This window comes from Pseudomonas sp. RW3S2, assembly GCF_014268955.1.
GTDB classification, from domain to species: Bacteria; Pseudomonadota; Gammaproteobacteria; order Pseudomonadales; family Pseudomonadaceae; genus Aquipseudomonas; species Aquipseudomonas wayambapalatensis.
This window is the reverse complement of record NZ_JABWRM010000019.1, coordinates 1-55,365: the sequence shown is the minus strand read 5'-3', so window position 1 is coordinate 55,365 and position 55,365 is coordinate 1. Positions and strand designations below refer to the sequence as shown.

At 64.3% G+C, this 55,365-nt stretch carries 54 protein-coding genes and 1 tRNA gene (1 of these 55 only partly in view); 21 read left to right on the top strand and 34 right to left on the bottom strand.

The window, feature by feature from the left end:
• Both HU748_RS22415 and HU748_RS22410 read left to right on the top strand, forming a co-directional pair.
• On the top strand, positions 1–74 hold the end of the coding sequence (locus tag HU748_RS22415) for a FecR domain-containing protein (RefSeq protein WP_186667625.1). It extends 859 nt beyond the left edge of the window; 74 of the gene's 933 nt are visible here — the last part of the coding sequence; its start codon lies off the left edge, out of view; its stop codon occupies positions 72–74.
• Positions 75–168: 94 nt separating this feature from the next.
• Positions 169–245 (top strand) — tRNA-Met (locus HU748_RS22410).
• Positions 246–303: 58 nt separating this feature from the next.
• Here HU748_RS22410 and HU748_RS22405 read toward each other — a convergent pair.
• Positions 304–921 carry a LysE family translocator gene (locus HU748_RS22405; protein WP_186709409.1) on the bottom strand — a complete coding sequence of 206 codons (618 nt, stop codon included), beginning with the start codon at positions 919–921 and terminating at the stop codon, positions 304–306.
• A gap of 183 nt (positions 922–1,104) precedes the next feature.
• Between HU748_RS22405 and HU748_RS22400 the strand changes: the two genes are divergently transcribed.
• Positions 1,105–2,022: a LysR substrate-binding domain-containing protein gene (locus HU748_RS22400; RefSeq protein WP_186721982.1), complete on the top strand. Its 918-nt coding sequence runs from the start codon at positions 1,105–1,107 to the stop codon at positions 2,020–2,022.
• Here HU748_RS22400 and HU748_RS22395 read toward each other — a convergent pair.
• The gene (locus HU748_RS22395) at positions 1,962–2,546 is read right to left on the bottom strand and encodes a D-Ala-D-Ala carboxypeptidase family metallohydrolase (RefSeq protein ID WP_186721981.1); all 585 of its coding nucleotides are present in this window, start codon (positions 2,544–2,546) and stop codon (positions 1,962–1,964) included. The genes HU748_RS22400 and HU748_RS22395 overlap by 61 nt on opposite strands.
• 65 nt (positions 2,547–2,611) lie before the next feature.
• Between HU748_RS22395 and HU748_RS22390 the strand changes: the two genes are divergently transcribed.
• The gene (locus HU748_RS22390) at positions 2,612–3,769 is read left to right on the top strand and encodes a hypothetical protein (RefSeq protein ID WP_186709415.1); all 1,158 of its coding nucleotides are present in this window, start codon (positions 2,612–2,614) and stop codon (positions 3,767–3,769) included.
• Between the two features lie 10 nt (positions 3,770–3,779).
• Here the strand turns inward: HU748_RS22390 and HU748_RS22385 are convergent, their stop codons facing one another.
• The 4 genes from HU748_RS22385 to HU748_RS22370 all read right to left on the bottom strand — a co-directional run bounded on the left by HU748_RS22385 (position 3,780) and on the right by HU748_RS22370 (position 9,539).
• The gene (locus HU748_RS22385) at positions 3,780–5,792 is read right to left on the bottom strand and encodes a methyl-accepting chemotaxis protein (RefSeq protein WP_186721980.1); all 2,013 of its coding nucleotides are present in this window, start codon (positions 5,790–5,792) and stop codon (positions 3,780–3,782) included.
• A gap of 125 nt (positions 5,793–5,917) precedes the next feature.
• A complete protein-coding gene (gene ampE, locus HU748_RS22380; RefSeq protein ID WP_186667619.1) occupies positions 5,918–6,748 on the bottom strand; it encodes a regulatory signaling modulator protein AmpE in 831 nt (276 codons plus the stop codon).
• Entirely contained in the window at positions 6,745–7,305 is a 561-nt protein-coding gene (gene ampD, locus HU748_RS22375) for a 1,6-anhydro-N-acetylmuramyl-L-alanine amidase AmpD (protein WP_186667618.1), read from the bottom strand. The genes ampE and ampD overlap by 4 nt, the downstream gene beginning before the upstream one ends.
• A gap of 83 nt (positions 7,306–7,388) precedes the next feature.
• Positions 7,389–9,539: a DUF1631 domain-containing protein gene (locus HU748_RS22370; RefSeq protein WP_186721978.1), complete on the bottom strand. Its 2,151-nt coding sequence runs from the start codon at positions 9,537–9,539 to the stop codon at positions 7,389–7,391.
• Between the two features lie 217 nt (positions 9,540–9,756).
• On the opposite strand from HU748_RS22370, the gene nadC reads away from it, so the two are divergent.
• The gene (nadC, locus tag HU748_RS22365) at positions 9,757–10,605 is read left to right on the top strand and encodes a carboxylating nicotinate-nucleotide diphosphorylase (RefSeq protein WP_186667616.1); all 849 of its coding nucleotides are present in this window, start codon (positions 9,757–9,759) and stop codon (positions 10,603–10,605) included.
• A gap of 153 nt (positions 10,606–10,758) precedes the next feature.
• Here the strand turns inward: nadC and trxB are convergent, their stop codons facing one another.
• Positions 10,759–11,721, bottom strand: coding sequence for a thioredoxin-disulfide reductase (gene trxB, locus HU748_RS22360; protein WP_065863398.1), 963 nt, complete (start codon positions 11,719–11,721; stop codon positions 10,759–10,761).
• Positions 11,722–12,083: 362 nt separating this feature from the next.
• Here trxB and cysZ point away from each other — a divergent pair, with 362 nt between their 5' ends.
• Positions 12,084–12,812 (top strand): sulfate transporter CysZ, encoded by a 729-nt coding sequence (gene cysZ, locus HU748_RS22355; RefSeq protein ID WP_186667615.1) that lies wholly within the window; start codon positions 12,084–12,086, stop codon positions 12,810–12,812.
• Positions 12,813–12,957: 145 nt separating this feature from the next.
• On the opposite strand, the gene HU748_RS26650 is transcribed toward cysZ, so the two are convergent.
• Entirely contained in the window at positions 12,958–14,274 is a 1,317-nt protein-coding gene (locus HU748_RS26650) for a PAS domain-containing methyl-accepting chemotaxis protein (RefSeq protein WP_186721976.1), read from the bottom strand.
• Positions 14,275–14,454: 180 nt separating this feature from the next.
• Between HU748_RS26650 and HU748_RS22345 the strand changes: the two genes are divergently transcribed.
• Positions 14,455–15,669: a glycosyltransferase family 1 protein gene (locus tag HU748_RS22345; protein ID WP_186667613.1), complete on the top strand. Its 1,215-nt coding sequence runs from the start codon at positions 14,455–14,457 to the stop codon at positions 15,667–15,669.
• On the opposite strand, the gene HU748_RS22340 is transcribed toward HU748_RS22345, so the two are convergent.
• The 3 genes from HU748_RS22340 to HU748_RS22330 all read right to left on the bottom strand — a co-directional run bounded on the left by HU748_RS22340 (position 15,638) and on the right by HU748_RS22330 (position 18,010).
• Positions 15,638–16,741, bottom strand: coding sequence for an NADH:flavin oxidoreductase (locus tag HU748_RS22340; protein ID WP_186667612.1), 1,104 nt, complete (start codon positions 16,739–16,741; stop codon positions 15,638–15,640). The two genes, HU748_RS22345 and HU748_RS22340, sit on opposite strands and share 32 nt — an antisense overlap.
• A gap of 157 nt (positions 16,742–16,898) precedes the next feature.
• Positions 16,899–17,381 (bottom strand): glutathione peroxidase, encoded by a 483-nt coding sequence (locus tag HU748_RS22335; RefSeq protein ID WP_186667611.1) that lies wholly within the window; start codon positions 17,379–17,381, stop codon positions 16,899–16,901.
• A gap of 143 nt (positions 17,382–17,524) precedes the next feature.
• A complete protein-coding gene (locus tag HU748_RS22330) occupies positions 17,525–18,010 on the bottom strand; it encodes a peptidylprolyl isomerase (protein ID WP_054925639.1) in 486 nt (161 codons plus the stop codon).
• Here HU748_RS22330 and HU748_RS22325 point away from each other — a divergent pair.
• Positions 18,009–18,311 carry a DUF3565 domain-containing protein gene (locus tag HU748_RS22325; RefSeq protein WP_186709423.1) on the top strand — a complete coding sequence of 101 codons (303 nt, stop codon included), beginning with the start codon at positions 18,009–18,011 and terminating at the stop codon, positions 18,309–18,311. The genes HU748_RS22330 and HU748_RS22325 overlap by 2 nt on opposite strands.
• Before the next feature lie 31 nt (positions 18,312–18,342).
• Positions 18,343–20,433 (top strand): phosphate acetyltransferase, encoded by a 2,091-nt coding sequence (gene pta, locus HU748_RS22320; protein WP_186721974.1) that lies wholly within the window; start codon positions 18,343–18,345, stop codon positions 20,431–20,433.
• Between the two features lie 70 nt (positions 20,434–20,503).
• On the opposite strand, the gene HU748_RS22315 is transcribed toward pta, so the two are convergent.
• The 9 genes from HU748_RS22315 to rluD all read right to left on the bottom strand — a co-directional run bounded on the left by HU748_RS22315 (position 20,504) and on the right by rluD (position 29,823).
• Entirely contained in the window at positions 20,504–21,226 is a 723-nt protein-coding gene (locus HU748_RS22315) for an OmpA family protein (protein ID WP_065863405.1), read from the bottom strand.
• A gap of 95 nt (positions 21,227–21,321) precedes the next feature.
• The gene (locus HU748_RS22310) at positions 21,322–21,966 is read right to left on the bottom strand and encodes an MBL fold metallo-hydrolase (protein WP_186721972.1); all 645 of its coding nucleotides are present in this window, start codon (positions 21,964–21,966) and stop codon (positions 21,322–21,324) included.
• A gap of 28 nt (positions 21,967–21,994) precedes the next feature.
• The gene (locus tag HU748_RS22305; RefSeq protein WP_186721970.1) at positions 21,995–22,342 is read right to left on the bottom strand and encodes a type II toxin-antitoxin system ChpB family toxin; all 348 of its coding nucleotides are present in this window, start codon (positions 22,340–22,342) and stop codon (positions 21,995–21,997) included.
• Positions 22,339–22,593 carry an AbrB/MazE/SpoVT family DNA-binding domain-containing protein gene (locus HU748_RS22300; protein ID WP_186721967.1) on the bottom strand — a complete coding sequence of 85 codons (255 nt, stop codon included), beginning with the start codon at positions 22,591–22,593 and terminating at the stop codon, positions 22,339–22,341. Before HU748_RS22300 ends, HU748_RS22305 begins: the two co-directional genes overlap by 4 nt.
• A gap of 168 nt (positions 22,594–22,761) precedes the next feature.
• Positions 22,762–23,454: a HAMP domain-containing sensor histidine kinase gene (locus HU748_RS22295; RefSeq protein ID WP_186709427.1), complete on the bottom strand. Its 693-nt coding sequence runs from the start codon at positions 23,452–23,454 to the stop codon at positions 22,762–22,764.
• On the bottom strand, positions 23,451–25,058 hold the full coding sequence (locus tag HU748_RS22290; protein ID WP_186721965.1) for a tetratricopeptide repeat-containing response regulator: 1,608 nt from the start codon (positions 25,056–25,058) through the stop codon (positions 23,451–23,453). The genes HU748_RS22295 and HU748_RS22290 overlap by 4 nt, the downstream gene beginning before the upstream one ends.
• 155 nt (positions 25,059–25,213) lie before the next feature.
• Positions 25,214–27,931: a LuxR C-terminal-related transcriptional regulator gene (locus HU748_RS22285; RefSeq protein ID WP_186709431.1), complete on the bottom strand. Its 2,718-nt coding sequence runs from the start codon at positions 27,929–27,931 to the stop codon at positions 25,214–25,216.
• A gap of 192 nt (positions 27,932–28,123) precedes the next feature.
• Positions 28,124–28,864 (bottom strand): peptidoglycan editing factor PgeF, encoded by a 741-nt coding sequence (gene pgeF, locus HU748_RS22280; RefSeq protein ID WP_186709434.1) that lies wholly within the window; start codon positions 28,862–28,864, stop codon positions 28,124–28,126.
• On the bottom strand, positions 28,861–29,823 hold the full coding sequence (gene rluD, locus HU748_RS22275) for a 23S rRNA pseudouridine(1911/1915/1917) synthase RluD (RefSeq protein WP_186721963.1): 963 nt from the start codon (positions 29,821–29,823) through the stop codon (positions 28,861–28,863). The genes pgeF and rluD overlap by 4 nt, the downstream gene beginning before the upstream one ends.
• 147 nt (positions 29,824–29,970) lie before the next feature.
• Between rluD and HU748_RS22270 the strand changes: the two genes are divergently transcribed.
• From HU748_RS22270 to HU748_RS22225, 10 genes are all read left to right on the top strand, one after another.
• Positions 29,971–30,990, top strand: a complete 1,020-nt coding sequence (locus tag HU748_RS22270; RefSeq protein ID WP_186667600.1) for an outer membrane protein assembly factor BamD — start codon at positions 29,971–29,973, stop codon at positions 30,988–30,990.
• Between the two features lie 96 nt (positions 30,991–31,086).
• Positions 31,087–31,317, top strand: a complete 231-nt coding sequence (locus HU748_RS22265; RefSeq protein WP_063542822.1) for a PP0621 family protein — start codon at positions 31,087–31,089, stop codon at positions 31,315–31,317.
• Between the two features lie 181 nt (positions 31,318–31,498).
• Positions 31,499–32,263: an FCD domain-containing protein gene (locus tag HU748_RS22260; protein ID WP_186667599.1), complete on the top strand. Its 765-nt coding sequence runs from the start codon at positions 31,499–31,501 to the stop codon at positions 32,261–32,263.
• A 91-nt stretch (positions 32,264–32,354) separates the two neighbouring features.
• The gene (locus HU748_RS22255; protein WP_186721961.1) at positions 32,355–33,557 is read left to right on the top strand and encodes an ABC transporter substrate-binding protein; all 1,203 of its coding nucleotides are present in this window, start codon (positions 32,355–32,357) and stop codon (positions 33,555–33,557) included.
• Between the two features lie 65 nt (positions 33,558–33,622).
• Complete coding sequence (locus HU748_RS22250) at positions 33,623–34,483, top strand: branched-chain amino acid ABC transporter permease (RefSeq protein ID WP_186667597.1); 861 nt, start codon at positions 33,623–33,625, stop codon at positions 34,481–34,483.
• A 3-nt stretch (positions 34,484–34,486) separates the two neighbouring features.
• Positions 34,487–35,491 (top strand): branched-chain amino acid ABC transporter permease, encoded by a 1,005-nt coding sequence (locus HU748_RS22245; protein ID WP_186721959.1) that lies wholly within the window; start codon positions 34,487–34,489, stop codon positions 35,489–35,491.
• Positions 35,491–36,243, top strand: a complete 753-nt coding sequence (locus tag HU748_RS22240; protein WP_186721957.1) for an ABC transporter ATP-binding protein — start codon at positions 35,491–35,493, stop codon at positions 36,241–36,243. Before HU748_RS22245 ends, HU748_RS22240 begins: the two co-directional genes overlap by 1 nt.
• Positions 36,243–36,938: an ABC transporter ATP-binding protein gene (locus HU748_RS22235; protein ID WP_063542818.1), complete on the top strand. Its 696-nt coding sequence runs from the start codon at positions 36,243–36,245 to the stop codon at positions 36,936–36,938. The genes HU748_RS22240 and HU748_RS22235 overlap by 1 nt, the downstream gene beginning before the upstream one ends.
• 111 nt (positions 36,939–37,049) lie before the next feature.
• Positions 37,050–38,327: a Zn-dependent hydrolase gene (locus tag HU748_RS22230; protein ID WP_272979755.1), complete on the top strand. Its 1,278-nt coding sequence runs from the start codon at positions 37,050–37,052 to the stop codon at positions 38,325–38,327.
• Between the two features lies 1 nt (position 38,328).
• The gene (locus HU748_RS22225; protein ID WP_186721955.1) at positions 38,329–39,738 is read left to right on the top strand and encodes an amidase; all 1,410 of its coding nucleotides are present in this window, start codon (positions 38,329–38,331) and stop codon (positions 39,736–39,738) included.
• 53 nt (positions 39,739–39,791) lie between these two features.
• Here the strand turns inward: HU748_RS22225 and thiO are convergent, their stop codons facing one another.
• The 5 genes from thiO to HU748_RS26745 are packed head-to-tail and all read right to left on the bottom strand — an operon-like array spanning position 39,792 to position 42,794.
• Entirely contained in the window at positions 39,792–40,889 is a 1,098-nt protein-coding gene (gene thiO, locus HU748_RS22220; RefSeq protein WP_186721952.1) for a glycine oxidase ThiO, read from the bottom strand.
• A gap of 31 nt (positions 40,890–40,920) precedes the next feature.
• Complete coding sequence (locus HU748_RS22215; protein WP_186667592.1) at positions 40,921–41,310, bottom strand: type IV pilin protein; 390 nt, start codon at positions 41,308–41,310, stop codon at positions 40,921–40,923.
• Between the two features lies 1 nt (position 41,311).
• The gene (locus HU748_RS22210) at positions 41,312–41,794 is read right to left on the bottom strand and encodes a hypothetical protein (RefSeq protein ID WP_186667591.1); all 483 of its coding nucleotides are present in this window, start codon (positions 41,792–41,794) and stop codon (positions 41,312–41,314) included.
• Entirely contained in the window at positions 41,791–42,456 is a 666-nt protein-coding gene (locus HU748_RS22205; protein ID WP_186721950.1) for a prepilin-type N-terminal cleavage/methylation domain-containing protein, read from the bottom strand. The genes HU748_RS22210 and HU748_RS22205 overlap by 4 nt, the downstream gene beginning before the upstream one ends.
• The gene (locus tag HU748_RS26745; RefSeq protein WP_346655291.1) at positions 42,453–42,794 is read right to left on the bottom strand and encodes a hypothetical protein; all 342 of its coding nucleotides are present in this window, start codon (positions 42,792–42,794) and stop codon (positions 42,453–42,455) included. The genes HU748_RS22205 and HU748_RS26745 overlap by 4 nt, the downstream gene beginning before the upstream one ends.
• A 131-nt stretch (positions 42,795–42,925) precedes the next feature.
• On the opposite strand from HU748_RS26745, the gene HU748_RS22195 reads away from it, so the two are divergent.
• The gene (locus HU748_RS22195; RefSeq protein ID WP_186721948.1) at positions 42,926–43,414 is read left to right on the top strand and encodes a GspH/FimT family pseudopilin; all 489 of its coding nucleotides are present in this window, start codon (positions 42,926–42,928) and stop codon (positions 43,412–43,414) included.
• Here HU748_RS22195 and ispH read toward each other — a convergent pair whose 3' ends face one another.
• From ispH to murJ, 6 genes are all read right to left on the bottom strand, one after another.
• Entirely contained in the window at positions 43,415–44,362 is a 948-nt protein-coding gene (gene ispH / locus HU748_RS22190; RefSeq protein ID WP_186667588.1) for a 4-hydroxy-3-methylbut-2-enyl diphosphate reductase, read from the bottom strand.
• A 14-nt stretch (positions 44,363–44,376) separates the two neighbouring features.
• The gene (locus tag HU748_RS22185; RefSeq protein ID WP_065863423.1) at positions 44,377–44,814 is read right to left on the bottom strand and encodes a peptidylprolyl isomerase; all 438 of its coding nucleotides are present in this window, start codon (positions 44,812–44,814) and stop codon (positions 44,377–44,379) included.
• Entirely contained in the window at positions 44,807–45,322 is a 516-nt protein-coding gene (gene lspA, locus HU748_RS22180; RefSeq protein WP_186667587.1) for a signal peptidase II, read from the bottom strand. The genes HU748_RS22185 and lspA overlap by 8 nt, the downstream gene beginning before the upstream one ends.
• Entirely contained in the window at positions 45,315–48,146 is a 2,832-nt protein-coding gene (gene ileS, locus HU748_RS22175; RefSeq protein WP_186709454.1) for an isoleucine--tRNA ligase, read from the bottom strand. The genes lspA and ileS overlap by 8 nt, the downstream gene beginning before the upstream one ends.
• Positions 48,143–49,093 carry a bifunctional riboflavin kinase/FAD synthetase gene (gene ribF, locus HU748_RS22170; RefSeq protein ID WP_186667585.1) on the bottom strand — a complete coding sequence of 317 codons (951 nt, stop codon included), beginning with the start codon at positions 49,091–49,093 and terminating at the stop codon, positions 48,143–48,145. Before ribF ends, ileS begins: the two co-directional genes overlap by 4 nt.
• A 118-nt stretch (positions 49,094–49,211) precedes the next feature.
• Positions 49,212–50,750, bottom strand: a complete 1,539-nt coding sequence (murJ, locus tag HU748_RS22165; RefSeq protein ID WP_186721946.1) for a murein biosynthesis integral membrane protein MurJ — start codon at positions 50,748–50,750, stop codon at positions 49,212–49,214.
• Positions 50,751–51,003: 253 nt separating this feature from the next.
• On the opposite strand from murJ, the gene rpsT reads away from it, so the two are divergent.
• Positions 51,004–51,282 (top strand): 30S ribosomal protein S20, encoded by a 279-nt coding sequence (rpsT, locus tag HU748_RS22160; RefSeq protein WP_029614579.1) that lies wholly within the window; start codon positions 51,004–51,006, stop codon positions 51,280–51,282.
• A gap of 290 nt (positions 51,283–51,572) precedes the next feature.
• Here rpsT and HU748_RS22155 read toward each other — a convergent pair whose 3' ends face one another.
• The 3 genes from HU748_RS22155 to HU748_RS22145 are packed head-to-tail and all read right to left on the bottom strand — an operon-like array spanning position 51,573 to position 55,135.
• Complete coding sequence (locus HU748_RS22155) at positions 51,573–53,873, bottom strand: MlaD family protein (RefSeq protein WP_186711888.1); 2,301 nt, start codon at positions 53,871–53,873, stop codon at positions 51,573–51,575.
• Entirely contained in the window at positions 53,866–54,489 is a 624-nt protein-coding gene (locus HU748_RS22150; protein WP_186711887.1) for a paraquat-inducible protein A, read from the bottom strand. Before HU748_RS22150 ends, HU748_RS22155 begins: the two co-directional genes overlap by 8 nt.
• On the bottom strand, positions 54,476–55,135 hold the full coding sequence (locus HU748_RS22145; protein WP_186721945.1) for a paraquat-inducible protein A: 660 nt from the start codon (positions 55,133–55,135) through the stop codon (positions 54,476–54,478). Before HU748_RS22145 ends, HU748_RS22150 begins: the two co-directional genes overlap by 14 nt.
• Between the last annotated feature and the right edge of the window lie 230 nt (positions 55,136–55,365).

The window sequence follows — 55,365 nt, the reverse complement described above, 5'->3', positions numbered from 1 at the left end:
CCCTCGACAGGCTCGCCGCCGCCCAACAACTGCGGGTCAACAACCTGCTCGGGCAGTGGCTGATCGTCCGCTGAAGCGGGCCTTCCGGCTAAGTTTTTGAAAGCGTGCAGATTTTTTTTGAAATGAGTGTTGACAGAGGGTCATCACAAGAGAATAATGCGCGCCATTGGCTACATAGCTCAGTTGGTTAGAGCATAGCATTCATAATGCTGGGGTCCGGGGTTCAAGTCCCTGTGTAGCCACCAAATACGAAAAGGGCTTACCGCAAGGTAAGCCCTTTTTCTTTGCCCTCGAGAATCCCCTTCAGCGTATTCCCGCCATGGCGACGGCCACCCCCAGGCCAATCAATGCCACGCCGATCACCCGATCCACCACGATCTGTCGTTCGATCATCGCCTTGCGCAGCCCGGTGCTGGAGAAAAACACCGCCACCAGGCTGAACCACGCCCAATGGGCCAACGACATGAAGGCACCATAGCCCAGGTTTATCGCCAGTTCGCTGCCCGGCTTTACCACCTGCGTGTAGGCGCTGATCACGAACAGCATGGTCTTGGGGTTCAGTGCGTTGGTGAGAAAGCCCGTGCGCAGGGCCGCGAATGTGCCCCCCGCATTCGCCGGCTTCTGGCTGTCGAGCCGGATGCGCTGAGTATTGGTCAGCGACTTGTACCCCAGGTAGACCAGATACCCCGCCCCCAGGGTTTTCATCAGCACGAACAGCGTCGGGCTGCGGCTGATGAGCACCGCGATGCCGAACAGTGTGTACAACACATGCACCTGAACCCCCAGGGCGATCCCCAGCGCTGCCGCCAATCCGGCCCGACGCCCTTGTGCATAACTGCTGCGAGTGACCATGGCGAAGTCGGCGCCGGGGCTGATGACAGCCAGGAGGGTGAACAGGGCAACGGCGATCAGTTCGGTCATGCAGGAGGCCTCGATAGGTGACGTCAGTACACAGGAGGGACGATTATCGAAGGCGCTGGCACGAGTAAAAATCGATTTTATCGCGGCTTTATCTGCTAGTTTTCATCACCTATTCTTTGACGCACATGGCTTCTTCACGCCAGCCACTCCAGCGGCAGCCCGGAACAGACAGCGGACTCCCCCATGAAACTCCCCCACCTCACCGCCCTGCGCTACTTCGACAGTGCCGCTCGCAGCGAAAGCTTCGTGCGCGCCGCCGAGCAACTGCACGTCACCCATGGCGCAGTCAGCCGCCAGGTCCGCCTGCTCGAAGAGGGCCTGGGGATCGAACTGTTCGAACGCCGCAACCGCGCAGTCTTTCTCACCGCCGCCGGTCGCACCCTGTTCGACACCACGCAAACGATCTTCGAACAGCTCGCCAGCACGGTGCAGCGCCTTCAGGAACACGCCCAGGACAACGTCCTGGTGCTGTCGTGCGAGCCCACCCTCGCCATGCGCTGGCTGATCCCGCGCCTGCCGGACTTCCATGCCCGCCACCCGGATCTGCAATTGCACCTGGTGGCCGCGGGCGGCCCGGTCGACTTCACCCGCGGCGGTATCGACCTGGCATTACGCCGTGACGACTTCCGCTGGGATCGCCAACTGCACAGCCTGAAGATCTGCGCGGAATGGATCGGCCCGGTCGTCCGCTCGGGCGCGCCCACAACGCTCGATGGCCAGCGTCTGCTGCACAGCCACACCCGCACCACAGCCTGGAACACCTGGCTGAGCCTGAGCGGCAACAGCGTCACCCATACGGAACGCAGCGACTATGAGCATTTCTATCTGTCAATCCAGGCCGCCAGTGCCGGGCTGGGCATGGCCATCGCCTCGGCCCTGATGGTTGGCGATGAACTACACAGCGGCCAGTTGCAGGCGCCCTACGGATTTATGCGCGACGGCTCGGCCTATCATCTGCTCAGCCCCCAGCCCCTGGACGATGACAGCAAGCGCCAGCGCTTCGCCGAATGGGTCTTGTGCCAGTGCCAGGGCAGTCTCGATCAGCTGGGCCTGGCACAGAACGACGAACCTGCGCTGCCGTCGCCACCCCAGGTGCGGTAGCCCGCGGTATCGAGATGGATACGGCCTGAAGGGTAGCGCCCCAGCCCCATGTTCCAGGCCTGTCCGTGCTGCTGCCAGAAGACGCACAGCGGATTGGGATCGGCCCAGTCGGGCAGCAACAGGTCGACAGCGAAGGCGCGGGTATGGGCGCTGCCCACCGCGCCCCCGGCACAGGCGTTGAGCTTGGGGTCGCGGTAGGCGGACACCACCTCGAACCGGCGCAGGATGCCCTGCTCATCGAGGGTGCGGATCAGGGCCAGGGTAGAGCGCACCGCCGGCCATTGCGCGGTGGGCGCCACGGCGAACGGCGAGGCGCGGCACAGACGCCAGTCCGACGCCGAGCGCAGCAACTGGTGGATCGGCACCACCCCGTACAACCGCGCATCCACCAGCATCTGGCGAAACGCGCGGGTCTCGTGATCGCCCGCCCAATGGGCGAACATCCGCACATCACGCTCATCGGCGCAGACCCCTGTCATCGCCAAAAGCGACGTCGCCAACAGCCATGTTCCGACGCTTTTCATCCCCCACCTCTTCATCCAGTATGAGCAGCCCGCCGATCCTGGCGGCCACTGACAAGGAGTTAAGCATGCAAAAGATGGCTGTATCGGGCCTGGCCGCCCTCGCCTTCAGCGGCCTGGCACTGGCGGATGCTCAGGTCGACCTGGGCGATGCGCAACGGGTCACCCGCCTGTTCGCCTTCCCCAACAACTGCCACGTGATCTGCTTTCGCGACTGGACGCTGGAACAGACCGTCGAGCACTACCTGACCCAGAGCGTACGCCGCGACGGCTATGCCAACGCCCAGGTACAGGTGCGTCGCGACAACGACAGGCTGCATGCCCATATCAGCGACGTTCCGCCCAGCTATGCCGAGCCGTTGCGCAAGCTGCTCGACAGCGGCGAGCTGGCCTACCAGGGCGCCACGCGCCTGAACAACGATGGCAAGTGGGCCTACGACTGGTACCTGTTCCTGCCACTGGGCATGGCCCTGGAAAATCGCCGCAGCATCGAGCTGTTGCACTTCCCGCCGGATTATTCGCTGACCCAGGCCCAGGACTACCTGCGTTCCAACACCACCGATCGCTGGGCACAGCTGCTGACCTTCAACGGTGTCGAGGCCAGCCAGACCCCGGCCTACCAGACCATCGTCGACATCGCCCCGATCGCCGCGCCCGCCAGCGCCGGCAAGGACCTGGAAGGCACCTACAGCTACTTCGCCGACTATCAGACGCGCATGGTCAAGGAGATGACCCTGCGCCACGACGCCAAGCCCCTGCCGATGGTGGCCTTCGGCGCCCCGGTGCGCAGCTGGATCCAGCAGCAGTACGGGCCGAAGGTCAATGTGCTGGGGCTGGTCAGCATCAGCCCTGAAGCCGGCACCCAGGTACCGGTGCTGGGCGCCAACCACCCGAGCGCGATCTGGTATGCGGCCGACAAGAACAACACCGGCGGAGATCAGGACAAGGCGGACGCTGCGGGCCTGAAGATGATGGGCCAGGACCTGAGCGCCGCCTGCTGGCAGGCCGGCATGGGCCGCAACCCGCAGGCTGACGCCAAGCTGACGCTGCAGGCCTGCTCGAACAAATGGCAGGTAACCCAGAAAAAACAGACCTGCGAACTGTTCTACCGCACCATCCGCGACATGACCCCGGAGCAGGCTGCGGCCAAGTGCAACACCGGCACCGTGACCCGCAGCCTGAGGGACTTGCGCAAACCCGTGGAGATCACGGCGCCGCAGGGCTGACAGGCGTCGTCTAGACCCTGAAGGCCCCGATCAGCCGCTTCAACTCCACCACCTGGCTCGACAGCGCGCGGCTGGCGTCCTCCGTCTGGCAGGCACCCTGGGTGGTGTCCTGCGCCGCGCGGTTGATCGCCACGATGTTCTGGTCGATGTCATGGGCCACGGCCGTCTGCTGCTCGACGGCCGCGGCGATCTGCTGGTTCTGCTCGACGATGCCACCCACCGCGCCCAGGATATTGGCCAGTGCCTGTTGCACCTGCCGCGCCTCATCCACGGTCCCCGCCGCCATCTGGTGGCTGCTGCCCATGGCGCGCACCGCAGCACCAACCCCCTCCTGCAGGCGCTGGATCATCTGCGCGATTTCCTCGGTGGAGTCCTGGGTGCGGCGTGCCAAGGTACGTACTTCATCGGCAACCACGGCAAAGCCTCTGCCCTGCTCGCCCGCACGCGCCGCCTCGATGGCCGCGTTCAGGGCCAGCAGGTTGGTCTGCTCGGCAATACTGCGGATCACTTCCAGTACCCGGCCGATGGCCTGGCTGTCGCCGACCAATTGGTTGACCGCAGCCACCGTCTGGTCGATCTCGCCGGCCAGGCGAGCAATGCTGTCCTGCTGGTGCGCCACCAGGCTACGCCCGTTGGCACTCTCGCGGTTGACCTGCTGCGCGCCATCGGCGGCCAGCGCCGCGCTGCGGGCCACCTCCTGGGCGGTGGCGCTCATCTGGTTCATGGCCGTGGCCACCTGCTCGATCTGTTCGCGCTGGCCACTCACGGCCTGGTTGCTGCGTGTCGACACCGACAGCACCTGCCCGGCCTGCTCCTCGACGGTCGCCACGGTACGCCCGACCTGCTCGATCAGCCCCCGGATGCGTCGTACGGTCTCGTTGAAGCCCTGGCCCAGCTCGCCCAGCTCATCCTGGCTGCGTACCTCGAAGCTGACCGTCATATCGCCACCGGCCACCCTGTCCATGGCCGCGCCAAGATTGCCGAGGGTGCGCCGGGTCGACACATAGAAACCGCTGTAGAGATAGAGGATCGACAGGAACACGCTGGCCAGCGCCGCAACCAACGCGATCATGTGCAAGCGGTGCTCGTCCAGGCGCGCCTGCAATTGCTGCTGCAGGTGGGCGACCACTGCGTCGTTGAGCCGGTAGGTTTCGCCCATCAGGGCACTGACCTGCTCGTAGAACGCAGGCCAGGGTGCGTCGAGGGTTTCGGCCACCACGACCTGTTCCTCGAACAGCGCCGCAGCCCGGCGCACCGTTGCCTGGCTGAGCTGGGCCTGCGTACCGAGGCTGGCCTTGGCCTCGGCATCGGCTGCCAAGGCGTCGTCCACTCGCAGGGCGTAGTCAGCCGACAGACGCTCCAGGCGTTGCAGCAAGTCTTCGAAACGGGCACTCCCTGCCGAATCGATGAAACCGCGGCCCAGGGCAACGGCGCCGATGGTCCGTCCTTCGCCGAGCATCTGGGTGACCTGTGCGGTGCTGGCACCGATCAGGTCGCTCAACTGGCGTACCGATGCCTGGTTGTCCTGGGTCAACCCCGTCTGGCTGGCCACCAGCTTGCCCAGCACCTGGGCCTGGGCCAGCAGCTTGTCGAACAGTGCGGTCTTGTTTTGCAGGGAGGTTTCGGCACGAGCCCTGGCGAAGGCGTCGGCCAGCTCGACGCGCTTGGCTTCGAGTTGCGGATCCTGGCTCGCCAGGGCCTGGAGCTGGGCCTGGACCTTGTCCTCAAGGGCATCGATACGCGCTTCGACATCCCCTGCCTGGCCCGACTGACCGAGCACGGCGTTGATCTGCAGGAGATTGCCCAGGCTTTCGAGATCGCCCCGCAGGCTAAGGCTGCCAGCCACGGGGCCAAGGCCGTTCAGCTCGACGCCTGTGACATGGAACTGGCGATAGGCATCGCGAACCAGGTAGAAGCTGGTAACCAGCATGGGCAGGAAGAACAGGACGCTGATCAGGCTGAACTTCATGCCGAAGCTCAGCCGGTTCATCAACGCGATGGCCGGATGGAGCAGGCGCTTCATGGGTCACCTCCTTGGATTTTTATTGTTCTGCGGGGTAGCACAAGGCCATAACTGGCCGAGGCTCTGTATAGCGCAGAATCAATCCAAGGTTTGTAACTTAAGGTTAAGCAGCCTCGCCGCTCACCTCAGAGCAGCACCGTCCACAGTGCAAACACCGCGTACCACAGCACCGCGCTGCGCAGCAGCAGCTCCCACAGGCTGTCCAGGCGCGCCAGCGCGCTCTGCGCCTCTTCTTCCTCGGGAATGTCATCGGCCACCCGCCCGACACGGGCGATCAACTGCCCGGCGCTGATGTGCCAGTTGAGCACTTCGTGCAGCATCACCCGGGTCACCGAAACGAAGTTGCCGACCAGCGCGAAGCTCAGCGCCAGCACCCGCACCGGCAGCCAGTCCATGGCATGGCGCAGCTGCGCCGCGCGCTCCTTGAGCGCCGGTTGACGGCTGTTCGCCGCACTCAGCGCCAGCAAGCGATACCCCAGCGCTGCGGCCGGACCGAGCAGGAAGTACCAGAAAATCACGGCAAAGAAGCTCTGGTACGCCTGCCACACCAGGTTGCCCTGCACCCGTGCCAGCAGGTCGCGCGGATCGTCTGCCGCCAGGCCCAGGTCGCGCTCGGCCACATGCAGCGCCGCCTGTTCATCACCCCGACGCCAGGCATCGCGGAACGGGCCGAGCGCCGCCTTGGCATCACCGCGCCCGAGGCTGTAGATCAGCACCAGCAGGTGCACCGGCAGTGCCAGCAGGCCGTAGGCCACCGGCTGCAACACGTGCAGCAGCAAGGCCAGCACCAGCACCGGAGCCAGCACCAGGATCGCCAGGCTCCACCAGGGGTGCACCTTGCCGCTGCGCTCCAGACGTACCAACTCCCCCAGGAAGAACCCGTCACGTTGCAAGCGATGGCGCAGGGACGAGAACTGTTCGACCCACAACACCAGTACCAACACCAGGAAACTCATGCCTTGTCCTCGTTCAGCGCGGCGCGGTAGCGGGGCCAGTCGAAGGCTGGCCCGGGATCGGTCTTGCGCCCCGGCGCGATATGGTCGTGGCCCTGGATGCGTTCGGGACCGATCGCAGGCCAGCGGCTGCGGATCTGCCGCGTCAGTTGTTGCAGGGCGGTGTACTGGGCATCGGTGTAGGGCATATCGTCGGTGCCTTCGAGCTCGATGCCGATGGAAAAGTCATTGCATCCCTCGCGCCCGTCGAAGCACGACACCCCGGCATGCCAGGCGCGGTCGAGCAACGAGACGAACTGGGTGACCGCGCCATCGCGCTCGACGAACAGATGCGCCGACACAGTCAGGTGCTGGATGCTTTCGAAGTAGGGATGCTCGGCCGGATCAAGCCGGTTCTGGAAGAACTGCTGAACCTTGCCCGTGCCGAAACAGGCCGGCGGCAGGCTGATGTTGTGGATCACCAGCAGGGAAATCGCCTCGCCGTCGGGGCGGGCGTTGAAGTTCGGCGAGGGGCAGTGAGTGACACCGGAGAACCAGCCAGTGGCGCGGTCCAATTGCATGGGCAGATCCTGAAAAACGCCGGATACGAGGCTTCAGTATGCCCCGCCAACCGCGCGCTTGCATGTAAATGATTGTTGGCGCCTCAACGTACCTGGGCGATGCGCAGGCTGTCGAGCACTGCATCCAGGGCGCGTTCGAACAGCAGCCCGTCGTCCAGCACCCGTGCCTCGCCACGGTGCAGGGCAAGGGCCAGGCCGATGCTGTTCCACTCGCGCACCTTCATGCCGGTGCGGTTGGCGAAGACCAGCCGATCACTGCTGTCGATACGCGCCACCAGCTTGCAGCGCAGCGGCTCGTCCTCGTCGCTGAGCTCGATCCAGGTGCCCAGGCGCAGACGCTGGACCTGGCGCAGTTGCGGGCTGTGTTCGTCCAGCACCGGCATCAGGCCACCTGCCGACTCCTCGGCGACGGCCAGGACGATGTCCGACTCGACCCGCACATCGTCAGCCTCGTCCTGCCAGTGGCCAGGCTCGGCACAGGCGCGCAGGTGCAGACGCTCCAGCTGCAGGAAGAACTCGCGCAGCGCGGCCGAGTCCAGTGCCACCCCCGCCAGCCCATCGCGCAACGCCTTGAGCAGGCCCGGCACCTGTTCGAGCAGGGCCTGGCGCGCTTGCGCCCCCGGGTGTGGGGCGATGCTGGCCAGCAGCGCGTCCATGGTCGCCAGACCATCGATCCAGGCCGCCGATGCCTCGCCCTGCTTGAGCCAGGCCAGCAGCAGCACCTGGCTCCAGGAGTCCACCAGCATCTGCACCACCACCCGCGGCAATACGCGCCCGCGCAGGCGTTGGTTGAGCGCATGCTGGACCTGCTGGCGTGCCTGCAACGTCCGCGCCCGGCCCTCTTCGGCATCGCGGGTGCGCTGCTCCAACAGCTCGTTGCGCCGGCGCTCTTCAGTGCTGAAGAGCAGGAACTCGTCGAGCACCTCGGCGAACAGCCGAGCATCGTCGGTGAAATCGCTGAGCAGCCGCAGGACGATACGCTCCACCCGCGCCTGCAGCCCTTCACCCGCCCCTTCCCAACCGATGGCCATGGCGGCGATTTCGTTGAGCAGGCGGCGCGCCGGATGGCTGGCACGGCTGAACAGGCTCTTGTCGAGCAGGGCGACCTTGAGCAGAGGGATGTGCAGGCGTCCAAGCAGGGCACGCAGGGGCGGCGGCAGGTTATCGTCGCGCTCGATGTAATCGAACAGCAGGCCGACCAGGTTGATCATGTCCTCGTCGGCGGTGGCCAGGCGGCGGCGCGTGCCACTGCGAACGCTGACCCGCAGCAACAGCTGCTCGAGCTGCTGGCCCAGGTCGAAGTCGTCGGCCTCGAACGGCCCAGGCACGTAGTGCTGAAGGTGGGTGAGCAGGCGCAGCAGGTCGGCGCTACCGATCGGCTGCGCCGTCGAGACACTCTGCAAGCGCGGCGCCAGCCTGCCACGTACCGGTGCCAGCAGGCCTTCCAGCGAGGCGAAGTACGCCTGGCCGGCGCTGTCCGCACCAATGTCTTCACCCGCGATCAACGAGGCCTGGGTGTGGCGTGCGGCCAGGCTGCGGTCCTCGGCTCGCCGGCGCGGGGCGGGGGCAAGTTCGCCAAGCACGCCCGCCGCGGCCAGTAGCTGGTTGGCCTCGCCATAGAGCAGGTCGACGTCGCGCAGCACATAGCGCTCGAACAGCTTGAGCAGGACCAGCTTGACCTTGAGGTCTACCCCCAGGCTGCGTCCGGCGTCCAGAAAGTAGCCACACAGGCACGCAGGCCCCAGCGGATTGCAGCGCGCATCCAGGGGGATTTCTAGCAAGGCGGCGAGGCGCTGGCCGAGTTGCTCGAGGGCAAAGCCGTCGCGCGCCAGCACGCGCTCGACCATGGCCCCAACGGCCAGGGTTCGTTCGCGCTGGGCCTTGCCGACGGGCAGGTCGATACTGCCCAGCGCGCCCAGCGGGTCGGCCTGGCCGATGCGGCTGAAGGTGTCGTGGAAGGTGTCGAGAAAGGCCCGCTCGATGCTCTTGCGCTTGAGACGCAAGTCGCGCATGGCTTCGAAATAGAGGTGTTGCTGATCGCCAGCGCAGGCCTTGTCGGCCATTTCGAAGAGGGTGTCGTCAGCGTTGTCGAACAGGGCACGCAGCCCCTGGCGCAGGTGCAGTGCAGCTTTGTCACGCACTTGCAGGAGCACGACGGGAAGGCAAGGCAAGGGCGTACGCACCCCTCTGTCGATGGCGGCCACCAAGGGCCCCATCTTGCCTTCTTCATGCATCCCGAACTCCTTGCAGGGTATTGGTCGACTGGCGAGGAAACATCGTCAAAGCTATGACGCCAAATACAAGGCGCCATTATCAGTGAAAAAGATGAAAGCTGCCAACACGCCATTTACAGGACGCGACCAGGCGCACACTTCCCGACTGCAGGGTCGACGGCTGTACACCGCGCCCCCCTGCCCTATAATCGCCGGCATCTAGCTTGTGGAGCCGACCATGCCGAACCTACGTCTCGCCGATCTCACCGCCGAAATCGAATCCAACGTGCGCCGCGCGCTGCTGGAAGACGTCGGCAGCGGCGACATCACCGCCCAGCTGATTCCGGCCGAGCGGCTGGCCAAGGCCACCATCATCACGCGCGAAGACTGCGTGATCGCCGGCACCGCCTGGGTCGATACCGTGTTCCGCCAGCTCGACCCACGGGTGGCGGTGCACTGGCAGGTGGCCGATGGCGAACGCGCCACTGCCAACCAGGTGCTGTTCCACCTCGAAGGCCCGGCCCGTTCGCTGCTGACCGGCGAGCGCTCGGCACTGAATTTCCTGCAGATGCTCTCGGGCGTGGCCACCCGCGCACGCTTTCTTGCCGACCTGGTCGAGGGCACCCAGGTACGCTTGCTCGATACCCGCAAGACCCTGCCGGGCCTGCGTCTTGCGCAGAAGTACGCGGTCACCTGCGGGGGTTGCCACAATCACCGCATCGGCCTGTATGACGCCTTCCTGATCAAAGAGAACCACATCGCGGCCAGCGGCGGCGTGGCCGAAGCCGTCGCCGCCGCGCACCGCATCGCGCCGGGCAAGCCAGTGGAAATCGAAGTGGAAAGCCTGGACGAACTGCGTCAGGCCCTGGCGGCCGGTGCCGATATCGTCATGCTCGACGAACTGACCCTGGACGAAATGCGCGAAGCGGTGCGCATCACTGCGGGCAAGGCCAAGCTCGAAGCCAGCGGCGGGGTCAACGAAACCACGCTGCGGGTCATCGCCGAAACCGGTGTGGACTACATCTCCATCGGCGCGATGACCAAGGATGTGAAGGCCGTCGACCTGTCGATGCGCCTGAGCCTCTGATTCCGCTGCCCGTCAGCCGACCAATGCTTGCGCTTTCAGCAATGACTTAGCGGCTGAGCGGGCCGTCGCTCACGGTGTTTCGCAGTGCGGCGGTGGCAGGCTGAAACGAAAGAACCGGCCAAAGGGCCGGTTCTTTCGTGATCAGGCAGCGACTCAGAACGAGGCGTTGGCCAGGCCGTCCAGGTAGCGCTCCACGTCCAGTGCCGCCATGCAGCCGGCACCGGCCGAGGTGATTGCCTGGCGGTAGACGTGGTCGGCCACGTCACCGGCAGCGAACACACCCTCGACGTTGGTGGCAGTGGCATTGCCTTCACGGCCGCCGTTGACCACCAGGTAGCCGTCTTTCAAGGTCAGTTGGCCTTCGAACAGCGAAGTGTTCGGGGTGTGACCGATGGCGATGAACACGCCGTCGACCTTGATTTCGTCGCTGCTGCCATCGTTGTTCTTCAGGCGCGCACCGGTCACACCCATGTTGTCACCCAGCACTTCGTCCAGGGTGGCGTTGAGCTTGAGCTCGATCTTGCCTTCGGCGACACGGGCATTGAGCTTGTCGATCAGGATCTTCTCGGCGCGGAAGGTATCGCGACGGTGCACCAGGGTCACCTTGCTGGCGATGTTGGCCAGGTACAGCGCCTCTTCCACGGCGGTGTTGCCACCACCGACCACGGCAACCGGCTTGTTGCGGTAGAAGAAACCGTCGCAGGTGGCGCAGGCCGACACGCCCTTGCCCATGAACGCTTCTTCCGACGGCAGGCCCAGGTAACGGGCGCTGGCACCGGTAGCGACGATCAGCGCATCGCAGGTGTAGGTGCCGCTGTCGCCGGTCAGGGTGAACGGCTTGCTGGCCAGGTCGACGGCATTGATGTGGTCGAAGACGATCTCGGTCTCGAAGCGCTCGGCGTGTTCCTGCATGCGCTGCATCAGTGCCGGGCCGGTCAGGCCATGGGGGTCGCCCGGCCAGTTGTCGACTTCGGTAGTGGTGGTCAGCTGGCCGCCAGCCTGCATGCCGGTGATCAGCAGCGGCTTGAGGTTGGCACGGGCAGCGTAGACCGCAGCGCTGTAACCGGCAGGGCCGGAACCGAGAATGATGACCCGGGAATGACGAACTTCGGACATGTCGTGCTCCTGTCGAGCCGGCCACATGAGGCCGACACCAGTGTGCCGGCGACGCCGGCTGGAAATGAAAAAGGACCTGCGCAGCACTTGGGGAAGGCTACAACGCACAGGTCCGAAAACCTGGGTGCCACCTCCCACTGAGGGCTCGCGGCGTTTCACGGCGTTCAGAAATTGAGCGCACTGTAGCGAGGTGGCAAAGATTAAGGAAATATCCTTCGACAATCCACCTTATAGACAGGCTCTATCCAGGGACGAATCCGATCTGCGATTGTCCCTATGCTTTGTTACAGCCGGTGTCGCGCCTTTCGTCGGCGTCTCAAACTCGGTAATGTCAGCCCGTTTTCCTTCTGTGGAGCATCCCGATGCAAGCCCCCGTCCTGTCCGGCCCCCAGTACCTGCGCGAGGGCCTGAAACTGGTCCTGAGCCCGAACCTGCGGTTGTTCGTGCTGTTGCCGCTGGCGGTCAACCTGCTGCTGTTCGGCGGCCTGATCTATTTTGCCGGCCACCAGTTCAGCCTGTGGGTCGATGCACTGATGCCGACCCTGCCCAGCTGGCTGAGTTTCCTCACCTACATCCTGTGGCCACTGTTCGTCGCCCTGGTGGTGCTGATGGTGTTCTTCACCTTCACCCTGTTCGCCAATATCATCGCTGCGCCGTTCAACGGTTTTCTCGCGGAGAAGGTCGAGGTGGTGGTACGCGGTGAAGACACCTTCCCGGCGTTCAGCTGGGGTGAACTGGCGGCGATGGTGCCGCGCACCTTCAGCCGCGAGATGCGCAAGCTCGGCTACTTCCTGCCGCGCGCCATCGGCCTGTTCATCCTGTCGTTCATCCCGGTGGTGAACGTGGTGGCCGCGCCGCTGTGGCTGGTGTTCGGCATCTGGATGATGGCCATCCAGTACATCGACTACCCGGCGGACAACAACAAGATGAGCTGGCAGGACATGCTCGCCTGGTTGCGCAGCAAGCGCTGGCAGTCGATGGGGTTTGGTGGCATCACCTACCTGGCGTTGATGATTCCGGGGGTGAACGTGCTGATGATGCCGGCGGCGGTGGCGGGGGCGACGTTGTTCTGGGTGCGCGAGCGCAACTGAGGCGTCCGGCTCTTGTGCCGAAACTCACACCCCCGTTGGATGGCACGGGCTACGCCCGTGTTCGCGGGCAAGCCCGCTCCTACAGAGGGATTGGGCTGGTCTTTAGTTTCGCCTACCGCCTTCAGCAGCGGGCACCGCCCGGCAGTCAGTGACTCAACTGGCTGGAGAACTGCCCCACCGCATTGACCACCTTCTTCGCCCCGTCCTGGATCTCGACGATCACGCTGCCGGTTTCCCCGGCCAGCGTCAGGCCCTGCTCGGCCTGGCGCTTGCTGGTGTCGATGATGTCCACCGCCGCCTGGGCCAGTTGCTCGTTCTGCTGCACCACCCGGGCAATCTCCTCGGTGGCGCTGCTGGTACGCGAGGCAAGCTGGCGCACTTCGTCGGCAACCACTGCGAAGCCCCTGCCCTGCTCACCGGCACGGGCGGCTTCGATGGCGGCATTGAGCGCCAGCAGGTTGGTCTGCCCGGCAATGTCGCTGATGGTCTTGATGATCGAGCCGATCACCTTGGACTGCTTGTCCAGCGCCTGGATGCCCTCGGCCGCCTCCTGCATCGAGCTTTCCAGGCCACGCATCACCTCGACCGTCTGGGTGACCACGCCGGTGGCCTTGCGGGCGCTGGCGTCGGTGTCCTGCGAGGTGCTGTAGGCGATATCGGCGGCCTGGGCCACGGCGATTTCCTGGTTGACCTGGTCGGTGATCACAGTGGCGAACTTCACCACTTTGTAGAGCACGTCATGGGCATCGATGATCGGGTTGTACGAAGCCTCCAGCCAGACGACTCGACCATGGGCGTCGATGCGCTTGAAACGCTCGGCCACGTACTCGCCCCGGCGCAACTTGTCCCAGAACTGCTGGTAACCCGCCGAGCTGACTTCCTCGGGTTCGCAGAACATGCGGTGATGCTTGCCACGCACCTGCTCCAGGCTGTAGCCCATGGTCTGCAGGAAACGGTCGTTGGCGGTCAGCACCTGGCCGTCGAGGTTGAACTCGATCACCGCGGTTGAGCGCATCAGTGCCTTGATCAGGCTTTCATGCTCGCGCGAAGTCTCGATGGTGCGGGTCAGGTCGCTCGAATGCAGGGTGAAGTACTTGATCCGCCCGTCGACACCTTTGACCGGTTGCAGGATCGAGCGCAGCCAGGCTTCTTCGCCATTGCCACGCAGCAGGCGGAACGCGCCGTTGAGGTGCTCGCCGCGGGTGATTGCGGCCTTCATGCGCTGGTAGAAATCCAGCTTCTTCACGTGCTCCGGGACGATCTCTTCAATGTTGCGGCCGATCAGACGATCGCTGCTGTAGAGCATCTCTTTTTCGAAGTTGCCGTTGGCGACTTCGATCCGTCCCTGAGGGTCGAGCTGCAAGACCAGCATCTCGCTGTCGAGGCTGTTCTTCACCTGCTCGATGGATTGCAGTTCCTCGCGCAGTTGCTGGATTTCTTTTTTCAGTTTGCTGTTGAACATCACCGCTCTCCCGGAGCGCAATCCATCCATCGAATGCATCTTCATCGGCTGCGGGCAGGAGGTTCTTGAGTGCCCGGCAAGGAAATATTCCAGGGGCCGGAGAAACCTGGAAAACAGGCGTCACCGGGGGATCATCTGGATGTCACATAACGGCAACCCAGCAGGGGGAAACTTTTTGATATGAATACACCGCCCCTACGCATCACCCTGGTCAGCGAAACCTTCCCGCCCGAGATCAACGGTGTGGCCAATACCCTTGGTCGCCTCAGCGAAGGGCTGCGCCTGCGCGGCCACCAAGTGGAAGTGGTGCGCCCGCGCCAAGCCGGTGATGCGCCGGGCAACGCCGACGACACGCTACTGCTGTGCCGTGGCTGGCCACTGCCGGGATACCCGGGGTTGCAATGGGGCGAGGTGTCGATGCACAAGCTGTGGCGACGCTGGCGTCGGTTGCGCCCGGATGTGCTGTACATCGCCACCGAAGGCCCGCTCGGGCTCAGCGCCCTGCGCGCCGCACGGCGCCTGGGGATTGCCGTGGTCAGTGGTTTTCACACCAATTTCCCGCAGTATTCCGGCCAGTACGGCCTGGGTCTGCTGGCACGCCTGCTCACCCACTACCTGCGCTGGTTCCACCGCCGCACCGCGACCACCCTGGTCCCCAGCGCCAGCCAGCGCCTGGAACTGGAGCGCCGTGGTTTCGAACGCCTGGCACTGATGGCGCGTGGCGTCGATGCGCAACTGTTCAACCCGGCACGGCGCAGCCAGGCGCTGCGTGAGCAGTGGGGCCTTGGCCCGGATGACGTCGCGGTGCTGCACGTCGGCCGCCTGGCGGCGGAGAAGAACCTCGCACTGCTGCTGCCTTGCATGCAGGGGCTGCAGAAGAGTTATCCACAGCGACGCCTGCGCCTGATCGTGGTCGGCGACGGGCCACTGCGGGCGCAGATGCAGCAGCAGTTCCCCGATGCGGTGTTTTGTGGCGTGCAACGCGGCGAAACACTGGCCGAACATTACGCCAGCGGCGACCTGTTCCTGTTCCCCAGCCTCACCGAAACCTTCGGCAACGTGGTGCTCGAAGCACTGGCCTCGGGCCTTGCGGTAGTGGCGTACGACGAGGCCGCCGCAGCCCAGCATATTCGCCACGGACACAGCGGCGCGCTGGCCATGCCGGGGGATCAGCCAGCATTCATCGACGCCGCATGCTGGCTGCTCGAGGACGCCGAGACCCTGCGCAGGGTGCGTCTCAATGCCCGCCAGCACGCCAGTCGCCAGGGCTGGCAGGCGATCGTCGAAGAGTTCGAGGGGCACTTGTACAGCGCCTGTCGGCAGACCGCCGCCCAGGGTGAGCGCGCGGCCACGCCACTGACGATCAAGTCAGGCTCGACAGCGCCTCGCGGCTGAACGGCAGAATCTCGTCCTCACGGCCCTCGCGGACTTTCTGCGCCCACTGGGCATCCACCAGCAGCGCGCGGCCGACCGCGACCAGGTCGAACTCCTCATCGCCCAGGCGCTGCAGCAGGCCTTCCAGGCTGGCTGGCTTGGCCACCTTGTCAGTGTCGACCATGAACTGCAGGAACTCGCCATCCAGACCGACGCTGCCAACGGTGATGCTCGGCTTGCCGGTGAGCTTGCGGGTCCAACCGGCCAGGTTCAGTGGCGAGCCGTCGAACTCCGGCTCCCAGAAACGGCGGGTGGAGCAGTGGAAGATATCCACACCGGCATCGGCCAGCGGCTTAAGGAAGGCTGCCAATGCCTCGGGCGTTTCGACCAGACGCGCGCTGTAGTCCTGCTGTTTCCATTGGGAGAACCGGAAGATGATCGGGAAACCAGGCCCCACCGCAGCACGCACAGCCTGGACCAGTTCGATGGCGAAGCGCGAGCGTTGCGCCAGATCGCCGCCGTATTCGTCACTGCGCTGGTTGCTGGTGGCCCAGAAAAACTGGTCGATCAGGTAGCCGTGCGCGCCGTGGATCTCGACGCCATCCATACCGATGGCCTTGGCATCGCGGGCCGCTTGTGCAAAGGCGGCGATGACCTCACGGATGTCATCGTGGGTCATTTCATGAACCACCACCTGGCCATCCTTGCTTTTACCGCTCGGGCCATAGCCCGGCACGCTGGCGTCCGGTTCGGTGCCCAGGCGGCGAACGCTGCCCACATGCCACAGCTGCGGAACGATGCGCCCGCCTTCGGCGTGCACGGCATCGACCACCTTCTTCCAGCCAGCCAGGGCGTCTTCGCCATGGAAGCGCGGCACATTCGGATAACCGTTGGCAGCCTTGTGATCGACCGTGGTGCCCTCGGTGATGACCAGGCCCACGCCAGCCGCAGCGCGGCGCCGGTAGTACTCGATGACGCCGTCGTGCGGTACGCCGCCAGGGCAGAAAGTACGGGTCATGGGCGCCATGACCACGCGGGTCGGCAACTCGAGGGAGCCCAGGGTGAACGGCTGGAACAGTGGGTTGCTGGACATGCGGCGCTCCCGATGAGGGTAAGGAAATGCGCCTGAGCTTAGAGCCAGCCGAGTGGCGGGCACAGCATTATTGATTTGGGTGATTGAGCACGATATGGCGCAGCTTGCTCCTGCACCTGTGGCAAAACTGAGCGGCGGTTCGCCGCTCCAGCATGCATCAGGCCAGTGCCTTCTCGACCGCCTGAACCACCGTCGGATCGTCCGGCGCAGTGCGGGGCGCAAACCTCGCCAGGACGCGGCCGTCCTTGCCCACCAGGAACTTCTCGAAATTCCAGGTGATATCGCCGGGAAACTCCGCGCCCTCGCCTGCCAGCAGGCGGTACAGCGAATGACGCTCAGGCCCGTTGACCTCGAGCTTGGCGCTCAAGGGGAAGCTGACGCCATAGTTCAGGCTGCAGAACTTCTGGATCTCGTCTTCGCTCCCTGGCTCCTGGCCGGCGAACTGATTGCACGGCAGGCCGAGCACACTGAAGCCCTGGCCCTTGAACTGCTGGTGCAGCTTCTCCAGCGACGCGTACTGAGGCGTCAGGCCGCACTTGGAGGCGACATTGACCACCAGCAGCACCTTACCCTTGAACGGTGCCAGGGGCAGGTCCTGGCCGTTCAGCGCCTTGAGCGTCAGATCGTGAAATGCACTCATCTTGATTCCCCTCTCAGGTTGCCGGTTGCCGCTGGGGCGAATTGCGCCCACTAAAAAGGCGCGCGATCAAGCCGTGTACCCGCCCGCAGAAGGTAGGTCGGCTTGCTCGAGCGCCTGACGACTCTCAGAGCTTAGCTGAGAAATCAGTGGTGATGGCCACCTTCACCGTGGATGTGACGGTGAGCGATTTCTTCTTCGCTGGCGTCACGCACGTTGACCACCTTGACCTGGAAGTTCAGGCGCTGACCTGCCAGAGGGTGGTTGCCGTCGACGGTCACGTCGTCGCCGTCGATGTCGCGGATGGTGACGATCTGCATCTGGCCGTCCGGCGCCGAAGCGTGGAACTGCATGCCGACTTCCAGTTGGTCGACACCTTCGAACATGCTGCGGTTCAGGGTGCTGACCAGCTCGGCCAGGTACTCGCCGTAGGCGTCTTCCGGCTCGATGGCAACGGTCAGTTCGTCGCCGGCCTGCTTGCCTTCCAGGGCTTTCTCCAGACCCGGGATGATGTTGGCGGCACCGTGCAGGTAAACCAGTGGCGCGCCACCGGCGGAGCTGTCGATGGTCTCCCCGGCGTCGTTGGTCAGGGTATAGTCGATGGAGACTGCCTTGTTGGCGGCGATCAGCATGGGGCAAGACCTTTTGCAAAAGAATGTAGAGCGCACAAGTGTAACCAAGGCCTCGCCCGATTGCGAACGCGCGGCGGGTGGCGAACGGCCCATCAGTCGGATCATCGGCTTTCACCAGGACGAGGAAGGCCAATGGGTGGTCGAGCTGTCCTGCGGCCATACCCAGCACCTGCGCCACCAGCCGCCGTGGCAGGCACGCCCCTGGGTGCTCGATGCACGCGAGCGCACCCGGCGCATCGGCCAGGCTTTTGCCTGCGGCTGGTGCGCGCAGGGGGCCGATAGCGCTACCCTTGGCCGTTGATCCCTTGCACCGCTTATTCCGAGAAGCACGCATGCAGACATTTTTCATCGCGCCGACCGACTTTGGTGTCGGCCTGACCTCCATCAGCCTCGGCCTGGTACGCGCCCTCGAGCGCGGCGGCCTGAAAGTCGGTTTCTTCAAGCCGATCGCCCAGCCGCATCCCGGCGATACCGGCCCTGAGCGCTCCAGCGAGCTGGTCGCACGCACCCACGGCATCAAGCCACCCACGCCGCTGAGCCTGGCCCAGGTCGAGCGCATGCTGGGCGATGGCCAACTCGACGAACTGCTCGAAGAAATCATCCGCCTGTACCAGCAAGCCTGCGTCGGCAACGACGTGGTGGTGGTCGAGGGCATGGTGCCGACCCGTCATGCCAGCTATGCGGCGCGGGTCAACCTGCACCTGGCCAAGAGCCTGGACGCCGAGGTGATCCTGGTCTCGGCACCGGAGAACGAGGTGCTCAGCGAACTGTCCGGGCGGGTCGAACTGCAGGCCCAACTGTTCGGTGGCCCACGCGACCCGAAAGTCCTCGGGGTCATTCTCAACAAGGTCCGTACCGACGAAAGCATGGCCGATTTCGCCACGCGCCTGCGCGAGCATTCGCCACTGCTGCGCGGCAACGACTTCCGCCTGCTCGGCTGCATCCCTTACCAGGCCGACCTCAACGCCCCGCGCACCCGCGATGTGGCCGAGCTGCTCGGCGCCCAGGTGCTCAATGCCGGCGACTACGAACAGCGGCGGATGAACAAGATCATCATCTGCGCGCGCACCGTGGCCAACACCGTGCCGCTGCTCAAGCCGGGCACCCTGGTGGTGACGCCCGGGGATCGCGACGACATCATCCTCGCCGTGAGCCTGGCAGCGATCAACGGCGTTCCGCTGGCCGGGCTGCTGCTGACCAGCGACAGCAAGCCTGACCCGCGCATCCTCGAACTGTGCCGCGGCGCCCTGCAGGCCGGCCTGCCGATCCTTTCGGTGAGCACCGGCTCGTACGACACCGCCAACCAGCTCAACTCGCTGAACCGCGAGATCCCGGTGGACGACCGCGAGCGCGCCGAGTTCATCACCGACTTCGTCGCCAGCCACCTCGACGCCCACTGGTTGCACCAGCGTTGCGGTACGCCGCGAGAGATGCGCCTGTCGCCAGCGGTGTTCCGCTATCAACTGATCCAACGCGCGCAGCAGGCCAACAAGCGCATCGTCCTGCCCGAGGGCGCCGAACCGTTGCTGGTGCAGGCCGCCGCCATCTGCCAGGCGCGTGGCATCGCCCGCTGCGTATTGCTGGCCAAGCCCGAGGAAGTCGAGGCGGTGGCCCGCGCCCAGGGCATCACCCTGCCCGCCGACCTGGAAATCCTCGACCCCGAGCTCATTCGCGCACGCTACGTCGAGCCGATGGTCGAGCTGCGCAAGAGCCGCAACCTCAACGCCCCGATGGCCGAGCAGCAGCTGGAGGATCCAGTGGTGATCGGCACCATGATGCTGGCGCTGGATGAGGTCGACGGCCTGGTTTCAGGGTTGGTGCACTCCACCGCCAACACCATCCGCCCGGCCCTGCAACTGATCAAGACCGCGCCAGACTGCAGCCTGGTGTCGTCGGTGTTCTTCATGCTGTTCCCCGAGCAGGTGCTGGTGTATGGCGACTGCATCATGAACCCGCACCCCAGCGCCGTGGAGCTGGCGGAAATCGCACGGCAAAGCGCCGAATCGGCGCAGGCCTTCGGGATTGCACCGCGTGTGGCGATGCTCAGTTATTCGAGCGACTCGGCGGCCAGTGACGAGGAAGTGGAAAAGGTGCGCGAAGCCACGCGCCTGGCGCAGCAGGCCGAAAATGATCTGCTGATTGACGGGCCGTTGCAGTACGACGCCGCAGCCAACCCGGAGATTGCCCGGGAGTTGGCACCGCACAGCCAGGTAGCGGGTCGCGCCACGGTGTTCGTGTTCCCGGACCTGAACACCGGCAACACCACGCACAAGGCAGTGCAACGCAGTGCCGACTGCGTAAGCCTGGGGCCGATGCTGCAGGGGCTGCGCAAGCCAGTGAACGACTTGCCGCGCGGTGCGCAGGTGGACGATATCGTGCACACCATCGCATTGACGGCGATCCAGGCCAGTCACGTGCGCTGAAACGCATCGCGGGACAAGCCGGCGTACCGACTTGTCCCGCGAAAGGGCCGCAAAGCGGCTGCGTTACAGGTCAGGGATACTGCTGAACGGTGCCCTGCTGGTCATACTGCTGGCCAGGGATCGGCTTCAGGTTGACCTCGACGCGACGGTTCTGCGCCCGGCCATTGGCATCGGCGTTGCTGGCGATCGGCTGGTCCGGGCCCATGCCACGAACCGACACCCGTGACGCATCGACGCCCTGCGAGGTCAGGTAGGTGCTGACGGCCTGCGCGCGACGCTGCGACAGGTCCATGTTGTGCTGGCGGCTGCCGGTGCTGTCGGTGAAGCCGACCACTTCGATGGTGTTCTGGTTGAACTGCTTGAACGAGCTGGCGAGGTTGTTCAGCGGCGAGTAGAAGCTTGGGGCGATGTTCGCCGAATCGGTAGCGAAGGTGATGTTACCTGGCATGATCAGCTTGATCTGGTCGCCCTGGCGCTGCACTTCGACACCGGTGTTGGCCATCTGCGCGCGCAGTTCGGCTTCCTGCTTGTCGGCATAGTAGCCATAACCGGCGGCAGCGGCGCCTACCGCAGCAGCGCCGATCAGCGCACCCTTGCCACGGTTGTTGTGATCGATGGCCGCACCGGCGATGGCACCGGCCAGTGCACCCAGGCCACCGTACTTGGCAGTCTTGCTCATCCCTGTGGAGCCGCCCTGCGCCTGGCCCTGGTTGTCGTAGGGGTTCTGGCCGGCACAGCCGGTCATCAGGGCAGCAGCGGTAGCGACGATAATCAGACGACGCATGGTGAACATGGACAAGCTCCTGGTGAAATTCGAAAGTGCAGCGGATCGTATACGGATCAGTGCCAGCCTTGGATTGCAGCGACGCGGAAAAATTCCATGAAACTTCACGCCCGCACGAACGGGTTTTCACGCATCTCTTCGCCGAGGCGAGTGTCCGGACCATGGCCGGTCACCACGATCGCCTCTTCATCCAGGCGGTACAGCCGCTCCTTGATGGAACGAACGATAGCCCGTTGATCGCCCCCCCACAAATCGGTGCGCCCCACGCCACGCCGGAACAGAGTGTCGCCGGCAATCAGCAGCTTGTGTTCGGCAAACCAGAAACTCATCGAGCCCGGCGTATGCCCGGGTGTGTGCAGCGCCACGCCACAGCCGCAGGCCAGCGCCTCGTCATCGGCGAGCCAGCGGTCGGGGGAAGGGACGGGCGTGTAGGGCACGCCGAACATCTGGCACTGCATCTCCAGGTTGTCCCACAGCGGCTTGTCGTCCTTGTGCAGGTGCAGGGTCGCACCGGTCAGTTCCTTGAGCCTGCCGGAGGCCAGGAAGTGATCGAAATGGGCGTGGGTATGGATGATGCTCACCAGCGTCAGGCCATGCTGTTGCAGGCGCGCGAGAATCTTCTGCTCGTCGCCACCGGGGTCGACGACGATGGCCTTCTTGCTGACCGGGTCGCCGATCAGCGTGCAGTTGCATTGCAGGGGGCCTACGGGGAAGGTTTCGCGGATCAGCGATACAGGGATATGGGTCATGGGAGTCCAGCTCCAAGCGACTTCACGCTCATTCGAATAAGGTTTGTACGCGCGCCAGCGCATCATCGATGACGACGTCGGGAACAGACTCGATACGCCGGGCACCACGCGCCTCGAGATCCATCGTACGCAACTGGTTGCACAACACCACGCCCTGGGTTCGCGTACCTGCCCCGCTGAGCGTGACTGCAAACCCGGCATGCCGGGTGAAATCCCCACCTTGAGTAATCGGGACGACCACGGCCAGGCCCGCGGTATTGTAGGCAGCCGGCGTCAGTACAAGCACCTGGCGCATCGCACCTTGCTGCTCGCGACCGACCACAGGCTCAAGATCGACTCGCACAATATCGCCCCTGGCGAATCCCGCCCGCCTCATACCTCACGACCGACAGGACGAATGGCGTTCCACGCCGCGAGCTCATCCGGCTCAGGTGCATCGAGATCGCACTGGGCCATCAGATCCTCAAGCTTGTACTTGGGTTTTGATCGGACGGGCTTGAAAACCAGCGACCCGGTGGCGGTATCCAGGCTGAGGACGGAGCCCACGCTCAGGCGCATCTGCTTGAGAATGGTCGATGGCAGGCGAATGGCAGCGCTGTTGCCCCATTGTTGAATCTTGACTTCCATAAGTATCTCCAAAGGTGGATACATAGTAGAAACCCTCCAGATGATTGCAAGTAACTTGTAGAAACAACGTGTCTACATTGTCATCTGAAGCGCTGCTTCTGAAGTCATGAAACCGAGGTCAGGAGCTATCCCACAACGCAGTGGGAAGTGACACTCAAACAGCCAGAGTCAAGGCAAATACAACCTGAACAACCCGCCACCCAGCGCACCACCGTTGGCGATTTCGATCCGCCCGCGTACGCCGTTGCGCTCGTGCAGGGCGGCGATCCTGGCCGCGAAGTACAGGCCAAGGCCGGTGCTGCCGCTCTGCTGGTCGATGCCCTGCACGTAGTCCTGCTGACGCTCGAGCATGCGCTGTGGATAACCGGGACCATCATCGTTGACGCTGATCACCAACTGCTCGCCCTCCTCCTCGACGCTGATCAGCAGCGTGTGCCCGGCGTAGCGAATGGCGTTGGTCAGTACGTTGGCGACCACCGAGGCGACCAGTTCGCGGTCGAAGAAGCCCAGCGGGCTTTCGGTGTCGATGCGCCAGGTCGCCAGCACGTCGCGGTGGCGGATGACTTCCTGCTGCGCCGCCAACTGGGCTTCGACGAAATCCTCGAGCTCGTGGTAGTCGGGGCAGATCGGCAACTGGTTGATGCCCAGCTTGTACAACCCCAGCAATTGCACCAGCATCCCGTTGAGGTGGCGGAACTCATGCTCCATCACCCCTTGTTCGCTGCCACTGCGGGCCTGTTCGGGCAAACGCGCCAGCCACTGATCGTGGGCCTGGATCAGCGCCGAGAGCGAGTTCTTCATGTCGTGCACGGTGGAGGCGATCACCGTCGAGAAATCCAGCCCCTGCTCATCCCGGCTCATGCGCCGAACACCCGCACGTGCAGCTTGCGGTAGCGGTCGAAACGGCTGTCGCTGGCGGGGATGCCAGCCACGCTGTTCAGGCAGTTGCGACATTCCTGCATAAGCGACTCCGACGGACTTTCGCCGCCGATACGCAGCAGCGCCTGGGCGGTATTGAGGGCAATGCTGATGTTCTTCGGTTGCAGCGACAGGGCCTTGCGAAACATCTCCAGGGCCTCGTTCAACTGGCCGCCCTGATAGCTGCGCACCCCTTGGCGGTTGAGGTCGACAGCCTCGGTGACGGCTCCGAGCACCGTCGGATCGTCGGTGACCTTGGCCACGCTCTGCATGACTTTCGGGTCATCCCCGTAGGTTTCCACGCACCCCTTGAGAATCGAAGTCCCGGCCGACTCCTGCCCCAGGTCCTTGAGCTGCTTGGCCACGGTCAGCGCGGCATCGACCGAGAAGAACTGATCCATCTTTTCCAGACGCTGCATGGCCTGCTCGGTGAGCTTGGCCGCGGTTTCCGCATCGCCGGCCTGCTGCAGGCTGGCAGCCTTCATCAGGCGGGCGCGAACTTGCAGGCCCTGGTCTTCGGTGTGTTCCTTGGCAACTTCGCTGAGCACGGTATTGATCTCGACCCGCGTACGCGCATCGAGGCCATTGCCGGCGTTCTTGTTCATCAGCGCCTGGACCAGGCCCAGGTTGCTCTCGGCGCTCTTGTAGCGCGAGCTCTGCCCCTGGCTCACGGCGTGCCGGTAGGCCTTGGATGCGCCTTCGTAGTCTTCGTTGTCCAGGGCCAGCTTGCCCAGCGCCGCCTGGCGCCGTACCGCCAGCGGTGACAGGCGCACGGCTTCCTCGAGCATGTGCTGGGCGCGCTTGTTGTCGCCCTTGGCCACCAGCACTTCAGCCAGCCCGTCGTAAAGCCCTGGCATGATCGGGAAGGCCTTGAGCGCCTGCTCATAGACGCCCTGGGCCTGTTCGTACTGGCCACGCTTGTGCATCAGGCTGCCCAGCGCCGCATACACCCAAGGCTGCGGGCGGCTGGCCAGAATGTTGGTGAGAAACTTTTCCAGGTCGTCGAAGCGATTGAGGTCGCGCAGTGCATCGGCCCGGTAGCGCAGGCACAACGGCGCGAAACGCGGATCCTGCTTGCACAGCTCGGCGCAGGCCGCCAGCACCTCGGCCGGGCGCCCACGGTCCAGCGCCTGGAGAATCGGCTTGAGCAAGGTCTTGCGCTGCACCAGCTTTTCCAGGCGCTGCGCCAGGCCCAGGCGGTTGAACGGCTTGGTCAGATAGGCATCCGGTTCATGCTCGATGGCGCTGAGGACAATCGACTGGCTGCTTTCGGCCGTGACCATGATGAACACGCATTCATGGCTGATGAGCTTGTCCAGCAGCAGGTCCTCGAGCACCTGCTGGCCATTCTTCTTGCCATCGCCCAGGTGGAAGTCCTGGAGGATGAAGTCGTAGCGCTTCTGCGCGCACATGCGCAGGGCCTGCTCGCCGCTGTCGGCGGTATCCACGTCGCGCACACCCAACTCGCGCAGCATGGAGCGCGTCGAGGTGCGAAAGTCGGTGAAGTCGTCGACGATCAGAAAGCTTTTTTGCCCATACTGCAGCATCAACACGACCTGTATTGGGAAGAAGTGGAAAAAGGCCTGCGGCGACTGGGCCCGGCGAATGCTGTATCGGCCGGGCGGCGGGAAAGATGAGACCGGGAAGTCAGCGCATGACGAGATAGTGGCAACTAGCCATCATTTTAACTGCAAGGCGCTTTCTAGACCAGCAGGCCCAGCGACTTGGCCCGTGCCACTGCTTGCGTGCGGCGCTCCACGCCCAGCTTGCTGTTGATATGGCTGGCGTGGGTCTTGACGGTATGCAGGGAGATGAACAGGCGCTCGCTGATCTGCTGGTTGGAGCAGCCTTGCGCGATCAGCTCCAGCACCGCCAGCTCACGGCCGCTGAGCGCCTCGTTGCTGGCCACGCTGACAGGCGGAGTCTGCGGCAGGCGTGCCAGCAATTCGGCCTGGACCGGGCACACGGGGCTGGCGGCGAGCTGCTCGCGCAACCATATCGGACGCTCCTCCAGCAGCCGCTGGAAAGCGTGCAAAGCCCCGCCATGCGCAGCCTCGAGTGCTTTGGCCAGCAACTTGCCCGCTTCCTGTTCGCGTCCCTGCGCCAGCAACAGATCAACCAACTGGCACAGCGCGCTGACCGCCAGCATCATTCCACCACTGGCCTCCCCCTGTGCCACCAGTGCCCGCAGGCGCTGCTCGGCGGGCTCCGGTCGTGCCAGGGTGCGCTCCAGCAACGCTTGTTGCAGCTCGATATGCAGTGGCAGCAATGGATGAAATTCCGGTGCAGCGGCCGGTTGCTCTCCGCCGTAGGTCTGCCCCAGGCGCAGCAGCCAGGACTCGGCAAGGTCGGTGCGGCCCTGGGCCAGCCAGAGTTCGCACTTCACCAGCGTGATCATGGCCAGGTAGAAGATCGGCGGCACGTCCCAGATGTGCATCAGCCGCTCGGCCTCGGCGAGCTCCGCAAAAGCCTCGGCGAAGCGACCGTCGCGCCCCTCCAGCGAGGCGATCACGCAGTGGCCGATCAGTACGCTGATATCACGACACGCCCGCGCTTCGCTCAGCCCGGCGCGCAACCGCGCCCGCCCCTGGCCTGGTTGCAGGCGCGAGGCATACAGGTAGCCTTCGTAGAGAATCAAGCGGGCGCGCACGGCGTACAGGCGCTGCCCCGACAACCCCTGCAGACGCTGCAACCCCTGACGCACCTCGTCCAGGGCGCGCAACACCTCGCCGCGGGCGTGCAATACCCTGGCGCGATCGTAATGGGCCAGGGCCTCGAACAATGGATTGCCAACACGCTGGGCCAACTCCAGCGCCTCACGGTTCCAGCCCCGCGCCCGCCAGAAGTCACCGTCGGCAATGGCCAGGTTGGACAGCGTCGACAGGCACACCAGACGCTGGCCATAGCGCTTGCAGGGCAGGCTCTGCAGGGCTTCCTCGCAGTAGGCCAGGGTGCGCTCGCGATCGCCGCGGCCGCGCGCGATCACGCCGCTGAGCGCCAGCCACTGGGCGAGCATGGATTTCTGGGCGGTCGCCGAGGGCGCTGGGAGGAAACGGCTGAGATAGGCCGCCAGTTCTTCGGCAGCATCCAACTGGCAGGCCAGGCCCAGTGCCCAGCTGTACAGCACGATCAAGCGTGGCGTACTGATCAGCAGGCTGTCAGGCAGGTCCATCTTCCAGCGCAACAGCATGCCGACGTTCTGTTCGGCCAGCAGTTGCTCTTCGGAAAGGCTCTGCACCAGATCGGCGGCGACATCCAGAGAACCCGCACGCAAGGCTTGCTCCACCGCTTCGTCGAGCAGCCCCTGGCGCTCGAACCAGCGACAGGCACGCAGATGCAGCGCCGCCGAAGGCTCGCTGGCCTGGCGACTGCGCAGCAGGTCGGAGAACAGGTGGTGATACCGGAACCAGCGACCGTGCTCATCCAGCGGCACCAGGAACACCTGGTGAGCCTGCAGGTAACGCAGGATGGCCGCGCTGTCCTCGCGCTCGCGCAGGGCGTCGCACAGTTCGATGCAGAAGCGCTCCTGGCAGGCGGTGTCATAGAGGAAGGCCTGGACTTCTACCGGCAGGATCTCGATGACCTCTTCAAGCAGGTAATCGCGGATCAACCCTTCACCACCGTGCAGCGCCTGGGGCAAGGCATGGTCCTCGCCAGACTCGCTGGTCGCCAGTTGCCAGAAACGCAGCCCGGCGACCCAGCCGTCGCTGCGCTGGATCAGGTTGTCCAGCGCCTGACCACGCAGGCCGGTGGGCTGGCGGCCAATCACGGCGAGGGCTTCGTCGGAGGTCAGGCGCAAGTCTTGTTCGTTGAGTTCGGCCAACTGGCGCGACAGGCGTAGCCGCGCCAGATGCCAGTCGGGGCGCTGACGGCTGGTGACCAGCAATGCCAGACCCGGCGGCAAATGGTTGAGGAAGAACTGCAGGCAGCGATCGAGAACCGGCCCCTGGGCAAGATGGTAGTCATCCAGCACCAGCAGCAGCGGCGTATCGCTATTCAGGTAGAGCGCCAGCTCGTCGAGCAGGCTGTCGAGCCATTCTTCGAAGGCGAACGGCTGATGGCGCTGGCGCATCTTTAGCAAGCCCATAGCCTGACCACCCAACGCCGGGCAGAACTGCTGCAAGCCTTCGAGCAGACGCTCGAGGAAACGACCGGGGTCGGCATCGCGCTGGCTCAGGCCCAACCAGAGGCTGCGCCAGTGGCTGGGCAGTTGCTGGCAGAACTCGATGGCCAGCGAACTCTTGCCGAACCCCGCCGGTGCGTTGACCAGCAGCAACCGCCCATCCAGCCCGGCTTCAAGGCGCTGGCACAAGCGCGCGCGCAGCACATGCCCGTCCGGCAGCGGTGGCCGGAAGAAACGCCCGTCCAGCAGACCCAGGGCCTGGCTGGCGACTCCATGCGTACGGGACAAATCTGTCATGGCCGACTCGTTCTGGTTGGAAGATCACGGCGGTACGGATTGTTGCGAGACTAACGGCTATTGCGGCGCATTTGAAGAAAATCGAAACGCTTGAGAGGGAAAAGACTACGACAAAAAGCAACAACACTGATGGACATCAGTGAGATCTATTGCACGGCATAGCACAGACCGCCCCGGCAAGGGCGCAAAGGCTCAGCGAGGTTCGAGCCAGACCAGCGAGGCGAAACGCCCGCCCTGTGGGGTGCGTCGATAGGAGAAGAAACGCGGATCGCTGACCGTGCAGAAACCGCCGCCATACACGGCCGTCACGCCGCGCGCGGCCAGACGGATACGCGCCAGGGCATAGATGTCGGCGATCAGCTTGTCGGGGCGCTCGCCCGCGACGAAGGCACTGGCAGCCTCCGGATGCACGGCGGTGAAAGCATCGCGCACTTCCAGGCCCACCTCGAACGCTTGCGGGCCGATGGCAGGGCCCAGCCAAACCAGCACCTGTTCAGGTGCCAGCGCCAGACGATCAAGGGTGGCTTCCAGCACGCCACCGGCCAGCCCGCGCCAGCCCGCATGGGCGGCCGCCACACGCGTGCCGGCACGATCGCAGAACAGCGCGGGCAGGCAATCGGCGGTCATCACGGTACAGGCGATACCAGGCTGGTCGGTCCAGCTGGCATCCGCTTCGGCCACCACGGCCGGATCGGCGTCGGCCACGACCAGGCCATGCACTTGCTTGAGCCAGGCCGGCTGGATAGCGAATTCATCGCCCAGGCGGCGGCGATTCTCGGCAACCGCCGCCGGGTCGTCGCCCACGTGGTCACCCAGGTTGAAGGTGTCGTAGGGCGGCAGGCTGACGCCGCCCTCACGCGTGGTGACGCAAGCGCGAACCGAGGCCGGGGCCGGCCAGTCGGGGAAGATCAGCGATTGCGTCAGCTCGCTCATCCGATGAAGCTCTCGCGGTCCTGGTCGAGCAGCGACAGCAGCCACATGAAGTCGTCCGGCAAGGGCGATTTCCACTCCATGCGCTCACCGGTCGTCGGATGGTCCAGCGCCAGGAAGCGTGCGTGCAGCGCCTGACGCGGGAAATGCTTGACCGCCTCGACCATGGCCACGCTGGCCGCCGGCGGGATGCGGAAGCGACCGCCGTAGGTCTGGTCACCCACTAGCGGGAAACCGACATGGGCCATGTGCACACGAATCTGGTGGGTACGCCCGGTCTCCAGCTTGACCCGCACATGGGTGTGCGAGCGGAAGCGCTTGAGCACGCGATAGTGGCTGACCGCCGGCTTGCCGCCATCGGTGACCGCCATGCGCTGACGCATGCCGCCGTGGCGACCGATCGGTGCGTCGATCTTGCCACCGGCCGTCACCACGCCAACCACGATGCATTCATAGATGCGGCTGACCGAGCGCTTCTGCAGTTGGTCGACGAGGTTGGTCTGCGCCTGCAGCGTCTTGGCGACCACCATCAGACCGGTGGTGTCCTTGTCCAGGCGGTGGACGATGCCGGCGCGCGGCACGTTGATGATGTCCGGCACATGGTGCAGCAAGGCGTTGAGCAGGGTCCCGCTGGCATGCCCGACAGCCGGGTGGACCACCAGCCCGGCAGGCTTGTTGATCACCAGGATCTGATCGTCTTCATAGACGATGTCCAGATCGATGTCCTCTGCCTCCCATTCACCCTGGGCCTCCTGTTCGGCCTCCAGGGCGAGAACGGAGCCGGTGTGGACGGTATCGCGCGGGCGCAGCACCGCACCATCGACGGTCAGGCGGCCTTCCTTGATCCACGAAGTCAGGCGCGAACGCGAGTACTCGTCGAACAATTGGGCGGCGACCTGGTCGAGGCGTTGGCCGCCCAGCTCGGACGGGACCTCTGCACTAAGTTGAATGATCTCGGACATGCTCGAATCGATGGGCTTACAGCCTTTGGTTTCAGCTGCGTGCTTGTGGTTAAATACGGCTTCTTTTGCCCCGGGGTTGGCCGGGGGCGCTCATCATAACAGGACGGCACCGCCCAAGACAGCGGCCGTCAAAGGACGCAAGCCGCCATGCAAGTGAAACACCTGCTGCTGATCGCCATCCTCGGGCTCACTGCTGCCTGTTCCTCGAACAAGGAAGTCATTGACGAGAACCTCAGCGAAGCCGAGTTGTACCAGCAGGCGCAGGCCGACCTGGACAACCACAGCTACACCAGTGCCGTGAACAAGCTCAAGGCCCTGGAATCGCGCTACCCGTTCGGCCGCTACGCCGACCAGGCCCAGCTCGAGCTGATCTACGCCAACTACAAGAACACCGAGCCGGAGGCCGCCAAGTCTGCTGCCGAACGCTTCATCCGCCTGCACCCGCAGCACCCGAACGTCGACTACGCCTATTATCTGAAAGGCCTGACCTCGTTCGACCAGGACCGCGGCCTGCTGGCGCGCTTCCTGCCGCTGGACATGACCAAGCGTGACCCGGGCGCGGCGCGCGACTCGTACAACGAGTTCGCCCAGCTCACCAGCCGCTTCCCCAACAGCCGCTACGCCCCGGACGCCAAGCAGCGCATGATCTACCTGCGCAACCTGCTGGCCTCCTACGAAATCCACGTCGCCGACTACTACCTGAGCCGCGAGGCTTACGTTGCCGCCGCCAACCGTGGCCGCTACGTGGTGGAGAACTTCCAGGAAACGCCATCGGTTGCCGACGGCCTGGCCGTGATGACCGAGGCCTACCAGAAAATGCACCTGGACGACCTGGCCGCCACCAGCCTGGAAACCCTCAAGCTCAACTACCCGAACCACCCGAGCCTGGTCGACGGTCAGTTCGTACCCAAGCAGAGCGAGTCCGACGGTCGCTCCTGGCTGTCCAAGGCTACCCTGGGCCTGATCGAGACCGACACCCCGCTGCCACCGGGTGAAACCCGCGCCAACCAGGACGTGGTCCGTCAGTTCAAGGACGCCCGCTCGGAAATGCCGGCCGACCTGCTGCCCAAGGACGAGAACGGCGATCCGATCCTGCCGGCTGGCCCCAAGGAAGCCGAAGAGGATCGTTCCTGGTTCAGCTACCTGACCTTCGGTCTGTTCGACTGACAGATCGCGCAACGACAGAAAGGGAGGCCCAGGCCTCCCTTTTTTCATGGCCGCGTCCTAGACTGTGGCCTCTTCATTCACGACAAGCTGGACACCATGGTTCGTCTACTCTTCTGGATCGCCCTGATCGCCGCCGCGTTCTGGCTGTGGCGTAAATTCAAGATCAGCCAGCAATCACGCCCCGAGCCACGCCTCGAAGACCCCTTGACCATGGTGCGCTGCGCCCATTGCGGCGTACACCTGCCCAACGACCGGGCACTCAAGCTCGGCAAGGACTGGTACTGCAGCCAGGCCCACCTCGAGCAGGGTCCTGGCCGACAAGGCTGATTGCCGACAACTGGCTCCCCCCAGTGCAGGAGGGGCCAGTTTTCAGATTGCCGGGCAAGGCCCGCTTATCCCTCCCCGACCCTTTAGCTCCATTTGCGACCCCTCCCCCCCGCCACCATTGACCCTGCCCGACAAAACTCGCTAAATCCTATTTATCCGCATAAATATGAAAAATAGCGAAATGCTCAAGCCCAAACGCAAGCGCCAGAAGCTCTCGGACCTGATCGTCGAATCGGTCAAGCGCTCGATCGTCACCGAAGCCTTGCGCCCCGGTGATCGCCTGCCCACCGAACGCGAGCTGATGGAGCACTTCGAATGCTCCAAAGGGACCGCCCGCGAGGCACTCAAGGCCCTGGAGGTCGAAGGGCTGGTCAACACCCGCACCGGCCCGACCGGCGGCGCCTATCTCGCTGAAGTGGGCACCGAGCCGGCCAGTCGCGCGCTGCGCAACTACCTGCACTTCCAGCATCTGGACGGCGAACAGGTCTACCAGTTGCGCAAGGTCATCGAGGTCGAGTTGGCAGTGGCCGTGATGGGGCAGCTCAGCGACGCCGACTATGCCGCACTGCAGGCCAACATCGACTTCTGCAGCACCCCGGAAGACAGCGAGCAGGGCCAGCGCGAACAGCGCCTGGCGGAAATCGAGTTCCACACCTTGCTGGCACGCCGCTGCCCCAATCCGCTGCTGCGCTTCATGGCGGTGTTCCTCAACGACCTGCTGCGCGACCTGGTGGTACTGAAGAAGGCCTACCTGCCCAAGCGCCAGCAGTTCGCCGCGGCCAACATCGACTACCACAAGCAACTGCTGGTCGCCCTGCGCGCCAGCGATGAAAAGGCCGTGCGCCGGCTGATGCACGAGCACATGTGCGACGCCGAACATCACATGACCGCGCTGGAGGGCGAGGTCGAACGCAACTTCCTGCTGGAGTTCGAGCACCACCACTGATCCAGCCTGCACAGAGGCCTGCCTACAGGCCCGGCCGTACCCGCTTTGCCATTGCCACTCCTGCCTAATAACCAGAATCAAGGAGTTATCCATGCAAAGACGTACCCTGCTCAAGGCAGGTCTTGCCCTGGGTGCCCTCGGCAGTCTCCCCCTGGGAGCGCACCGGGCATTCGCCGAACAGCCGCTGGTCTTCTACGGGCTCAAGTCGATGTCCGGCGCCTTCGCCAGCTACGGCAAGTACGCCGACATGGGCTCGCGCCTGGCCATCGCCGAGCATCCGCAACTGCTGGGGCGGCCGCTGCAGTACAAGGTCATCGACACCGAAGGCAATGCCGGCAAGGCCGTGCGCAAGGTCCAGGAAGCCATCGGCCAGGACGGTGCGAGATTCTTCCAGGGCTGCACCCTGTCTTCCTCCGCCCTGGCCGTGTCCAAGGAAATCAACAAGGCCGGCGGCGTATTCATGACCCCGGTCGGCGCCGACGAGATCACCGGCAAGGATTGCAATCTCTCGACATTCCGCTGGTCGGTGCCGACCTACGGCGCGATTCGCGAAACCCTGGTGCCGATGATCCGCCAGCTGCCGCAAGCCAAGCGCTGGTACACCATCACCCCGCAATACGTGTTCGGCGATGCGCTGCTGGACAATGCGCGCAAGGTTTTTGCCGAGTTCGGTGTCGAGCACATCGGCAACAGCTACCACTCGCTGCAGGAACAGGAGTTCTCCGGGTACCTGACCAATGCCATCGCCGCCAAGCCCGACGTGCTGGTGCTGCTGAACTTCGGCAGCCAGTCGTCCAACGCCCTGCGCCAGGCGGTCAACTTCGGCATCAAGGAGCGGATGAAGGTGCTGCTGGTCTGGTCGGCAGGGCTCGACCAGTTCCAGGAGCTGGGCAGCGATGTGCTCGAAGGGGTCTACCTGGGCGCCCAGTACTGGCATCAGGTGGATACGCCGCTGAACAAGGCGCTGGTCGCCGCCACGCAGAAGGCCTATGGAATCAACCCCAACTATCCGCTGGCCGCCGACTACATCGGCACCAAGGTCATGCTCGACGCCATCGTCCAGGCTGGCACCTTCGACGGCGCCAGCGTCGCCAGGGCCTTGCAGGGCATGCGCTTCCAGGGCCCGACCGGCGAAGAGCTGATCCGCCCTGGCGACCACCAGGTGCTCAAGGACTACTACCTGCTGCGCGGCAAGCCCCAGGGGCAGTTGCGCGACGAGGACGACCTGGCTGAAGTCATCAGTTCGGGCCGCTCGTTCGTCGAGGTCGATCACACCGGTTGCGCCCTGGCCTGAGGCCGCGCCGCCAGTCAAACACACCTGTACAGGCAGCCGCGCCGCGCGCTGTCGAGGGCACGCTCATGCTCGAATTGTACCTGTTCCAACTGCTCAACGGCCTGGGCCTGGGGATGATCTACTTCCTCATCGCCGTAGGCCTGACGATCATTTTCGGCCTGCTGAACTTCGTCAACTTCGCCCACGGGGCGTTCTTCCTGCTCGGCGCCTACCTGTGCTACACCGCCGTGGCCCTGACCGGCAACTTCTGGCTGGCATTGCTGATCGCCCCGCTGGTCGTGGCAGCGCTGGCCTGGGCGGTGGAGCGCCTGCTGATCAAGCGCATCTACCACCTGCCGCACACCTTCCAGATCCTGGTCACCCTGGGCATCGCCCTGATCATCCAGGAAGCCTCGGTCCTGATCTGGGGGCCGGTGGGCAAGAACATCGCCGTACCGCCGGAGCTCCGTGGCGTGGTGATCCTGGGCGACTTCATCTACCCCTACTACCGCCTGTTCCTGATCGGCTTCGCCGCGCTGATCGGCCTGGCCTTGTGGCTGCTGCTCGAACGCACGCGCTTCGGTGCCCTGGTACGCGCCGGCAGTGAAAGCACCGAAACCGTGTCGCTGCTGGGCACCAACATCTTCCGCCTGTTCTCCCTGACCTTCGCCCTCGGTGTGGGCCTGGCCGGTGTCGCCGGGGTGCTGTTCGCGCCGTTGCGCGGTGCCCAGCCCTTCGTCGGCCCGGAGATCCTCGGCATCGCCTTCGTAGTGGTGGTGATCGGCGGCATGGGTTCGTTCGGCGGCGCGCTGGTCGGTGGACTGCTGGTCGGCGTGGTGCAAAGCATGATGACCAGCCTCTGGCCGCAAGGCGCCAGCCTGATGATCTACGGGGCGATGGCCGCGGTGATCCTGGTCCGTCCCTATGGCCTGTTCGGGAGAGCATGATTGATGAGCGAGAAGAATCCATTACCGGTCGGGCCGCGCACGCCGGTCCTGCTGTTGCTGGTGGTCGCCAGCCTGGTGCTGCTGCCGTTGGTGCTGCCTTCGGCCACGCTGGCCACCGAGATACTGATCTTTGCCCTGGCGGCGCTCGCCTGCAACCTGCTGCTGGGCTACACCGGCCTGCTGTCGTTCGGCCAGGGCATTTTCTTCGGCGTGGGTGCCTATGGCGCGGCACTGCTGATGATCCATCTGAAATGGGGGCTGTTCGCCGCGCTGCTGGGCGCTGCGGTATTCGGTGCGTTGCTGGCGCTGCTGGTCGGCGCACTGGCGATCCGGCGCAAGGGCATCTACTTCGTCATGCTGACCCTGGCCTTCAGCCAGATGGCGTACTTCCTGGCCTACACCCTCAGCGGCTGGACCGGTGGCGACAACGGCCTGCTCGACGTGCCGCGGCCGAATATCGAGGTCTTCGGTCATGTACTGGTCGATCTGGCCGACCCTCGGCATTTCTATGCCTTCGTCGCCCTGCTGTTCCTGTTGATTTTCGCCTTCGCCCTGCGGGTGATCCGCTCGCCCTTCGGCAGCACCTTGCTGGCGATCCGCGAGAACGAGACCCGCGCGGCGGCGATCGGCTACGACACCCGCCACTTCAAGATCCTGGTGTTCATGCTGTCCGGCGCCATCACCGGTATCGCCGGGGCGCTTTACGCCATGCTGCTGCACTTTGCACCGCTGTCGAACATCGACCTGATGATGAGCGAGAACATCCTGATCATGACCATCATCGGCGGCACGGGCTCGCTGTTCGGCTCGCTGCTGGGGGCCGGCGCCATCGTGGTGCTGGGCGACGTGCTGTCGGAGCTGTGGCCGCGTTGGCTGATGCTGCTCGGGCTCATCCTGATCCTGGTGGTGGTGTTCATGCGTGGCGGCCTGTGGGGCGGCCTGGCCGAGCTGGGCAAGCGCCTGCGTCCGGGGCGTACGTTGTCGACCGAGACCAAGGAGACCTTGTGATGAGCGAGTTCCTGCTGGAAACCCGCAACCTGGAGCTGGCCTACGGGCCGTTCCGCGCAGTCGGCGGTGTCGACCTGAAAGTCCGCCCTGGCACCATCCACACGGTCATCGGCCCCAACGGCGCCGGCAAGACCAGCCTGTTCCACTGCCTGACCGGCGAACGCCAGGCCACCGCCGGCAGCATCCTGTTCAATGGCCGCGACATCGTCCGCAAGCCCTCCCATGGCCGCGTGGCCCTGGGCATGGCGCGCTCGTTCCAGCTCACCAGCCTGTTCCAGAACCTCTCGGTACGCGAGAACCTGCGCCTGGCCGCCCAGGGCCGCGATGGCCTGGGCGCGCTGAACTTCTGGCGCAGCGTCGAGCACAAGCGCAGCCACTGGGACACCGCCGACCAGGTGCTCGAGCGCCTGAAACTCACAGGCCGTGCCGACACCCTCGCCGGCGAACTCTCCCATGGCCAGCAGCGCGTACTGGAAGTCGGCATGTCGATCTGCGCCAAGCCAAGCCTGCTGATGCTCGACGAACCCACCTCCGGCATGGGCATCGACGACATTCCGCTGATGACCGAGCTGATCAGCGATCTGGGCCGCGACCACACCGTGCTGCTGATCGAGCACAACATGAGCATCGTCATGTCGATCAGCCAACGCATCACCGTCATGAGCCACGGCCAGATCCTGGTCGAGGGCACCCCGGAATTCGTGCGCAACGACGAACGCGTGCGCACCGCCTACCTTGGAGAGGCCGCCTGATGCTCAACGTCGACTCGATCCATTCCTACTACGACAAAAGCCACGTGCTCGAAGGCGTCTCCCTGCAGGTCGGTGCCGGCGAACTGGTGACCCTGCTGGGGCGTAACGGCGCCGGCAAGACCACCACCCTGCGCAGCATCCTCGGCATCGTGCGGCCACGCCAGGGCCAGATCAGCTTCGATGGGCAGCCTCTGGTCGGCCGCGAAATCTTCGATATCGCCCGCCGGGGCATCGCCCTGGTGCCGGAGCACCGCGGCATCTTTCGCCAGCTCAGTGTCGAGGAAAACCTGAAGATCGCCACGCGCAAGGAGAGCCGCTGGCAACTGCGTGACGTCTACGCGATGTTCCCGCGCCTGGAAGAGCGCCGCCGTAACGGCGGCTTCGCGCTGTCGGGTGGCGAGCAGCAGATGCTGGCGATCGCCCGGGCCCTGCTCAATGGCCCGCGGTTGCTGATCCTCGATGAGCCGACCGAGGGGCTGGCGCCGGTGATCGTCGACGAGTTGGTGAAGATCCTGCGGCGGATCAAGGACGAGGGCCTGTCGATCCTGCTGGTGGAGCAGAACCTGATGGTCTGCGATGCCTTGGCCGATCGTCACTACGTGCTCGAACAGGGTCGCGTGGCCTACCAGGGAACCGCCGCACAGTTTCGCGACGACCCGAGCATCAAGAACCGCTACCTGGCGCTGAGTGCCTGATTTCAGGCATTGCTCTGTACCGGCCTCTTCGCGGGCAAGCCCGCTCCCACTGGGATATCGCCACGCGCCGCCCGCGAAGAAGCCCCCTATTTGCTACAGGAGAGACGCCCCATGAACACCCGCATCGATCCCTCGCAACACCTGCTCGGCCAGGGCGCCCTGGTCAACCGCGAGCGCCTCTGGCAATCGCTGATGGACCTGGCCCGGCTCGGCGCCACGGCCAAGGGCGGCGTGTGCCGCCTGGCGCTGACCGATCTCGACCGACAGGCCCGCGACCTGTTCGTGCGCTGGTGCGAGGAGGCCGGCTGCACGGTCAGTGTTGACGCCATCGGCAACATCTTCGCTCGCCGCGCAGGACGCAACCCGGCACTGGCGCCGGTCATGACCGGCAGCCATATCGATACCCAACCCACCGGAGGCAAGTTCGACGGCTGCTACGGCGTCATGGCCGGGCTCGAAGTGGTGCGCACCCTCAATGACCTTGGCCTGCAGACCGAGGCCCCACTGGAAGTGGTGGTGTGGACCAACGAAGAAGGCTCGCGCTTCCCACCGTGCATGATGGGGTCGGGGGTGTTTGCCGGCAAGTTCGGCCTGCAGGAGACCCTCGACAAGGTCGACGAACAAGGCCTTTCGGTGGGCGCGGAGCTCCAGCGCATCGGTTACGCCGGCCCGCGGGTGCCCACCGGGCATCCGGTCGGTGCTTATTTCGAAGCGCATATCGAACAAGGGCCTGTGCTGGAGGACCAGCGCACCACCATCGGTGTGGTTCAGGGCTGCCTGGGCCAGAAATGGTTCGACCTGGTACTCACCGGCGTCGAGGCGCATGCAGGCCCGACGCCGATGCACCTGCGCAAGGATGCGCTGGTTGGCGCTGCCGAGGTGGTGGCCGCAGTCAACCGCGTGGCCCACGCCCACCAGCCCCATGCCTGCGGCACCGTCGGCTGCCTGAACCTGCACCCTGGTTCGCGCAACGTGATTCCCGGCCAGGTGCAGATGACCCTCGACCTGCGCCACCTCGACCCCGCCCAACTGGATGCGATGGTCGCCGAGGTGCGCGAGGTGATCGAGGCCAGTGCCGCCCGCCATGGCCTGAGTTTCGAGCTGACCCCCACCGCCGACTTCCCACCCTTGTACTTCGCCGAGCAGTGCGTCGATGCGGTACGCCAGGGTGCGCGCGAATTGGGCCTGAGCCACATGGACATCGTCAGTGGCGCTGGCCACGATGCGATCTTCCTCGCCGAGATGGGCCCGGCCGGGATGATCTTCGTGCCGTGCGAAGGCGGCATCAGCCACAACGAAATCGAGAACGCCGCGCCGCAGGACCTGGCAGACGGCTGCGATGTGCTGCTGCGCGCCATGGTCCAGGCCGCCAACCCGGGAGCCCATTGAGATGACAGGCAAGACCGCCATCGGTGAATTCAGTGCCACCGAGCTGCTCGAACTGTACCGACGCCGCCAGTTGTCGCCGCTCGAAGTGATCGACGACGTGCTGGCCCGCATCGACCTGCACAACCCTGCCGTCAACGCCTACTGCCATGTCGACGGTGAAGGCGCGCGCGCCGCGGCCCGCGCCAGCGAACGCCGCTGGCAGCGTGGCGAGCCGTGCGGGCGCCTGGACGGCCTGCCCGCGTCGATCAAGGACCTGACCTTGACCCGCGGCATGCCGACCCGCAAAGGCTCGCGCACCAGCTCAGGCGCCGGGCCGTGGGAAGTCGATGCGCCCTTCAGCGCCTTCATGCGCGAGGCTGGCGCAGTGCTGGTGGGCAAGACCACAACGCCGGAGTTCGGCTGGAAAGGGGTCACCGACAACCCGTTGTACGGCATCACCCGCAACCCTTGGGATACCCGTCTGACCGCGGGCGGGTCGTCTGGCGGTGCGGCAGCAGCAGCGGCGCTCAACCTCGGCGTGCTGCACCAGGGCAGCGATGCCGGTGGCTCGATTCGAATCCCCTGCGCCTTCACCGGCACCTTCGGCATCAAGCCGACCTTCGGCTACGTACCGCAGTGGCCAGCCAGCGCCATGACCGTGCTGTCGCACCTGGGGCCGATGACTCGTACGGTGGATGACGCCGTGCTGATGCTCGACTGCGTGGCCCGCCCCGACCCGCGCGACGGCCTGGCCGGAGCCCCGCGCCAGTCGCCCTGGCTGGACGACTCGACCGACCTGCGCGGCCTGCGCATTGCCTACAGCGCCGACTTCGGCTACATAAAGGTCGATCCGCAGATCCAGGCCTTGGTGACCCAAGCCGTGCAGCGCCTGGCGCGCCTGGGGGCAACGGTAGAGGAAGTCGATCCAGGCTTCAGCGACCCGCTGCAGACCTTCAATACCCTGTGGTTCGCTGGCGCGGCACGCTTGGCCAGTGGACTGAGCGAGGCACAGCGGGACTTGCTCGACCCGGGCCTGCGCGGCATCGCCGAACAGGGGGCCGGCATCAGCCTGGCCGATTACACCCAGGCCCTGGAAGCACGCGCCGAGCTGATCGCGCAGATGAACGCCTTCCACCAGCGTCATGACGTGCTGCTGTCACCGATGCTGCCGCTGGTCGCGTTCGAAGCCGGGAACAACGTGCCGCCAGGGTCGGGCATGGCGCAGTGGATGGAGTGGACGCCGTTCAGCTACCCGTTCAACCTGACCCAGCAGCCTGCGGCGTCGGTCCCCTGCGGTTTCACGCACGAGGGGTTGCCGGTGGGGCTGCAGGTGGTGGGCGCGCGCTTTGCCGATGAACAGGTGCTCAGGGTGTGCAAGGTGTACGAGCAGCATTACCCTAGCCGGCACCTGCAGGCGCCGCACCGACACTGAGGGTTGTGCAAAATCCGCAGCGGCCTTGCGCAACGCAAGGCCGCTGCATGTTTTCAGCCCAGACGCCCGGCCGGCGCGTAGGGCGCAGGATCGATGATCGGCTCGGCCCCGGTCAGCAGGTCGGTAAACAACTGGCACGAAGCAGGCGCCAGCACCAGACCGTTGCGGTAATGCCCGCAGTTGAGCCACAACCCCGCATGCCCAGGCACCGGCCCGATGTAGGGAATGCCTTCAGGCGAGCCCGGTCGCAGCCCGGCCCAATGCCCAACGACTGGCGCGTCCTTCAGTTGCGGCAACAGCTCGATCGCCGAAGCCCGCAGGCTTTGCAGCGCTGCCTCGGTCGGGGTCTTGTCGAAGCCCTCGTGCTCAAGCGTGCTGCCCACCAGAATATGCCCGTCACGCCGCGGAATCGCATAACGCCCCTTGGCCAGTACCATGCTTGGCAGGAAGTCGGCATCGCACTTGAACAGGATCATCTGCCCCTTTACCGGCTCCACCGGCAATTCCAGCCCCAGGGAGCGCAACAGGTCACCACTCCAGGCACCGGCACTGAGCACCACTTCGTCGGCGCTCAGCACGCCTTCATTCGTCAGCACACCGGTCACACGCCCGCCTTCCTGGGCGAAACCGTTGATCTGGCAGTGCTCGCGCAGACTGACGTTGGGCAGCGCCAGCAACGCGGCTTTCAGCGACTTCACCAAGCGCGGGTTGCGCACGTTGGCCACGCCAGCCATGTAGATGGCGCGCTGGAAGCCTGGGCCGAGGACTGGCACGGCGTCATAGGCCGCCGAGATATCCACGGCGCTCAAGGGACGTTGTTCGCGCGCAGCCCAGGCCAGGGCCTGGGCTTCATCGTCGAGGTCGAGCCAGTACAGACCGGTGGTGTGCACTTCAGGGTCGACACCCGTGCTGGCGAACAGGCGCTCGCCCAACTGTGGATAAAAATCCTGCGACCAATGCGCCAGGGCGGTCACCGCCGGGCTGTAGCGCCACGGATACAGCGGCGAGACGATACCACCGCCGGCCCAGGACGACTCACGGCCGACCTCGCCCTGGTCGCACACCACCACCCGGTCAACCTTTGCGGCCAGGTTGAACGCAGTCAGCAGACCGATCACCCCGCCACCGACAATCACTACGTGCTTGCTCATCTGTCGATCCAACACCTGAAGTAAAAACGCCTCACCAACAATCCGCCTCATCCAGCGCCCCGGGGTTTGCGCGCACACCGGCCTGGTCAAGCTGGTAGTCGCCACAACGATCACGCGCCATCAGCCCCTGGGCCTGACGCTCGGCCAGTAGCCGATACTGGCCGTGCTCGCGCCAGGCTCGCAGGCGGTAGAAACGGCTACCCTCGGGCAGCGGTGTCTGCCACTGCTCGCTGTCGGCATACTGGCCGGTACGGGCGTAGTGATATTCCAGACGCTGGGCGGCATCGTGCAGCAGGCCGACCACTTCGCCGCGCGCGGCACGCCGAAGCTGGTCGCTGTAGCTGGGATAGGCAACGCTCGCCAGAATGCCGGTCACGGCCACGACAAGCAACAGCTCCATAAGGCTTAGGCCACGTTGCATCTCAAGCCCCCCTGAATCGCTGGCGCCAGGCGATACGCCGGGGTGCCTGGGCCTGTCCGGGCTCGACCGCATAGATCGCCTCCAGTACCTGCCGTGCGCGGGCCTGACGGCTTACCGCAGTGATCCGGAACAGAACCACCCTTGCCCCTTCCGGCATGTGCGCAGCGCGAGTACTAACGCCCAGTTGCTGCACCAGGAAGAAACCGTGCTCGCTGGCCTGCCAAGGTGGGCGTCCATCGATCAGGTCATGGGGTGCGGGCGGTGGGGCGCACACCTGGCAGGGCGAGGGGGGCGCCAGGGCAAGCTGCAGCGCGCCCGCCAGCAGGCTCGCCTCGGCCTCTTCAAAGGCGCGCGCCGCCGCCAGCGCGCTGCCCGCCAAGGCTATCTGCTGCAGCGTGTCACGCAGGGCCGAGATGGAGAACAGACCAAGCAGCAGGCTCAGCACCAGGGCCAGCAGCAAGACCATTCCGCGCTGGGCGCTCATGACGGTGGCAACCGGTTGCGCAGGGCAACGCTCAGCGCGTAGTCCCGCTCGATGCCCAGCACAGGGTCGACAAGGGTCAACTGCAGGTCCACACGCTCCCCGTCATTGCCCACGACACGGGTGGCGCGAAAAGCACGCACATTGTCGATGAGCACGGCATTCATGCCGCCGCCGCTGAGCATCAGGCTGTCGCCTTGAAAGCGGTAGGTCTGCCGCCGCAGCGGGAAAGCCAGCGTGGTGCCGCTGCCGGGCTGGCGTGCCGGATGCACTTGTGCCCAGGCGAGACAGTCGGTGAGCAGCGTCCAGTCCGGGTTTCCTCCGGCCCCTGGTACATCGGCGCTCACCAGGCTGAGCGTGGCCTCGCGGCCATTGCCGGCGTGGGATATCTGCAACGGCTGGGCAAAGGCCTGTGCAGCAGATGGGTCAATGAACTCGAGGGTTTCGGCTGCCAGGCAACCAAACATGCCGGTCATGCGAATGTCCTGCGCCAGCCGGTGCAAGGCCAGCGACGCGTCATCCTGCATCCGCGACAACGCGCCTTGCATGCGCCAGGCCTGCTGGGCCGAGACCAGGGCCTGCCCCGCTGCGGCCAGCAGCATCAAGCCCAAGGCCAGTGCCAGCAAGGCCTCCAACAGGCCGAAGCCTTGCTGTCGGCTCATCATGGCAACACCCGGCCCTGCAGCGCGATGACCTGCGCCTCGCTGCCGCGTGGGTCGTGCCAGCGAATCTCCAGTTGCAACCACTCCCCGGTCACCACCGCCCGCCCCTCGCCGCTCTCGCCCAGCAGCGAACCGATCAGGGCGCGCCAACTGTGCAGCGCCTCGGGCTCAAGGGTGCCGCTCGCCCTCACCCGCTCGAACAACAAGTGCGCCAACTGCACGGCCTGCGCATCGCGCCGCGCCCCTTCGCCGACCTGCACTGCGCGTATCTGCGATGCCGCCGCGGCGAACAGCCCGAGCGACAGCACCAGCACTGCCAACACCACTTCCAGCAAGGTCATGCCCCGCTCCCTGTGCACCATGGTTTCGCCTCCTGCGAAATTTCCCGCCAAGCATGACCGGCCTGGCTGACTGGACCTCCTGGTCCGCAGCACCGAAGCTACAGCGAAGCACTTCCAGGGAGGAATGCACGATGCGGCAACAGGGAGTAACACTGATACAAATGATGAGCGTACTGGCCATGCTCGCGCTTCTGACACAGCTCGCGGCACCGGCCTACGCCAACTTGACCGAAGACCTTCGCCAGGCCGCAGCCGCCCGTGACCTGGCGCAGAGCCTGCGAAGTGCACGTAGCCACGCCCTGCTGCAGAACCGGAGCGTTGTGGTGCAACCACTGGAGGGGGATTGGGGGACGGGTTGGCAAACAGTGCAAGAGGGAGACCAGCAACTGCTGCGCGAGCATCGGCTGGGCCGATCCGTGAGGATCGCTGCCAACCTGGAAAAGCTGAGATTCAGTGGCCTGGGCGTCCCCCTGCGCGACAATGGCGCATTTTCCGGCGGCACCTTGCAGGTCTGCCAACGCGCGCAGGGCAACAGTCAGCATCGGGTCGTTGTCGCACCTAGCGGGCGAGTCAGCCTGCGCAGCGGGGCGAGCGAAGCACCGCGCTGCGCAGCCCCCTGATCAGATCAGCGAGCGAACCCGCAGCTCCTTTGGCATCGAGAAAGTGATGTTCTCTTCACGCCCGTCGAGCTCTTCAGCGCCCGTAGCGCCCCAGGTTTTGAGCTGCTCGATCACCCCACGCACCAGCACCTCGGGCGCAGAAGCGCCTGCGGTGATGCCGATGCGCTGTACGCCGTCGAACCAGGCACGCTGCAGGTCTTCGGCACCGTCGATCAGGTAGGCCGGGGTGCTCATGCGCTCGGCCAGCTCGCGCAGACGGTTGGAGTTGGAACTGTTCGGGCTGCCGACCACCAGTACCACATCACACTCGTCGGCCAGTTGCTTGACCGCATCCTGGCGGTTCTGGGTCGCGTAGCAGATGTCGTCCTTGCGTGGGCCGCCAATATTCGGGAAGCGTGCGCGCAGGGCATCGATGACGCGACTGGTATCGTCCATCGACAGGGTGGTCTGGGTGACGAACGCCAGGTGGTCTGGGTCGCGGACCTGCAGGGTGGCGACATCCTTCTCGTCCTCGACGAGGTAGATGGCGCCGCCATTGCTGGCGTCATACTGGCCCATGGTGCCTTCGACTTCCGGGTGCCCTTCGTGGCCGATGAGGATGGTCTCACGGCCGTCGCGGCTGTACTTGGCAACCTCGATATGCACCTTGGTCACCAACGGGCAGGTGGCATCGAACACCTTCAGGCCACGCCCGGCGGCTTCCTGGCGTACCGCCTGGGACACACCATGGGCACTGAAGATGACGATCACATCGTCCGGGACCTGATCCAGCTCTTCGACGAAGATCGCGCCACGGTTGCGCAGGTCCTCGACGACGAACTTGTTGTGCACCACTTCGTGGCGCACGTAGATCGGCGGCCCGAAAACTTCCAGGGCACGGTTGACGATTTCGATCGCCCGATCGACACCCGCGCAGAAGCCACGTGGATTGGCGAGTTTGATTTGCATGCTCGGCTCCAGGCTCACAGCGCCTTCACATCGAGGATCTTGACCTCGAAGTTCAGGGTCTTGCCAGCCAGCGGATGGTTGAAGTCGATGGTCACCTGGTTGTCATCGAAGGCTTTCACCACACCCGGAAGCTCGGTGTTGGCGGCATCGTTGAAGATCACCAGCAGGCCCTCGGACAGCTCCATGCCGTCGAACTGCGAACGAGGCATCACCTGTACGTTCTGCGGGTTAGGCTGACCGAAGGCGTTCTCAGGGGCGATGGTCAGCTTGCGCTCGTCGCCGGCCTTGAAGCCGAACAGTGCAGTCTCGAAGCCCGGTAGCAGGTTGCCATCGCCGACCTTGAACACGGCTGGCGCCTTGTCGAAGGTGCTGTCGACGGTGTCGCCGTTTTCCAGGTGCAACGCGAAGTGCAGGGTGACTTCGGTGTTCTGGCCGATACGGGTCTCAGTCATGGACCGGCTCCTCGGTTTTCTTGCTCTTGAACATGTCCAGCGCCAGCATCACCGCACCGACGGAAATCGCGCTGTCAGCCAGGTTGAAGGCCGGGAAGTAGTGGGTGTTGCGCCAGTGGACGAGGATGAAATCGACCACATGCCCCAGCACGACGCGGTCCCACAGGTTGCCGATGGCACCGCCCAGCACCAGGGCCAGCGCGACCGCCAGCCAGGTCTCGTTGCGCCCCAGGCGCTTGAGCCAGACCACCAGCACGACACTGACCACCACGGCGATCAGGGCGAACAGCCAGCGCTGCCAGCCCGAGCTGTCGGCCAGGAAACTGAAGGCCGCGCCGGTGTTGTAGGCCAGGGTCCAGCTGAAGTAGTCGGGGATGACCACGATCTGCTGATACATGGTCAGGGCGTTGTCGAAATACAGCTTGGTGGCCTGGTCGAGGACCAGGACCACCAGGCTCAGCCAGAGCCAGGCAAGGCGCCCGAAGCGCCCCGCTGCAGGATTAGGCATAGTGGCGCACCTCACCGTTGCCGCTGATGTTGTCGACGCAGCGAGCGCAGATCTCCGGGTGCTCCGGATGGCTGCCGACGTCGGCGCGGAAGTGCCAGCAACGGCCGCACTTGGCGTGGCCGGACTTGACCACTTTCAGCTTGAGGCCTTCGACTTCGGTTGTCACCGCCTCGGCCGGCGCCTGGACGAACGGCACCACGCTGGCGGCAGAGGTGATCAGCACGAAGCGCAGCTCGTCGCCCAGCTTGGCCAGGTCGGCGCTCAGGCCTTCCTCGGCGAAGAGCGTGACTTCGGCCTGCAGGTTGCCACCGATGACCTTGGCCACGCGCTGGTTCTCCAGCTCCTTGTTGACCGCTGCCTTGACCGCCATGATGCGGTCCCAGTAGGCGCGATCCAGCTCGCTGTCCTGCGGCAGCTCGCTCAGGCCCTGGTACCAGGTGTTGAGCATGACCGACTCGTTGCGCTCGCCCGGCAGGTACTGCCAGATCTCGTCAGCGGTGAAGGCCAGGATCGGCGCGATCCAGCGCACCAGCGCCTCGCTGATGTGGTACAGCGCGGTCTGGCAGGAGCGGCGCGCGACGCTGTTGGCGCCGGTGGTGTACTGGCGGTCCTTGATGATGTCGAGGTAGAAGCCGCCCAGCTCCTGCACACAGAAGTTGTGCACCTTGGAGTAGACGTTCCAGAACCGGTACTCGGCGTAGTTCTCTTCCAGCTCGCGCTGCAGCAGCAGGGTGCGGTCGACCGCCCAGCGGTCCAGCGCCAGCATGTCTTCGGCCGGCAGCAGGTCACGCGCCGGGTCGAAGCCGGACAGGTTGGAGAGCAGGAAGCGCGCGGTGTTGCGGATACGCCGGTAGGCGTCGGCGCTGCGCTGCAGGATCTGCTCGGAAACGGCCATCTCGCCAGAGTAGTCGGTGGCCGAGACCCACAGGCGCAGGATGTCGGCGCCCAGGGTGTTGTTGACCTTTTCCGGCTCGATGGTGTTACCCAGCGACTTGGACATCTTGCGGCCGTTCTCGTCCACGGTGAAACCGTGGGTCAGCAGCTCGCGGTACGGCGCGTGGCCGTCGATGGCGCAACCGGTCAGCAAGGAGGAGTGGAACCAGCCGCGGTGCTGGTCGGAGCCCTCCAGATACAGGTCGGCGCGCGGACCGGTGGTGTGGCCGATGTCGTGCGAGCCACGCAGCACGTGCCAGTGGGTGGTGCCGGAGTCGAACCAGACGTCGAGGGTGTCGGCGATCTTGTCGTACTGGCCGGCCTCGTCACCCAGCAGCTCCTGGGCGTCGAGCTTGAACCAGGCCTCGATACCTTCTTTCTCGACGCGCTTGGCCACTTCTTCCATCAGTTCGACGGTGCGAGGGTGCAGTTCGCCGGTCTGCTTGTCGAGGAAGAACGGGATAGGGACGCCCCAGTTGCGCTGGCGCGAGATGCACCAGTCAGGACGGTTGGCGATCATCGCGTGCAGGCGCGCCTGGCCCCAGGACGGCACGAACTTGGTGTCCTCGATGGCCTTGAGCGCACGCTCGCGCAGGTTTTCACCGTTGTTGGGCTGCTTGTCCATGCCCACGAACCACTGTGCGGTGGCACGGTAGATCAGCGGGGTCTTGTGGCGCCAGCAGTGCATGTAGCTGTGGCTGATGGTTTCGGTGTGCAGCAGCGCACCGACTTCCTGCAGTTTCTCGACGATGGCCGGATTGGCCTTCCAGATGAACTGACCACCGAAGAACTCCAGCGATGGCGCGTACACACCGTTGCTCTGCACTGGCGTGAGGATGTCGTCGTTGACCATGCCGTAGCGCTTGCAGGTGACGAAGTCGTCCTCACCGTAGGCCGGTGCGGAGTGGACCACACCAGTACCGGCGCCCAACTCGACGTACTCGGCCAGGTAGATGGGCGACAAGCGCTCGTAGAACGGGTGGCGGAAATTGATCAGCTCCAGCGCCTTGCCTGGCGCCGTGGCCACTACCGAGCCTTCCAGCGCATAACGCTTCAGGCACGACTCGACCAGCTCCTCGGCCAGCACCAGCAGGCGCTCGCCGGTATCGACCAGGGCGTAGTTGAAATCCGGGTGGATGTTCAGCGCCTGGTTGGCCGGGATGGTCCAGGGGGTGGTGGTCCAGATCACGATCGCGGCAGGCTTGGCCAGCGAAGCCAGGCCGAAGGCGGCGGCCAGTTTGTCCTGGTCGGCGATCGGGAAGGCCACATCGATGGTCTGGGATTTCTTGTCGGCATATTCGACCTCGGCCTCGGCCAGGGCCGAACCGCAATCGAAGCACCAGTTCACCGGCTTGAGGCCCTTGAACACGAAGCCCTGCTTGACCATCTCGGCCAGGGCGCGGATCTCGCCAGCTTCGTTGGCGAAGTCCATGGTCTTGTAGGGGTTGTCCCAGTCACCCAGCACACCCAGGCGGATGAATTCGCTCTTCTGCCCTTCGATCTGCTCGGCGGCATAGGTGCGGCACAGCTCGCGGGTCTGGTCGGGCGTCAGGTGCTTGCCATGGGTGACCTCGACCTTGTGCTCGATCGGCAGGCCATGGCAGTCCCAGCCCGGTACATAGGGCGCGTCGAAGCCCGACAGGGTCTTGGAGCGGACGATCATGTCCTTGAGAATCTTGTTCAGCGCGTGACCGATGTGGATTTTGCCGTTGGCATAGGGCGGGCCGTCGTGCAGGACGAACTTCGGACGATCCTTGCCAATCTCGCGCAACTTCCGGTACAGGCCAATGCTGTCCCAGCGCTGCAGGATCTGCGGTTCGCGCTGAGGCAGGCCGGCCTTCATGGGGAAGGCGGTGTCCGGAAGGTTAAGCGTGGCTTTGTAGTCGGTCATTTCAGGCTCTTGGTTAGCGGTTGAGCGTGCCAGTGGGCACGCGCGGCGGCGATGTCCGCGTCGATCGCCGACTTCAGCGCCTCCAGGGAGGCGAATCGCTGCTCCTCGCGCAGCTTGTGGTGGAACTCCACTGTCAGACGCCGGCCATAGAGGTCGCCGGTGTAGTCCAGGAGGTGGATTTCCAGGTGGGGACGCCCATCACCCTTGACGGTAGGACGAACCCCGATGTTGCCGACACCCGGCCAGGGCGTGCCGTCGATCTCGATGCTGGTCAGGTAGACCCCGGACAGCGGTACGCGACGGCGCTTGAGCTGGATGTTGGCGGTGGGCGTGCCGAGCTGACGGGCCAGTTTCTGGCCGTGCAACACGCGCCCGGTAATACGATACGGACGGCCCAGCAAGTGCTCGGCCAGCTCGAAGTCGGCTTCGGCCAAAGCCTTGCGCACTTCGGTGCTGCTGACGCGCAGGCCGTCCTGGATCACGGTGTTGGCCGCCTCGACGGTGAACCCGTACTGCTGGCCGGCCTCGACCAGGAAATCGAAGTCACCTGCGCGATCACAACCGAAGCGGAAGTCGTCACCGACCTCCAGGTGCCGCACGCCCAGGCCGTCCACCAGCACCGCCTTGACGAACTGATCGGCACTGAGCTTGCTCAGGCGCTGGTTGAAGGCCAGGCACAGCACCCGGTCGATGCCTTCGCCGGCCAGCAGCTCGACCTTGTCGCGCAGACGCGCCAACCGGGCCGGCGCGGTGTCCGGGGCGAAGTACTCACGTGGCTGCGGCTCGAAGATTACCACGCAGGTGGGCAGGCCCAGCTCCTGGCCGCGCTCACGCAAGCGCGCCAGGATGGCCTGGTGGCCCCGGTGAACCCCGTCGAAGTTGCCAATGGTGGCGACACAGCCCCGGTGCTCGGGGCGCAGGTTGTGAAGACCTCGAACCAGCTGCATAACGCGCTTCTTGCTCATAAAGTGGCCGATTATAACCACACCGGGGCGCTGGTGACAGGCAGCAGTGCCACTGTGGGCCATGGAATGCGAAAAACCGACGCCTGACCCTGTCCGCGCCCTAGTGAAGTGCCTTGCGAGCGAAATGCCGGGGCCGGAAACCACACAGGAAAAGGCAACCAAAGTAAGTCACCACGCCCGCGCCAATCAATGCGCCCAGACGCAGGAAGCGCTCGAGCATGCCGCCCTGCGCCCATGGCGGCATGAAGTGCATGCCCAACAGCAGCACAACGGACATCAGCCCAACTGCCAGTACCAGCTTGAGCAGGAACATCGCCCAGCCCGCCTGGGGCTGGAACAGGCCCTGGCTGCGCAGTTTCCAGAACAGCAACCCGGCGTTGAGGCAGGCTCCCAGGCTGATGGCCAGGGCCAGACCAGCGTGCTGCAGCGGACCGATCAGGGCGAGGTTGAACAATTGCGTGCAGACCAGGGTGAAGATGGCGATCTTGACTGGCGTACGGATGTTCTGTTGCGCATAGAAGCCAGGAGCCAGCACCTTGACCAGGATGATCGCCAGCAGCCCCACCGAATAGGCGATCAGCGCTCGCTGGGTCATGGCCGCATCGGTGGCGGTGAACTTGCCGTACTGGAACAGCGCCACGGTCAGTGGTTCGGCAAGGATCGCCAGGGCCAGCGTGCAGGGCAGCACCAGCAGGAAGCACAGGCGCAGGCCCCAGTCGAGGATTCGCGAATACTCTTCGCGGTCCTTGTTGGCGTAGGTCTTGGCCAGCGTGGGCAGGAGGATGGTGCCCAGCGCCACGCCCAATACACCGGAGGGCAGCTCCATCAGGCGGTCGGCGTAGTACATCCAGGATACAGAGCCGGCCACCAGGAAGGACGCGAAGATGGTGTTGATGATCAGCGAAATCTGGCTCACCGACACCCCGAGGATCGCCGGCAGCATCTGCTTGAGCACGCGCCATACCCCGGTATCCCGCAGGTTCAGCCGTGGCAGCACGAGCATGCCGATCTTCTTCAAGGCTGGCAGCTGGTACAGCAACTGCGCCAGGCCGCCCGCCAGAACGCCCCAGGCCAGGGCCATGATCGGCGGATCGAAGTACGGGGTGAGGAACACGGCGAAGGCGATCATCGCCACGTTCAGCAGCGTTGGCGTGAAGGCAGGTACAGAGAAGCGGTTCCAGGTATTGAGGATCGCCCCGACGAGCGACGACAGAGATATCAGCAATATATAAGGAAATGTCACCCTCAACAGTGCGGTGGTGAGTTCGTATTTCTCGGCACTGTCGACAAAACCGGGGGCTGTGACCCACACCACCCAGGGCGCGGCGAGTATGCCCAGGGCAGTGACCAGAGCCAGGACCAGCGTGAGCAGGCCACTGACATAGGCGATGAAAGTGCGCGTGGCCTCCTCGCCCTGCTGGGTCTTGTACTCGGCAAGGATGGGCACGAAAGCCTGGGAAAACGCGCCCTCGGCGAAGATACGCCGCAGCAGGTTGGGCAGTTTGAAGGCAATGAAGAAGGCATCGGTGGCGATGCCGGCACCGAAGACCCGCGCCAGAATGGTGTCGCGCACGAAGCCCAGCACCCGCGAAATCATGGTGATAGAGCTGACTGCAGCCAGGGATTTGAGCAGGTTCATCGAAAAGTTTTACGCCTGGGACTTGAGAGCGCTGCCAGTTGGCGCCCGAGTGTGCGATAATCCCGCTTCTTTGCAGGGGTGCCAAAAACTCCCGAGTTTACAGGTCGTTGCGTAGAAAGGAATCTCTCCTTACGCGCGCACATGCCACTCGGCAGATCCTTGCAACTGGCCTTGACATCCGTCCGACTCATCGGCATGATTCGCGGCCTTATTTGTTTGCTATTTACCCAAAAGTCTTTCGAGGAGCTCGACGGTGGCCAACACACCTTCCGCCAAGAAACGTGCAAAACAGGCTGAGAAGCGTCGCAGCCACAACGCCAGCCTGCGTTCCATGGTCCGTACCTACATCAAGAACGTAGTCAAGGCCATCGACGCTAAAGACGCCGAAAAAGCGCAAGCTGCCTACACTCTGGCTGTACCTGTAATCGACCGTATGGCCGATAAAGGTATCATCCACAAGAATAAAGCTGCTCGCCACAAAGGCCGTCTGAATGGCCACATCAAGGCACTGAAAGAAGCTGCAGCTGCCTAAGCGACGCGCTTTAACAAAAACCGACCTCAGGGTCGGTTTTTTGTTGCCTGCGATTTATGTGGCCAGCGTCAGGGTCTGTATGAAAAGCCTTGAGACGAAGGTCAGGCAAGGCGAAAACAGCCGAGGAACGGCCGGGGTCGCGCTCGACTTTACGGGTTGTAAATGAGCATTCCGACCGGGCTGGCGCACCAGGCTGTTTTCAACGCAGCATCACCGAGTATCAAGGTTTTTCATACAGAGCCTAGGCTACCCAATGAAACCGGGCCGCGATAAGCGGCCCGACTTTATTGCTACTTGCCCACCGGGATCTTCGGCGCCCACTGCAGCCAGGCATCATCCGGCTTGTCGAACAAGGCGAAGGTCTGCTGCGGCCGTGCGGGATTGCCCATCTGCTCGCCATCCGGCGTGGCGAAGGCGATCCCTCCATCGATGAGGGTTTCCAGCGATTCGGTCCTCACTGTAGCCCCCTTGAACAGTCCCCAGTCAAAGCCGAAGCCACTGCTGTTCCAGAAACGGCTGCCGCCACGCACCAAGGCAGCATAACGCGGCTCGATCAGGATATGGATCAACACCCGATCCGCACTCTGCCCCAGCTCGTAGCCCGTGACCTTGCCAACCTGCACTTCACGATAGGTGACTGGCACACCCGGCTTTATCGATCCACGACGCGAGGCACTCAACGTCAGCGGTAGCCCGACTTCCTGACCAACCACCTCCGGCGCTTCGGGCAAGGCGATGAAGTCCCGCTGCGGGCCCTGACTCTTCAGTGCCGGCTGTACCTCCAGGTACTGGCCGCCGATCAGGGTGTCGAGGTTCTCTGTGCGCACCAGCCCGAATGCCGGCTTCACCACCCAGAATTGCGTGCCTGCCCGGGCAATACGGTCCGCGGCATCGGTGATCCGCGCTCGCAGCAGCACCGCCTGCAGGTCGGAGGTCAGGTCGACGCTTTCAATGCTGCCTACATCCAGGCCACGGAAGCGAATCGGCGTACCGGGCTTGAGGCCATCGGCACGGTCTACACGGATGGTCACCAGAGTGCCGGCGCGGTTGGCAGCCTCCTCGTTCTCCAGCAGGCGGAAGCGCGGAATGTGTCGCTTGAGCGGTACGTTCTGCTGTGGTGTATCGAAGGCGATGCCGCCGGCCATCAGGGTCTGCAACGACTCACTCTTGATCTTGATACCCGACAGGCCGCCGGTGAGGGTGATGCCGCTGGCATTCCAGAAGCGCGTCGAGCCGTTCACCAGGCCGGCATACTCTTTCTCGATATGCACACCAATCAGGATACGCTTGCTGTTGCGAGCGAACTGATAGCTCTGCACGCTACCGACTTTGACCTGGCGATAGGTTACCGGGCTACCGACCTCGAGCGAGCCGAGCGTGTCAGCGAACAGCACCAGGTGCAGGCCCGGCGCCTTGAGATCGAGCGGTGGCGCCTTGGCCCGAGCCTCGAACTCACGCTGCGGTCGCGCACCTTTCTCACCCGGACGGATGGCGATGTAGTTACCCTTTACCAGTGCCTCAAGGCCGGTGATGCCCGCCAATGAAATGGACGGCTTGACCACCCAGAACTGGGTGCCCTCCACCAGGTAGTCCTCAGCCAGCGGGTCCAGCGTGAGCTCAGCCATGGCGCCGTCTAGACCATCATCGATCTTCAACGTCTTCATGGAACCCACCTGGATACCCTTGTACATCACCGGAGTACGCCCAGCCTGCAGGCCTTCGTAATCGGTCAGGTGCACCTTGATGCGGATACCGGCCTGAGCCGCCTCGAAGTCCTCATAGAGACGGAACGGCAGGCTCGGATCAGTGGGCGGGCTGTCCTTGCGATGCTCTGGGGTGGCGAAGGCGATGCCGCCCGCCACGATGCTCGAAAGCGACTCGCTGCGCACCTTGACGCCTGACAGGTTGGCATCGATGCTGATGCCGCTGGCATTCCAGAAACGCGTGTGCTTGCGTACCAGGCTTGCGTATTCAGGCTCGATGAACAGCTTGATCTCGACCGTTCCATGATCGTCTGACAGGCGATAGCTTTTTACCTTGCCCACCTGGATCTGCTTGTAGAACACCGGGCTCTCACGATTGAGCGAGCCCAGGCGCTCGGCCTTGAGCGTCAGGTGCAGGCCAGGCTCCCTGTCAGAAAGCGGTGGCGCCTCGGCCAGCGCGGTGAAGCGGCGTGTCGGCTCGCCCTGCCCCGGATCAACGGCGATGTAATTGCCGGAAACCAGTGTCTCCAATCCGGAGATCCCGGCCAGGCTGACACTCGGCTTGACCAGCCAGAAGCGCGTGCCTTTATTCATGTGCGGCTCCGCCGCCTTGTTCATCTCGATGGTGGCGATCACACCCGTGTTGCTGCCCTCGGCATCCAGCACCAGGCTGGTAACCTTGCCCACCGACATGCCTTTGTAGATCACCTCGGTCTTGTTGGCGACGATACCCTCGCCAGTCTCGAAACGTACCTGGATCTCCACGCCAGCGTCACGATAGGCCTGCCAGGCAAGCCAACCCCCGATCATCAGGGCAATCAGCGGCAGAATCCAGATGGCCGACCAGTTCGAGGCTGGGCGTGTTTTGGCCGTTGGCAAGTCACTCATGGTCGTCGTCCGACTCCGTGTTATCCCAGATCAGTCGGGGATCGAAAGTTAAAGCAGCAAGCATCGTCAGGATCACCACACTGGCAAAGGCGACGGCGCCCAGGTTGGCTTCGACACTGGCGATACGACCGAAATTCACCACCGCCACCAGAATGGCGATGACGAAGATGTCGAGCATCGACCAGCGACCGATGAATTCGATAAAGCGGTACATCAGTATCCGCTGCCGAGCTGAGAGCGGCTGATGACGCTGCACCGAGTAAAGCAGCAGGCCAATGCCCACCAGCTTGAACGTCGGCACCAGGATACTGGCGATGAAAACCACCGCAGCAATGGGCAGCATGCCATGCTTCATCAGGGTGATGACCCCGGACATGATGGTGTCCGGACTGCCCTTGCCCAATGTACTGACCGTCATGATCGGCAGCAGGTTGGCCGGGATGTACAAGATCATCGCAGTGACGAGCAGCGCCCAGGTGCGCACGATACTGTTGGGGCGACGCGCATGCACGATGGCACCGCAGCGAGTGCAGGCCTGCGAGTCGCTGCCCGGCTCCTGGCGATTGAGCTCATGACATTCATTGCAGACCAGGATACCGGCATCAATCGCCCGCATGGGTGCCCTCCCCGGAAAGCGCTACCCATATCTGATGCGGCGACATCACCACCTCCAGCCACACCTGCACCAGCAACAGGCTGATAAAGCAGAACAAACCCAGCCCGATGGTCAGTTGCGCCAGGTCGACCAGCTTGACGATCGCTACCAGCACGCCCATGAAGTACACCTCGAGCATCCCCCACTCCCGAAGGTGATGATAGATGCGATAGAACAGCAGGCCATGACCACGACCGATATTCAGGCGAATGCTCAGCAGTACCAGGAGTTGGCAAAGCAGCTTGAGCAACGGAATAGCCATGCTGCAGAGAAACACCACCACGGCGATGCCACGCATTTGTGAGTTGTACAGGCCCAGCACACCGCTCCACACCGTGTCGTCAGAGGTCTGACCGAGCAGGTGCAGTTGCATGATCGGCAGGAAGTTGGCCGGAATGTAGAGAAACAACGCCGTCAGCACCAGGGCCAAGCTGCGATTGACGACATTGTGGCGGTGGGCGTAGAGCTCATAGCCGCAGCGCGGGCACTGCGCCTTTTCGTCATGCTGCAGCACGGGCTTGCGCAGCAGCAGGTCGCACTCGTGGCAAGCCACGAGCTCTTCCAACGGCAGGCGTGCCAGCGCTTCGGGATCGACAGGGTTGGGCATAGGGGGATCTGCTGGGAATCTCGGCTCTATTCTAGTGTTCCGACCCGAAATGTGGGAGATGGTGCTCTGCAAAGGACGTTACGATTGGTGTCCAGCAAGCTGCTGCAGGTGCGATTTAGTAAACGCCAGAAAGACAAAACCCCTACCTGCTCGCGCAGATAGGGGTTTTGCGAAATGAATCTTGACGATGACCTACTCTCACATGGGGAAACCCCACACTACCATCGGCG

What these genes read in the sequence shown, in the direction of transcription:
- HU748_RS22405 (WP_186709409.1), bottom strand. Translation starts at nt 921, where the DNA reads ATGACCGAACTGATCGCCGTTGCCCTGTTCACCCTCCTGGCTGTCATC.
- HU748_RS22400 (WP_186721982.1), top strand. Translation starts at nt 1,105, where the DNA reads ATGAAACTCCCCCACCTCACCGCCCTGCGCTACTTCGACAGTGCCGCT.
- HU748_RS22395 (WP_186721981.1), bottom strand. Translation starts at nt 2,546, where the DNA reads ATGAAAAGCGTCGGAACATGGCTGTTGGCGACGTCGCTTTTGGCGATG.
- HU748_RS22390 (WP_186709415.1), top strand. Translation starts at nt 2,612, where the DNA reads ATGCAAAAGATGGCTGTATCGGGCCTGGCCGCCCTCGCCTTCAGCGGC.
- HU748_RS22385 (WP_186721980.1), bottom strand. Translation starts at nt 5,792, where the DNA reads ATGAAGCGCCTGCTCCATCCGGCCATCGCGTTGATGAACCGGCTGAGC.
- ampE (WP_186667619.1), bottom strand. Translation starts at nt 6,748, where the DNA reads ATGAGTTTCCTGGTGTTGGTACTGGTGTTGTGGGTCGAACAGTTCTCG.
- ampD (WP_186667618.1), bottom strand. Translation starts at nt 7,305, where the DNA reads ATGCAATTGGACCGCGCCACTGGCTGGTTCTCCGGTGTCACTCACTGC.
- HU748_RS22370 (WP_186721978.1), bottom strand. Translation starts at nt 9,539, where the DNA reads ATGCATGAAGAAGGCAAGATGGGGCCCTTGGTGGCCGCCATCGACAGA.
- nadC (WP_186667616.1), top strand. Translation starts at nt 9,757, where the DNA reads ATGCCGAACCTACGTCTCGCCGATCTCACCGCCGAAATCGAATCCAAC.
- trxB (WP_065863398.1), bottom strand. Translation starts at nt 11,721, where the DNA reads ATGTCCGAAGTTCGTCATTCCCGGGTCATCATTCTCGGTTCCGGCCCT.
- cysZ (WP_186667615.1), top strand. Translation starts at nt 12,084, where the DNA reads ATGCAAGCCCCCGTCCTGTCCGGCCCCCAGTACCTGCGCGAGGGCCTG.
- HU748_RS26650 (WP_186721976.1), bottom strand. Translation starts at nt 14,274, where the DNA reads ATGTTCAACAGCAAACTGAAAAAAGAAATCCAGCAACTGCGCGAGGAA.
- HU748_RS22345 (WP_186667613.1), top strand. Translation starts at nt 14,455, where the DNA reads ATGAATACACCGCCCCTACGCATCACCCTGGTCAGCGAAACCTTCCCG.
- HU748_RS22340 (WP_186667612.1), bottom strand. Translation starts at nt 16,741, where the DNA reads ATGTCCAGCAACCCACTGTTCCAGCCGTTCACCCTGGGCTCCCTCGAG.
- HU748_RS22335 (WP_186667611.1), bottom strand. Translation starts at nt 17,381, where the DNA reads ATGAGTGCATTTCACGATCTGACGCTCAAGGCGCTGAACGGCCAGGAC.
- HU748_RS22325 (WP_186709423.1), top strand. Translation starts at nt 18,009, where the DNA reads ATGGGGCAAGACCTTTTGCAAAAGAATGTAGAGCGCACAAGTGTAACC.
- HU748_RS22330 (WP_054925639.1), bottom strand. Translation starts at nt 18,010, where the DNA reads ATGCTGATCGCCGCCAACAAGGCAGTCTCCATCGACTATACCCTGACC.
- pta (WP_186721974.1), top strand. Translation starts at nt 18,343, where the DNA reads ATGCAGACATTTTTCATCGCGCCGACCGACTTTGGTGTCGGCCTGACC.
- HU748_RS22315 (WP_065863405.1), bottom strand. Translation starts at nt 21,226, where the DNA reads ATGTTCACCATGCGTCGTCTGATTATCGTCGCTACCGCTGCTGCCCTG.
- HU748_RS22310 (WP_186721972.1), bottom strand. Translation starts at nt 21,966, where the DNA reads ATGACCCATATCCCTGTATCGCTGATCCGCGAAACCTTCCCCGTAGGC.
- HU748_RS22305 (WP_186721970.1), bottom strand. Translation starts at nt 22,342, where the DNA reads ATGAGGCGGGCGGGATTCGCCAGGGGCGATATTGTGCGAGTCGATCTT.
- HU748_RS22300 (WP_186721967.1), bottom strand. Translation starts at nt 22,593, where the DNA reads ATGGAAGTCAAGATTCAACAATGGGGCAACAGCGCTGCCATTCGCCTG.
- HU748_RS22295 (WP_186709427.1), bottom strand. Translation starts at nt 23,454, where the DNA reads ATGAGCCGGGATGAGCAGGGGCTGGATTTCTCGACGGTGATCGCCTCC.
- HU748_RS22290 (WP_186721965.1), bottom strand. Translation starts at nt 25,058, where the DNA reads ATGCTGCAGTATGGGCAAAAAAGCTTTCTGATCGTCGACGACTTCACC.
- HU748_RS22285 (WP_186709431.1), bottom strand. Translation starts at nt 27,931, where the DNA reads ATGACAGATTTGTCCCGTACGCATGGAGTCGCCAGCCAGGCCCTGGGT.
- pgeF (WP_186709434.1), bottom strand. Translation starts at nt 28,864, where the DNA reads ATGAGCGAGCTGACGCAATCGCTGATCTTCCCCGACTGGCCGGCCCCG.
- rluD (WP_186721963.1), bottom strand. Translation starts at nt 29,823, where the DNA reads ATGTCCGAGATCATTCAACTTAGTGCAGAGGTCCCGTCCGAGCTGGGC.
- HU748_RS22270 (WP_186667600.1), top strand. Translation starts at nt 29,971, where the DNA reads ATGCAAGTGAAACACCTGCTGCTGATCGCCATCCTCGGGCTCACTGCT.
- HU748_RS22265 (WP_063542822.1), top strand. Translation starts at nt 31,087, where the DNA reads ATGGTTCGTCTACTCTTCTGGATCGCCCTGATCGCCGCCGCGTTCTGG.
- HU748_RS22260 (WP_186667599.1), top strand. Translation starts at nt 31,499, where the DNA reads ATGCTCAAGCCCAAACGCAAGCGCCAGAAGCTCTCGGACCTGATCGTC.
- HU748_RS22255 (WP_186721961.1), top strand. Translation starts at nt 32,355, where the DNA reads ATGCAAAGACGTACCCTGCTCAAGGCAGGTCTTGCCCTGGGTGCCCTC.
- HU748_RS22250 (WP_186667597.1), top strand. Translation starts at nt 33,623, where the DNA reads ATGCTCGAATTGTACCTGTTCCAACTGCTCAACGGCCTGGGCCTGGGG.
- HU748_RS22245 (WP_186721959.1), top strand. Translation starts at nt 34,487, where the DNA reads ATGAGCGAGAAGAATCCATTACCGGTCGGGCCGCGCACGCCGGTCCTG.
- HU748_RS22240 (WP_186721957.1), top strand. Translation starts at nt 35,491, where the DNA reads ATGAGCGAGTTCCTGCTGGAAACCCGCAACCTGGAGCTGGCCTACGGG.
- HU748_RS22235 (WP_063542818.1), top strand. Translation starts at nt 36,243, where the DNA reads ATGCTCAACGTCGACTCGATCCATTCCTACTACGACAAAAGCCACGTG.
- HU748_RS22230 (WP_272979755.1), top strand. Translation starts at nt 37,050, where the DNA reads ATGAACACCCGCATCGATCCCTCGCAACACCTGCTCGGCCAGGGCGCC.
- HU748_RS22225 (WP_186721955.1), top strand. Translation starts at nt 38,329, where the DNA reads ATGACAGGCAAGACCGCCATCGGTGAATTCAGTGCCACCGAGCTGCTC.
- thiO (WP_186721952.1), bottom strand. Translation starts at nt 40,889, where the DNA reads ATGAGCAAGCACGTAGTGATTGTCGGTGGCGGGGTGATCGGTCTGCTG.
- HU748_RS22215 (WP_186667592.1), bottom strand. Translation starts at nt 41,310, where the DNA reads ATGCAACGTGGCCTAAGCCTTATGGAGCTGTTGCTTGTCGTGGCCGTG.
- HU748_RS22210 (WP_186667591.1), bottom strand. Translation starts at nt 41,794, where the DNA reads ATGAGCGCCCAGCGCGGAATGGTCTTGCTGCTGGCCCTGGTGCTGAGC.
- HU748_RS22205 (WP_186721950.1), bottom strand. Translation starts at nt 42,456, where the DNA reads ATGATGAGCCGACAGCAAGGCTTCGGCCTGTTGGAGGCCTTGCTGGCA.
- HU748_RS26745 (WP_346655291.1), bottom strand. Translation starts at nt 42,794, where the DNA reads ATGACCTTGCTGGAAGTGGTGTTGGCAGTGCTGGTGCTGTCGCTCGGG.
- HU748_RS22195 (WP_186721948.1), top strand. Translation starts at nt 42,926, where the DNA reads ATGCGGCAACAGGGAGTAACACTGATACAAATGATGAGCGTACTGGCC.
- ispH (WP_186667588.1), bottom strand. Translation starts at nt 44,362, where the DNA reads ATGCAAATCAAACTCGCCAATCCACGTGGCTTCTGCGCGGGTGTCGAT.
- HU748_RS22185 (WP_065863423.1), bottom strand. Translation starts at nt 44,814, where the DNA reads ATGACTGAGACCCGTATCGGCCAGAACACCGAAGTCACCCTGCACTTC.
- lspA (WP_186667587.1), bottom strand. Translation starts at nt 45,322, where the DNA reads ATGCCTAATCCTGCAGCGGGGCGCTTCGGGCGCCTTGCCTGGCTCTGG.
- ileS (WP_186709454.1), bottom strand. Translation starts at nt 48,146, where the DNA reads ATGACCGACTACAAAGCCACGCTTAACCTTCCGGACACCGCCTTCCCC.
- ribF (WP_186667585.1), bottom strand. Translation starts at nt 49,093, where the DNA reads ATGCAGCTGGTTCGAGGTCTTCACAACCTGCGCCCCGAGCACCGGGGC.
- murJ (WP_186721946.1), bottom strand. Translation starts at nt 50,750, where the DNA reads ATGAACCTGCTCAAATCCCTGGCTGCAGTCAGCTCTATCACCATGATT.
- HU748_RS22155 (WP_186711888.1), bottom strand. Translation starts at nt 53,873, where the DNA reads ATGAGTGACTTGCCAACGGCCAAAACACGCCCAGCCTCGAACTGGTCG.
- HU748_RS22150 (WP_186711887.1), bottom strand. Translation starts at nt 54,489, where the DNA reads ATGCGGGCGATTGATGCCGGTATCCTGGTCTGCAATGAATGTCATGAG.
- HU748_RS22145 (WP_186721945.1), bottom strand. Translation starts at nt 55,135, where the DNA reads ATGCCCAACCCTGTCGATCCCGAAGCGCTGGCACGCCTGCCGTTGGAA.